Origin of the sequence: Pacificoceanicola onchidii (genome assembly GCF_004804335.1) — a bacterium.
GTDB classification, from domain to species: Bacteria; Pseudomonadota; Alphaproteobacteria; order Rhodobacterales; family Rhodobacteraceae; genus Pacificoceanicola; species Pacificoceanicola onchidii.
Genome location: NZ_SRXY01000006.1, coordinates 170,654 through 227,151 on the forward strand (window position 1 = coordinate 170,654; position 56,498 = coordinate 227,151).

Here is a 56,498-nt window from a genome sequence, read left to right on the forward strand (position 1 = left end):
CCAGTGCACCAAACCCCGCAACCCCGGCAGCGATCAGCGCGGCATCGGAAATGGCACAGACAAGGACAACAGGCAGCACATGGGCGCGGCGCAGGCCCTGCCGCAGGACAAAGGCATTCTGCGCGCCGATGGCGAGGATCAAACTGAGGCCGAGCGCGAAGCCGGCGATGGCGGCGGTCATTTTTCAGGATTCTCCCTTCACCCGATCCGAAACAGGTATTCCAGAAGCACCCCCATGCGAAAGGGCAATCTGTCTTTGCGGTCATGCAGTTGCATCACCGTCAGGCGGCGGCGGCGAACCACGGCGCGGGCGACGCGGAAGTCCCAGCGGCGCTTCCAGTCAAGCCAGCTTTTGGGCAACAAACGTTTGATGCCGAGCCAGAGCCAACCCAACTGCAAAAAGGCCAAGGCGCGAAAGAGCATCTTTTGCGCGGAGGTCCAGACCATCTTGCCCAGGGAAAGCGCGGCAGAGACGACCCAGAGCGGCAATTTGACCGAAAACAGGATGAGCCAGAGCCCAAGGCCGCTGACCGACAGGGCGAGCGTGCCGAAAAGGATAATCGCCCAGGCCACGCCCTTTTCGACGCCGGAAAGCCCGTTGAACCACGCCATCATGGCGGCCTGACGCGCGCGCACCCCGTCCAGATACCCGGACAGCCAGAGCTTGAGCTGGCGGAAGAACCGTTTGCCCAGCATCAGCGGCACCAGCGTGCCCATCAGGTACTTCTTCAATAGCTCCACTTTGAAAAAAGCGGAGCCCTGGGTTTTCAGCCAGATCAGCAGGACCGGCCATTCAATGAGCCACAGCTTCTTGGCCACGATCTTGAGTTGGACAAGGATCAGGCCAAGGGCGATCAGAACGTCCGCACCAAAATACCACGTGGCAAGCCCCGAAAGACCAACCGCAAGGGTCAAAAGGATGAGCGCCCGCCACGGCATGTGCGCCTAGCCCGCCTCTGCGACGCAATCGGCGAAGAAGGCCACGCGCCCGTCCGGTCCGGACACCTGTACCAGCCCGTGGATGTCGGTCTCGAACCCCGGACATTCGAGCGCGAAATCGCGGTTGAACTTCAGGTAGTCGACGATTTTGCGGTTGAAGACCTCACCGGGCACCAGCAGCGGAATTCCGGGCGGATAAGGGGTAACAAGCGAGGTGGTGATCCGCCCTTCCAGATCGTCGATGGCCACCCGTTCGGTCTTGCGCCGGGCAATATGCGCGTAGGCATCGGAAGGCGTCATGGCCGGGTGATGATCGGAGAGATAGATCTCCGTCGAAAGCCGCGCCACGTCATATTTGGCATAAAGTGCGTGCACATGATCACACAGATCGCGCAGGCCCATGCGCTCGTAGCGCGGCTGCGCGGCGCAGAACTCCGGCATGACACGCCAGAGCGGCTGGTTCTTGTCGTAGTCATCCTTGAACTGCTGCAAAGCGGCCAGAAGCGTGTTCCAACGCCCTTTGGTGATGCCGATGGTGAAGAGGATGAAGAAGCTGTAAAGCCCTGTCTTTTCAACCACAACGCCGTGTTCGGTCAGGTACTTGGACACGATGCTGGCGGGGATTCCGCTGTCGCCGAAGTTGCCGTCGATGTCGAGGCCGGGATTGATGATCGTCGCCTTGATCGGATCGAGCATGGTGAAATCACGCGCCATGTCACCGAAGCCGTGCCAGCTGTCCTTGCCCCCCTGCTCCACGCCGTCGCTGTCCGTGCGCTTGAGCTGCCAGTCGCGGGCGCGGCCCATGCCGTCTTCGTTCTCGTCGAAGTCTTCCGGCCCCCAGACCTTGAACCACCACTCGCCCGCGTATTCCCGCTCGACCTTTTTCATGGCACGCCGGAATTCGAGGCTTTCGACGATGCTTTCCTCAACCAGTGCCGTGCCGCCCGGCGGCTCCATCATCGCGGCGGCCACGTCGCAAGAGGCCAGAATGGAATACTGCGGCGAGGTGGAGGTGTGCATCAGGTAGGCTTCGTTGAACAGATGCCGATCGAGCGCCACCTCCTCTGCATCCTGCACAAGCACATGGGATGCCTGCGAAATCCCGGCGAGCAGCTTGTGCACCGATTGCGTGGCATAGGTCACGGATGTTTTTGTCCGCCCGCGCTTGCGGCCCATGGCGTGATAGGTGCCATAAAACGGATGGAACGCCGCGTGGGGCAGCCAGGCTTCGTCAAAATGCAGGTTCTCGACATACCCGTCGAGCGCGGATTTGATCGTTTCTGTGTTGTAGAGCACGCCATCATAGGTCGATTGCGTCAGGGTCATGATGCGCGGCTGCACCTTGTCCGCGTCGTAGTCCTTCAACAGAGGGTTGTCGCGGATCTTGGCCTTGATCGCCTCGGGTTCAAACTCGCTGCGCTGGATCGGGCCGATGATGCCCCAATGGTTGCGCGTAGGTTTGAGGAAAACCGGGATCGCGCCGCACATGATGATCGAATGCAGGATCGACTTGTGACAGTTGCGGTCGACCACCACCACGTCACCGGGAGCGACGGTGTGGTGCCAGACCATCTTGTTCGAGGTGGAGGTGCCGTTGGTGACAAAAAAGCAGTGATCGGCGTTGAAAATCCGCGCGGCGTTTTTCTCGGACTCGCCAATTGCCCCGTTGTGGTCGAGCAGTTGGCCTACCTCTTCGACCGCGTTGCACACATCCGCGCGCAGCATGTTTTCACCGTAGAACTGGTGATACATCTGGCCAATCGGGCTCTTCAGGAAGGCCACGCCGCCGGAATGGCCGGGGCAGTGCCAAGAGTAGGAGCCGTCTTCCGCATAGTCCAAGAGCGCTTTGAAGAACGGCGGCTGAATGTATTCGAGATAGCCCTTGGCCTCACGGATGATCAGCTTGGCGACAAACTCCGGGGTATCCTCGAACATATGGATAAAGCCGTGCAATTCCCGCAGGATATCGTTTGGCAGATGGCGCGAAGTCCGGGTTTCGCCATGCAGGAAAATCGGCACTTCGGCGTTTTTCCAGCGCACTTCTTCGATGAAATTGCGCAGGTTCACCACCGCCGGGTCAAGGTCCGGTCCGGGGGTGAACTCTTCGTCGTCGATGGAAAGCACAAAGGCGCTGGCGCGGCTTTGCTGTTGCGCAAACTGGCTCAGATCGCCGTATCCGGTGACGCCAAGCACTTCGAAACCTTCCTCTTCGATCGCCGAGGCAAGGGCCCGGATGCCAAGGCCGGAGGTGTTCTCGGATCGGAAATCCTCATCGATAATGACGATGGGAAAACGGAATTTCATGGGCGGCGTCTCCGGAAGGCCAAAAGGGTGCTAACGGTTGTCCGCGTGGAGCCCGGAGAGGTCAAGAGGCAAGGGGCCGTTACGGGTGAACAGGTGGGCTGGAATGGCGCGCGCGGTGCCCCTTGCGCACCACACCACTCACACTTCAGGGGCAACCTGCAAAGCCTGCGAGTCCTTGAGCGTTTTGAGCACGAACTCAGAGCGCACTTGGGCAATCTGCGGCTGCTTCAGAAGCCGGTCGTGCACGAAGTTCGAGAATGTCTCCAGATCCTCCACCCAGACCGTCAGAATGTAGTCTGCGTCCCCCGAGATGGAGAAGGCGGATTGAATTTCTGGCTGATCGCTCAGCCATTTCGACAGGGCCAGATCCGCGCCCTGATCGTGCCTTTGTAAGTTCAGGCGGACGATCGCATGCAGCTTGAGCCCCAGAACCCCCGCGTTCAGGCAGGCCCGGTACCGGTCGATCACCCCAGCCTCTTCGAGCGCCGCGCGTCTGCGCGAACACTGCGAGGCTGACAAATGCACGATCTCGGCCAGGGCGCTGTTGCTGAGTGCACCGTCCTTTTGCAGTGCGTTCAGGATGCGCACATCAAACGAATCGAGCGGCTTTCGCGTCATCTTGACCTCCAATCATGCACGCTATTCTCACATTTTCTAAGAAATGCACACAAAACACGCAAGAAGTGACGGCTTCCCAGGTTCGTTTGCGCACTTCGTGAGCCGACTCCGCTCTACGCTTCGCAAGACGCGACATTTGACAGGGGGCACGCGAAATGCGGGAAGCGACGATCAACACCTTCGAGGCATTGGCCTGCGGACTGGCGGACAACGGGATCGACACGCTGTTCGGGCTGATTGGCGATGCCAACCTCTTCATGGTCGAAAGCTTCCGTCAACAAAGCGGCGCGCGCTACGTTCCGGCGGTGCATGAAGGCAGCGCGGTGCTGATGGCGCACGGGTTTGCACGGGTCACCGGGCAGGTCGGCGTTGCAACCGTCACCCACGGGCCTGCTTTGACCAACTGCATTACTGCGCTGACCGATGCGGTACGCGCCAAGGTTCCGATGGTGCTGATGGCCGGGGATACACCGGGCGACAACCCGCAACATCTGCAAAGCATCAACCAGCGCGAAGTAGCGGCGCTGTGCGGCGCGGGCTTTGAGCAACTGCGCAGCCCGGCAACCGCCAACGAAGATCTCGCCCGTGCACTCTACCGCGCCAAGGCCGAACGGCGCCCCATCCTGTTCAACATGCCCGCCGATTTCATGTGGCAGACGGCCCAATACAAGCGCGTCTTGCACGCCACCTTCGACACGCCTGCCTTTGCGCCCGAGGGTGACGGCGTGGATGAAGCCGTGGGTATGATCGCCTCGGCGCGCCGCCCGCTCATCCTTGCCGGACAAGGCGCACGCGAAGCGGCCCCGGCGCTGGCCCGCCTAGCAGACCGGCTTGAGGCCCCGCTGGCCACAACCCTGAAAGCCAAGGGCCTCTTCGGCGATCATCCGTATTGCATCGACATTTGCGGCACACTCAGCACGCCAGCCGGTTATGAGGCGATTGCCAAATCCGATTGCATCGTCACCTTCGGCGCGAGCCTGAACGAATGGACAACCGATCACGGCAAACTGTTTTCGGGCAAACGCGTGGTTCAGATCGACACGGACGCTGCGGCCATCGGCCAAACCGTCCACCCCGATTGCGCGCTCGTCGCGGATGCGGGGCTGACGGCGGACAACTTTGTCTATTGGCTGAACGAGGCGGACATCCCGCCCAGCGGTTTTACTCGCGAGCTCGATTCCGCATCCCTGCGACAACATGAGCCCGCGACGGCCCGCGCGCGAGCCGAAGGCACCGTCAACTACGTTGAAGCCGTCAACTGGCTGAACACCGCCCTGCCCCGTGACCGCATTCTTGCCACGGATGGTGGCCGGTTCATGACAGAGGTCTGGTGCCGGGTTGATGTCGCCAGCCCGAAGGATTTCCTCGACCTGACCAACTTCGGCTCCATCGGTCTTGGGCTTCAGGCCGCCATTGGGGCGAGCGTTGCCGCGCCGGAGCGCACCACGGTTCTGTTTACCGGCGATGGCGGCTTCATGATGGGCGGTTTGACAGAGTTCAACACCGCCGTCCGGCTTGGCCTCAAGATGATCGTCATCATTTGCAACGATGCAGCCTATGGCGCTGAACACATCCAGTATCTCGACAAGAATATGGACCCGGGCCTCAGCACCTTTGACTGGCCTTCCTTTGCGGCAGTGGCGCGCAGCCTCGGTGCGGATGGTATTGACCTTCGCTCCACGGAAGATTTCGCCGCAGTCGAAGAGGCCCTGGCGCGCCAATCGGGGCCATTGCTGATCGACATGCATCTCGACCCGTTCGATGTGCCGCGCATGCGGGTGTAAACTCAAACGCGCCCGACCCAAGAAACCGGGAGCTTGACGCAGGCTCCCGGCCTCGGTAGCCATTTCTGATCTGCTCGTCGGGACGGCCCGGCCTTGCAAAGCAGTCACCAGGACGACCTGTAGAAAACGAGGTCGATATGGCTTGGATAAATCTGTTCATTGCAGGGGCGTTGGAAGTCGCCTGGGCCGCCGGTTTGAAAAAACTCGGCATGTCTTTCTCACTCACATTGGGCGCGCTGACCTTTTTCGCAATGATCGTGAGTTTCGCGGCGCTCTATGCCGCGATGCAAAGCCTACCGCTCGGCATAGCCTATCCGGTTTGGACCGGAATCGGGACGGTCGGCTCCGTCCTGTTGGGGTTTACACTCTTCGGTGACACGCTCAGCCTTGCAACTGTTTCGGGAACCTGCCTGTTGGTGGTGGGGATGTTCCTGATCGGCTCGGACGCGCATTGACAAGAAAGGGACCACGCGATGACCACAAAGGCAAAAACAGCCCGCGCGCTGATTGAAGGACGCGCGGCACTGGTCGTGATCGACATTCAAAAGAGCACGTTTATCGACGACAGCACCGTGCGCTCCATCGACAATATGCCGGGCTACAAAGATCGCATGATCGCGGCCCGCGATCTTGTTGACGCGGCCCATGAAACGGATGTGCCCGTGATCTTCATTCAAGAAGTGCACCGGCCTGATCTCATTGACTTTGGCCGTGAACTGGACGGTGACGAAGACATTCACTGTCTTGAAGGAGACCCCCGCACAGAAGTGGCGAAGGAAGAGATGGGATATCGCAAAGGCGACTACGTGATCCCCAAACGGCGGTATTCCGCGTTCTTCGGCACCGATCTGGAAATCCTTCTGCGCGGTCTGAAAGTGGACACGCTGATCCTGTGCGGCGGGCTCACGGATGTTTGTGTGCACTACACATTTGTGGACGGCCACCAGTCGGATTATTTCTGTCGCGTGGTCGAAGACTGTGTCGGCGGATCGTCCCTTGACGCCCATGACGCGGCATTGCGCGCGATGGAATACCTGCAGACCGGCGCGGTACAGGACCGTGCAACGATGATCCGAGCCATGTCAGCGCAGAAGACCACCGCCTAAGGCAGCCCTGAAAAACAAGAACGCCCGGGACAGAGGCCCGGGCGTACTTTCGAAATGTCTTTTCGATCAGCCTTCGCCGAACTGCTCCATGACTTCATCAGAGGCCTCGAAGTTCGTGGTGACGCGCTGCACGTCATCGTCGTCTTCCAGCGCATCGACCAGCTTCATCAGACCTTGCAGACCGTCCAGATCCAGCTCGGTGGTGGTGGTCGGCTTCCAGATCAGCTTGGTGCTGTCGGACTCGCCCAGCTCCGCTTCCATGCCGTTCGACACCTCGTTGAGATCGGTGTCGGCGCAGTAGACCACGTGGCCGTCTTCGGAGGATTCCACATCCTCGGCGCCCGCTTCGATTGCCGCCATCATGACGGTGTCCGCATCGCCCACAGAAGCCGGGTATAGGATCTCGCCCTTGCGCTCGAACATGAACCCAACAGAGCCGGTCTCGCCAAGGTTGCCGCCGTTCTTGGTGAAGGTCGAGCGCACGGTGGAGGCGGTGCGGTTGCGGTTGTCGGTCATCGCCTCGACGATCACGGCCACGCCATTGGGCCCGTAGCCCTCGTAGCGGATTTCTTCGTAGTCGTCGCCTTCACCGGCCACGGATTTCTTGATCGCGCGTTCGATGTTGTCCTTGGGCATGGATTGGCCCTTGGCTTCTTTGACTGCCAGACGCAGGCGTGGGTTCTTGTCCGGGTCCGGATCACCCATCTTGGCAGCGATGGTGATCTCTTTGGAAAGTTTGGAGAAAAGCTTGGCCCGCAGTTTGTCCTGACGGCCCTTGCGGTGCTGGATGTTTGCCCATTTACTGTGGCCGGCCATATCTGACGCCTCTTCGCACGAATTGGAAAATTTGTGATCGTATAGGGCATCATGCGCCCCTTTGCCAAGGGTGGGCCTTGGCAATCCCCGCACTTGGCCGTAAGCCTGCACAATGTCCCGCTTCCTGATCCTGCAGCTGCGCCCCGAAGCGGAGGCCAGCGACGACGAATACCACGCAATCCTCGAAAAGGGGGGGCTGCACGACGACGCCTGCCATCGTATTCGGCTCGATTGCGAAGACCTGCCCGAGGGGCTCGATCCCGGCGATTATGCCGGTGTAATCGTCGGTGGCGGGCCGGGCTGCGTGTCGGACGCGCCGGAGGACAAAAGCCCGATAGAGGCGCGTATCGAGGCGGCCTGCCTGTCGCTCATGCCCGCCGTGACCGAAAACGACATTCCTTTCATGGGCTGCTGCTATGGCATTGGAATTCTTGGATATCACCTACGTTCGGACGTCTCCAAAGCGCGCTACGGAGAGCCTGTTGGCCCCTCGACCTGCATCAAGACAGAAGCCGGCGCGCGCGATCCGCTTCTGGCAGGATTGCCCGACCAGTTCGACGCCTTTGTCGGTCACAAGGAGGCGCTGCAAGTCTTGCCAGATGGCGCTGTACACCTGCTGCGCTCAGACCCTTGCCCGTTCCAGATGATCCGCTACCGAGACAACGTCTACGCCACGCAGTTTCACCCCGAGGCCGATGCGGCCGGGTTCGAGACGCGGATCAACATCTACAAGCACAAAGGCTACTTCCCGCCGGAGACGGCGGATGACCTGATCGCCATGTGCCGGGCCGCGGATGTGACCTGGCCGGAGAAAATTCTCGAAGCGTTTGTTTCGCGCTACGCCTAGGTCGCGCTACGCCTACCGCGGGCGGGTTTTGTACCCGCCGCGTCGCTTCGGTTTGCCAGCGCTTTCCAGCCCGCTGCGCAGAACGCCGGTCATCGGATGGTCCGCCTCTTTGCCATATTGCGCCAGAAGACCACCAATCGACACGCCCGTATCCACGTCCGTCGGCATGGACAAAGCCCAGTCGAGGAAGATCGACCGGCATTCCGGCTCCGTGATCCCTTCGATCCTGTAGGCCTCGCGGATCAACCCTTTCGGGTCCAAAGCATCGCCCTTCATGTCTCCTCCTCCACTTCCGGCAAAGCCTGATCAATCACGTCCGCCGCCGCCCTGGCCGCCAACGCAAACCGTTCTTGCAAGGAACCCATATCGGGGCAGCCCGTCAAGCGGCTTAGAAAGGCACAGCCGCCCGCCCCGAGCTCTTCGGGGTCAAGCGGTTTGTCACTGACCAGCCGGGAGCCGATCTGGATTGCCCAGCCCAGCGCATAGGCCGTGCGCAAAGCGCCCTGCCCTTCGGCATCCAGCCAATCGGCCTTCAGGATGGCGCGCGGCACCTGCCGTACCGGCTTGCCCGCAATCAGGGATGCTGCCTGTGCGATCAGCTCGATCTCCTGCATTTTGCCGGGGCCGAGCTTGGCCTCCCATGGCCCGCCGTCGCCTTTGGCCGCGCGAATGCGCCCGCGCATCTTGGCAACCTCTGTCAGCACTGGCGCGGCGTCCCGCCCAGCGCCCAAAAGCGTTGCCCGGAACGCCTCTACATCCGCCGTCAACTCCGGCGATCCGGCCACAACACGGGCCCGCGTCAACGCCAGATGCTCCCAGGTCCAGGCTTGCTCCTTCTGGTAGCTCTGGAACGCGCCCCAGGATGTCGCCACAGGCCCCTGGTTGCCCGACGGGCGCAGGCGCATGTCCACCTCATAGAGCCGCCCTTCGGCCATGGGTGCGGTCATCGCTGTCACCAAGGCCTGCGTCAGACGGGCATAATAGGTCCGGGACGGCAAAGGCCGCCGCCCGTCGGAGGCGTCCACGTCCTGCGGATCATAGATGACAATGATGTCGAGATCCGAGCGTGCGTGCAGCCGCGCTGAGCCGAGGCTGCCCATACCCAGCACCACCGCCCCACGCCCCGGCGCGGCCCCATGTTTGCGGGCGAACTCTTGTTGAACCACCGGGAACAGAGCCGCAAGCGTGGCTTCGGCCAGATGCGCATAGGCCTGACCCGCCTCTTCCGGCTCCATCAACCCGCGCAGCAGGTGCACGCCAACGCGGAAATGCCATTCCTTGCCCCAACGCCGGGTCAGATCAAGCTGGCGTTCGTAGTCTTGCTCCTGCGCCAGTTGCTCCGCAAGGTCCGCGCGCAGCACAGCCGCACCCGGCCAGGGCGCAAAGAAACCACCGCCAATCACCGCGTCAAACACAGAGGCGTTGCGGGCGAGGTAGCGGGCCAGATCCGGCGAGGTGCCGACAATGTCGATCAGCAGATCAATCAGCTGCGGATTGGCTTCGAAGAGCGAGAAAAGCTGGACCCCGGCGGGCAGCCCCGCGAGGAACCCGTCAAAGGCCACAAGCGCCTCTTCGGGTTTGGCGGTTTCCGACAGCCGCCGCAGAATCTCCGGGCGCAGGCGCCGAAAAATCTCCACCGCCCGCTCCGAACGCAGCGCCGGATAGGTTGGCCAACGAACGACAATCTCGTTTTGGGCCAGCTCCTGCGCCTCCGGCGTGCCGTCCCCCTCTTCAGGCGCAAAGAAGCTTTCGGTCAGCCCGTGCACCTCGGTCAGCCGCTCGTGCAGGTCCGTCTCCAGATCCGCCAGATCCCGCCCCATGAGACAGGCCAGCCGCTGAAACCCTTCAGGCGAAGACGGCAGAACATGGGTCTGCGCATCGCGCACCATCTGAACCCGGTGCTCCACTTCGCGGTGGAAACGGTAGTGATCAGCCAGCGTCTCGGCGACATCCTCGGGAATCCAACCTTTTTCGGCGAGGGCCGTCAGCCCCGGCACCGTGCCGCGCAGCCGCAACTCCGGATCGCGCCCCCCGGCAATCAGCTGGCGGGTCTGGGTGAAGAACTCGATTTCGCGAATGCCCCCGCGCCCCAGCTTCATATTGTGCCCCGGCAGGGTGATCGCGCCGCCCATGCCCTTGTGCTCCCGGTAGCGCAGCCGCATGTCGTGGGCGTCCTGAATGGCTGCAAAATCGAGATGCTTGCGCCAGACAAAGGGCTTCAAAGTCTGCAGGAACCGTGCTCCGGCCTGCATATCCCCCGCCGATGGCCGTGCCTTGATATAGGCCGCGCGCTCCCACGTCCGGCCAAGGCTTTCGTAGTAGCGCTCCGCCGCTTCCATCGCCATGCAGACAGGCGTCACGGACGGATCGGGCCGCAGCCGCAAATCGGTGCGCAGCACATAACCCTCGCCGGTTGGCTCATTCAAAGTCTGCGCCATCTTGCGGGTGGCCCGAACCAGACTGGCGCGGGCATCGTGGTAATCGGCCGGGTCGTAGCGGGTCTCGTCAAACAGGCAGATCAGGTCAATGTCAGAGCTGTAGTTCAGCTCATGCGCGCCCATCTTGCCCATGGCCAGCGCAACCCAGCCGCCCATGTCCTCAAGATCATCCTCGGACGCGCCGGGCAGCTTGCCGCGCCGCGCCTCGGGGATCAGCGCCGCGTGCATGGCCACGCGCACCGCCGTGTCGCCAAAATCGGTCAGCGCCGCCGTGACCGTCTCCAGAGGCCATGCCCCGGCCAGATCACACAGGCCCGACAACAATGCCACGCGCCGCTTGGACTGCCGCAATCCGGAGGCGACCTGATCGGGCGGCAGCGCTTCCATGGTTTCGAACAGAGCCTTCAACGCCGCTTCGGGATCCTCCACCGCCCCTTCGAGCCAGGCGCTTTCGCGCTCTATCAACCCTTTGAGATAAGGCGACGAGCCCCCCGTCCCGGCAATCAGATCTGCCAATGGTCCTTCTGCCCAGGCACAGGCAGCCCGTGCCTCCTCTCCTCGGTCAGGTTCAAAAGGGCGCGGCAAACGGGATATGCGAGATGTCAGTGTCATGGCCGCACATGGCCATGGAGCCGCAAAAAGCGCAACACCCCTTGCAGCCGCACCTCCCTCGCGCCACGGTGCCGCAAACAGACGTGAGGAAGTCCCATGAGCAAGAGTCTCGCCCGCGTGCGCCGCGCCATCCTTGAAGCTGGCCTTGACGATGGCATACGGGAAGTCGGTCAGGCCCGAACCGCGCAGGACGCGGCAGACAGCATCGGCTGCGTGGTCGATCAGATCGCCAAGTCCATCATTTTCCGCGCCGAGGCCACCGGGGATGCCGTGCTCTTCCTGACCGCTGGCGGCAACAAGGTCTGTGCGGAGAAAGCCACGGCTCTGGCGGGAGAGCCCTTGGGCAAGGCCGATGCCGCGCTGATCCGCAGCCAGACCGGCTTTGCCATTGGCGGGGTTTCGCCGCTGGGGCATCTGAACCCGATCCGGGCGTGGCTGGACCCCCGGCTACTGGAATTTGAGACGGTCTGGGCCGCAGCAGGCACGCCGCGCCATGTCTTTCCCATGAATCCCACAACCCTTCCCAAGCTGACCGACGCTGTGGTTGCGGATTTCACGGAGTAATTCCGCTCCAAAGATCAAGAAACGGCAGAATTTTCTTAGAATTTCCGGCTTCTCCACCTCGAATACCACCCAAAATTCGCAGATTCCAATCCCCTCAAGTCATTGAAATAAATCACCTTCCCAAGAAAATGTAAAAAACATTCACATGAACCCTTGCAAGCAGGCTCCTCAATCCCGATCTGATGTAATGTGAAAGACATTCACATACACAACCTGAAACGGAGAGAGACATGACCACCGCCACCTATACCGCAGACGTTCCCGCCCCCGCTGGCTGGTTCTCACGGAGCGAGGCCTGGCTTGATCAGCGCGGTAAAGGCGCGTGGATCGCAGCCATGGTTCTCGGGTTCATCTTCTTCTGGCCGGTTGGCCTCGCCCTTCTGGCTTACATGATCTGGAGCAAACGCATGTTCAACAAATCCTGCCGTCATTCGTCCCACAGCCATCGCCGTCACGCTTTCGGCGCGATGAAGCCCAGCGGCAACAGCGCCTTTGACGCCTACAAGGAAGAAACCCTGCGCCGCCTGATGGACGAGCAAGGTGCCTTCGAGGCCTTCCTCGAGCGTCTGCGTGAAGCCAAGGACAAGGCCGAGTTCGACCAGTTCATGGACGATCGCGAAAAGCGCGCGGCCGAAGAGCGGAAGACCGAAGACGCCTGATCGGCGCAGTAACACAAAGCGGCCCCTTTTTCGGGGCCGCCCCATCCAGTACAATAGGGACACCATGTATACCGATACCTACACCCACCTGCCCGACCCTGAGCGCCAGGCTGCCTTCTATGAAGGCGTCGCGATCAAGCGTGGTTTTGCCTGGGTGATCGATTTTGTCATCGTCACCATCCTGATGGTACCGATCCTCATTTTTACCGTCGGACTTGCGGCATTCATTTTTGCGCCGCTGTTTGCCATCGTCAGTTTTCTGTATCGCGTGGCCACCATCGGAGGCGGTTCCGCCACCTGGGGCATGCGCATGATGGCCATCGAGTTCCGCGATGCTCGCGGCCAGCGTTTCGATCTGAGCCAGGCATTCCTGCATACGCTCGGCTATACGATTTCCCTTGCGGTTTTCCCGCTACAGTTGATCTCTATCGCGATGATGCTGTTCACCGAACGCGGTCAGGGTTTGACCGACATGGTGATGAACAGTGTCGCGCTGAACAAGCGGGCCTGACACGCCGCACACTCACGGAACAGTTAACCTAGTGTTAAGAAAAACCCCGCCTCGGCGGGGTTTACCGCTTGTCAGGGGGGTTGGCGTAGAAAAATATCCTTGCTACCGTCAGGGTCCAGCAACGAGTCTTTACTGCCTTATGCGTCATTCGCTTCCCATCGCGCCGCAATTTTATGTGACGGCACCGCAGCCCTGCCCGTATCTGAAGGGCCGGATGGAGCGAAAACTGTTTACCGCTTTGCAAGGCGACAACGCCCAGAAGCTGAACGACACCCTGTCCAAACAGGGCTTCCGCCGCTCCCAGAATGTGCTCTACCGCCCGTCCTGCTCCGACTGCGCGGCCTGTCTTTCCGCGCGGATCGACGTCAGCCGGTTCGAGCCGACGCGCAGCCAGCGCCGGGCGATCAAGAAAAACGCCTTCCTGACCCGCCGCGCCACCTCGCCCTGGGCGACCGAAGAGCAATATGACCTGTTCCGCCGCTATCTCGACGTGCGCCACGCGGATGGCGGCATGGCGGATATGGATGTGTTCGAGTTCGCGGCCATGGTCGAAGAAACCCCGATCCGCAGCCGGGTGATCGAATATATCGACAGCGGAACCGACGCGCTCAGCGCTGTCTGCCTGACCGACATGCTCGATGACGGGCTGTCGATGGTCTATTCCTTCTACGATCCGGATCTGCATCGCAATTCGCTTGGCACATGGATGATCCTCGATCACATCGAGATCGCGCGGGAGGCGGGGCTGCCCTACGTCTACCTTGGCTATTGGGTGCCGGGTTCGGACAAGATGGGTTACAAGGCCCAGTTTGACGCGGTGGAGATCTATCGCGGCGGCAAATGGGAGCCGATGCAGCACATCAGCGCCTACGAAAACGAAAGCCACCCACTCTCGACCGATCCGATCGCAGAGCAGGTGGCCAACATTTCATTCCCCGATACGCGGGGCTGAGCAAAATCTGTCCCGAGAGAGAGCGGACCGTCTGCCCTGTCAGCCGATGAGAAGCGGCAAGACAGGGGTCATCAGCACGGTTGCTGACATCAGGAAGAGAGTGCGCATACAATGCCGATACCGAAGCGGGCTGCGCGTTTGCTTGACTTTTACTTGCCGGGCCGGCCCGGTTTGATCACTCGTATGAACCATAACACTTCCAAAATTTACTGCACTTGATTGTTTCCGGCTGTTCAACCGGTACGATCAAAGATGCAAATCGTTTCCGGCGGCCAAACGTTGACGCCGCGGCAATTTTGGGGCTTTTGGTTAACAAACCGTTTCCAAACCCGAACCAGCGTTAAGAAAAAGGGCCACCCGAAGGTGGCCCTTTCCAGTTGGATTTGGCTCAGGATCAGTCCTTGAAGCGGCGGATTTCGCCGGACTGAAGCCGCGACCAGTAACTTTCCAGCTCGGCCTTCACGATCGGCATCAGGAAGTAGAGCCCGATGATGTTGACCACGGCCATGGCAAAGATCGCCGCGTCGGAGAAGTCGATGACCGGGCCGAGGTTGGCCGCTGCGCCGATGACGACAAAGATGCAGAAGATCACCTTGAAGACGATTTCCGTGCCTTTGCCTTCGCCGAAGAGGTAGGTCCATGCCTTGAGGCCGTAGTAGCTCCAGGAGATCATGGTCGAGAAAGCGAACAGGATCACCGCAATCGCGAGGATGTAGGGGAACCAGCTGATCGCCGAGCCGAAGGCTGCGGAGGTCAGGCCCACGCCGGACGCGCCGGAGACAGTTTTGATCGCGCCGTTTTCCACGATGTAGAGACCGGTTTCCGCGTCAATCGCCAGCTGACCGGTGATGATGATCACCAGAGCGGTCATGGTGCAGATCACGACGGTGTCGATGAACGGCTCCAGGAGAGACACGAACCCTTCGGTGATCGGCTCTTTGGTCCGCACAGCGGAGTGCGCGATGGCTGCCGAGCCCACGCCTGCTTCGTTGGAGAAAGCCGCCCGCTTGAAGCCCTGGATCAGCGCGCCGACCATACCGCCAGCAACACCCAGACCGGTGAAGGCCCCGGCGAAGATCTGACCAAAGGCCCAGCCGATCATGTCAGCGTTCATCACGATGATGACCAGTGCGGTCAGAACGTAGAGCACACCCATGAACGGAACGACTTTTTCGGTCACCTTCGCAATGGACTTCAGGCCGCCGACGATCACGGCAAAGACCACGGCCGCAAAGATCACGCCAGTGATCCAACCCGGGTAGTCGCCGACAATGCCGGAGATCTGCTGGTGCGCCTGGTTGGCCTGGAACATGTTGCCGCCACCCAGAGCGCCAAGGATACAGAAGATGGAGAACAGAACCGCAAGGATCTTGCCGCCCGGAATACCACGCTCGGCAAAGCCTTTGGTCAGGTAGTACATCGGACCACCGGAAACCGTGCCGTCGTCATATTCATTGCGGTATTTCACACCGAGCGTACATTCGGTGAATTTCGACGCCATGCCCATCAGACCCGCAAGGATCATCCAGAAGGTCGCGCCGGGGCCGCCGATGCCGATGGCAACCGCCACACCCGCGATGTTCCCCAGACCAACGGTGCCGGAGAGCGCCGTGGCCAGCGCCTGGAAGTGGCTGACCTCGCCTGCGTCGTTGGGGTCAGAGTAGTCGCCCTTGACCAGCGCGATAGAATGCCGCGCCGCGCGGAACTGGATAAACCCGAAGTAAAGTGTAAAGACCGTTGCAGCGACAACGAGCCAGGCCACGATCCACGGGAACGACGTGCCGGGGAACGGGCTGAAGATCAGGCTGACGAACCAGCCGGTGGAGCTTGCGAAGGCCGCGTTGACCTTTTCATCGATGGATTGTGCGTGGGCGAGGCCTGGAATGGCCAAAAGCGCAGCGCTCGGGGCCAGCATTGCTGCCCGATTGAAGAGAGTATGCATCTGTCTATAAGTCCTGTTGGTAACGAGCCTTGGCGCTCAGGGGACGATGGTGCAGGGCACCGGAGCAACTTGAACAAGGCTCCCGGCAACAGAGCCGAAAACCCGCGCCCCAAGGGACGACTGCCCGTCCCGCCCGACGATGATCTGACTGGCAGCAGCGTCTTTGGCGATCTCGCACAGAGTTTCGGCAATATGGCCGTACTTGATCACAGTTTCGACCGAAACACCGGCCTTCTCTGCGTCTGCACGAGCAGGTGCGAGAATGGCCGTTTCGGCGCGGGACATTTCTTCCTTGCGGCGTGCGTGGCGTTCCTCAATCTCGGTGGGGGTGAGAAAGGAGTAGGGCGACCATTCCAGAACGTGCGCGATCAGAACGGCGGCCCCCTTCTCCTGGGCCAAGGCCGAGGCAAAGGCGAGCGCTCGCTTGGCCGCAGCACTGCCGTCATATGCGACGACAATCTTGTCTGTCATTGTGGTTCTCCTGTCATAAAACTGTGCTGTTCGCACCGGCATGAGGTAGCAAATGGTAAACAGGCAAATTCCCTGAATACCGTGTTTTGCGCAGGCATACGGACTGAAATTGGCGAATTGGGCCGATCAAACGCATTTTACCTATACGAATCGGTCAAGCCCGCTGCTTCGTTCTGCCGCAGGGCTTCGGCGGCTCCCAGCCAGCCCGCAGAGATCGGCAGACATGCGACGCGATTACTCATATCGCATTCACTTATATGAATGTAAAAGCCCGCGAAGAGATTTGCAACGGTTTCGAGGAGACGCGCCGTGGAGTTCAAGAAGATCAACGACGACATCACGGTATCGCCGCAGATCACATCTGCCGACCTGAGCAAAATCGCCGCTGCGGGCTATCGCTCCGTGATCTGCAACCGCCCGGACGGCGAAGGCGCGGATCAGCCCAGCTTTGACGAAATTGCGACGGCGGCCAAAAACGCAGGGCTCGAGGCCCGCTACCTGCCCATCGTCAGCGGCAAGGTGCTCGATCAGGACGCTGAGGATTTCGAGGCCGCCTTGCGGGAACTTCCCGGCCCGGTTTTCGCCTATTGCCGCACCGGCACACGATCCGCGACGCTTTGGTCTCTGTCGCAGGCCAAAACCATGGATGCGGCAGACATTCTGCAGGCCACAAAGTCCGCAGGCTATGACATGGCGGGCGTCGTGCGCCGCATCGTCAATGGCGGCAAGACGCCGACAGACGAAGGCGACGCAAAGTTCGACGTGGTTGTCGTCGGTGGCGGCGCTGCGGGCATTGCCGTCTCTTCCTCGCTCAAGTCCCGCAAGCCGGGCCTGAACATCGCGGTCATCGATCCGGCGGATGTGCACTATTATCAACCGGGCTGGACCATGGTTGGCGGCGGTGTGTTTGAAGCCGAAACCACGGCGCGCACCATGGGTAGCCTTATCCCCAAGGATGTGCATTGGATCAAATCCGCCGTCGCAGCCTTCGAGCCGGACAACAACGCGGTGATCCTCGATGGTTGCCGGGTGGTGAAATACGACCGCCTGATCGTTTGCCCGGGACTGAAGCTCAACTGGGGGGCCGTTGAGGGGCTGGTGGACACGCTTGGCAAAAACGGTGTGACCTCCAACTACCGCTACGATCTTGCGCCTTACACATGGGAACTGGTCAAGGGGATGAAGTCCGGCCGCGCGCTCTTCACCCAGCCGCCTATGCCGATCAAATGCGCGGGCGCGCCGCAAAAGGCGCTGTATCTGTCAGGCGACAACTGGTTCCGCAACGGCGTTCTGAAGAACATCGACATTCAGTTCATGAACGCAGGCGGTGTGCTCTTCGGGGTCAAGGATTATGTCCCGGCGCTCGAAGAATACGTGAAGAAGTATGACGCAACGCTGAACTTCTTCCACAATCTCGTGCGCGTCGATGGCCCGGCCAAGACCGCGACCTTCAAGGTCGCCAAGCCCGAAACGGAGGCCGAGGAGGTCACCGTCGAGTTCGACATGATGCATGTCTGCCCGCCGCAGATCGCGCCGGACTTCATTCGCGTCTCGCCATTGGCCGATGCGGCTGGTTGGGTCGATGTGGATCAGAGCACCCTGCGTCACAAGACCTATGACAACATCTGGAGCCTTGGCGACGTGATGAACGCGCCAAACGCCAAGACCGCCGCCGCGGCGCGGATGCAAGCACCTGTGGTGGCCAACAACATCGCCGCCGACATCGACGGCGGCTCGCCCGTGTCGCTCTATAACGGCTACGGCTCCTGCCCGCTGACCGTGGAGCGTGGAAAGATCGTGCTGGCGGAATTCGGCTATGGCGGCACGCTGTTGCCGAGCTTCCCCAAGTGGGTCATCGACGGCACCAAGCCGACACGCGCCGCATGGGTGCTCAAGGAGCAGATCCTGCCGCCGGTCTATTGGAAGGCCATGCTGCGCGGCAAGGAATGGCTGGCAAAACCGGAAACCGTATCAGCCAAGTAAAACCACATTTTGGATCTTGAGGTCCCGGCGAAATGCCGGGACATCTGCGCCCTGCCCCAACCGGCAGGGCGCGACATTTTGGAAGGCCCGTCTGGTGGGGCTTATAAAATTCAAATATTAGAATATATAGAGAAGACCACGCGACCCCCGAGTCGTTCCGACCTCGGAGACACAGGACAAGAGCCATGGCCCGCATCACAGCCAAGACCTTCACCCGCTATCTGCCGATCCTCGACTGGGCAAAGACCTACAATCGCGACACCATGACGTCCGATCTGGTGGCGGCGGTGATTGTCACCATCATGCTGATCCCGCAATCGCTCGCCTATGCGCTGCTGGCCGGGCTGCCTGCGGAAATGGGCCTCTATGCCTCCATCTTGCCTCTGGTCGCCTATGCGATTTTTGGCACGTCACGCGCGCTGGCCGTTGGTCCCGTGGCCGTGATTTCTCTCATGACTGCCGCTGCCATTGGCAATCTGGGACTGACAGACCCTCTGGAGATCGCCATCGCCGCAGGCACGCTTGCCTTCATTTCCGGTGTGATCCTGACGATCATGGGTGTGCTGCGGCTCGGCTTTCTGGCCAACTTCCTCAGCCATCCGGTGATTGCAGGCTTTATCACCGCCTCCGGCATCCTGATCGCGGCCAGCCAGCTCAAGCACATCCTGGGCATTTCGGTGCATGGCCACACGCTGCCCGGCGTGCTTGGGTCGATCTGGGAGAACATCGGGCAGACAAGCATCGTTACCGTGATCATCGGCGTCTCGGCCACGGCTTTCCTGTTCTGGGTCCGCAAAGGATTGAAGCCACTGCTGCTCAAGAAAGGGCTCAAGCCACGCATGGCGGATATTCTGGCCAAAGCCGGTCCCGTGGGCGCTGTGGCGGTGACAACGCTTGTCACCTGGCTTTTTGGGCTGAACAACTGGGCGGGCGTGCGGATCGTGGGCGAGGTGCCCATGGGTCTGCCGCCGCTGACCTTGCCGTCTTTCTCGGCGGAGCTATGGAACAGTCTGTTTGTCTCCGCCCTGCTGCTCTCGATCATCGGCTTTGTGGAAAGCGTCTCCGTCGCGCAGACCCTCGCGGCCAAGAAGCGCCAGCGCATCGTGCCGGATCAGGAGCTTATCGGTTTGGGCACCTCCAACATCGCGGCGGCGATTTCGGGCGGCTACCCGGTGACCGGCGGCTTTGCGCGCTCGGTGGTGAACTTCGACGCGGGCGCAGAAACCCCGGCGGCTGGCGGCTTCACGGCGATCGGCATCGCGCTGGCCGCCCTCCTGCTCACCCCCCTGCTCTATTTTCTCCCCAACGCGACGCTCGCCGCGACGATCATCGTCGCCGTGCTGAGCCTTGTCGATTTCTCGATCCTCAAGAAGACCTGGGGCTATTCCAAGGTCGACTTCGCCGCCGTGGCCGCCACCATCGTCCTGACCCTTGGTTTCGGTGTGGAAACCGGTGTTTCGGCAGGGGTTCTGCTCTCCATCGGCCTGCACCTGTACAAGACGTCCCGCCCGCATGTGGCCGAGGTTGGGCTGGTGCCCGGCACCCAGCACTTCCGCAACATCCTGCGGCATGAGGTGGAGACCGATCCAACGATTATCACGTTGCGCGTCGACGAGAGCCTTTATTTTGCCAACACGCGCTTTCTTGAAGACTACGTGCTGAGCCGCGTGACCTGCGATCAGCCGCTGAAACATGTGATCCTGATGTTCCCGGCTGTGAACGAAGTGGACATGAGCGCGCTTGAGACGCTGGAAGAATTGAACCGGCGACTGGACGAAATGGGCATTGCCCTGCACCTGACAGAAGTCAAAGGACCGGTCATGGACCGCCTGAAACGCTCGCACTTCCTTGATGAGCTGACCGGGAAAGTGTTCCTCGCGCAATACGATGCGTGGATGGCGCTGAAGGATGGCCAAGGGCCTTTGAGCAAGGCGTCCTGAGGCGGGTTTTGGCCTGAAGCGGACATTGAGCCTACCCCGTCCCGGACTTGATCCCGGACCTCTTGGCCAGTGCACAAGCCGCGCCATCGACGGGCCGTGGTGCGGCGATCCACCCTCTGATCCCCTCGATTTATCTCAGGAACTGGCGCGCTAGGCTCATGTGGCTCGATACGGCAACCCAATCGCCGTGCCGTGGGGGCGGCCCGTCGATGGGCGCGGCGGCCTGCGGCCTTGATTCCGCGCCTGTGGTGAGATGAACGGCCGCAAAAAGCCACAACTTTCCAAACCAAAAGGGCCGCCCCATCAGGAGCGGCCCTTTCTCTGTTTCTTGTTCAGATCCACCTTATGGGATCAGGTCCGGTACGATGGTCACGATGCCCGGGAACCACCACAGGATCGCCAGACCAACCACCTGGATCAGCACGAAGGGGATCACACCACGGTAGATGTGGCCTGTGGTGACCTCCTTCGGTGCCACACCGCGCAGGTAGAACAGCGCGAAGCCAAAGGGTGGCGTCAGGAACGAGGTCTGCAAGTTCACCGCAATCATGATCGTCACCCACTTCGGATCAAAGTGCGCACCGTAGATCACCGGGCCCACGATCGGCACCACGATGTAGATGATCTCCAGGAAGTCGAGCACAAAGCCGAGGATGAACAGGATGATCATCACGATGATGAAGGCCGTCGCCGGGTTCTCGAAGCTGCGCAGGAACTGCTGGATGTAGTGCTCGCCACCGAAGGAGATCACCACGAGGTTCAGCAGCTGCGATGCGATGAGGATGGTAAACACCATGCTCGTCACCTTCGCGGTCTCACGCACCGCCGGGGTCAGAACGCCGGAGCGGTACAGAACCCAGCAGGAGAACAACAGACCGAACAGGGCGTAGAGATAGAGCGCATTGGCGAAGAAGAACGCCGCCCAGCTCTCTGCACTCACCGTTTCGGTGTTGATCCGCAGGTCGAAGTTGATGCCCACGAGGATCAGCAGAACCACCGACAGGGTCGACCATATGATCACCTTCGGCGATTTGTCCTCATCCTGCAGCTTGCGGTAAGCCGCCAGCATGATGGCACCGGCCGCGCCGAGCGCCGCTGCGGGCGTCGGGTTGGTGATACCGCCGAGGATGGAGCCCAGCACGGCCACGATCAGGATCAGCGGCGGGAAGACAACGCGCAGAAGCTCGTTCTTCGAAAGCCGGATCATCGCATGGTAGCAGCCATACACGGTCATGGCCCATGGCAGCAGCATGAACGCCACGGTGCCGGAGGCGGACGTCAGCGGACCAATGGCCACAACGTCAACCAACAGACCGAGCACAATCCCTGCCGCACCGATGATAAGCGGGAGCGGCTCGGACGACGGCGACACGCCGCGCGCAACCGAAAGGATCAGGCCGAAGATCACCGCCAGAACGGCAAGGCCGGTTCCGATGGGCGCAGCATCCTCGACCATCTGGGCGCGCAGCGCTTCGATCTCTTCAGGGCTGCGACGGGTGCTTTCCGTCTGACCGCCTGTCGCGTCGATGTCTGCCTGCTCGGCCACGGCCGCATCCCAGGCTTCCTGGCCATGTAGTTCGATCATCGAAGCCTGACAGCTTTCCGAGACGTTGGTCCGCAGGCTCGCCGCTTCGCCAAGGTCAGTGAAGCTGGAGACGGTGGTGTCCTGGCTGCCAACAAAATTGACCTGGGACATCAGCATCATGCCTGCGATCAGAGCGATCGGCACACCGAGATACCATGTGAAGGCTTCACCGCGTGTCACCACTTCGCCGGAGCCGGAGCCCAGTTCCACGGCAGGCGCCTTGGACGGGTTGAGCATGGCAAAGCCGAAGGCGTAGGCCGCATAGAGGCCAGCCAAGAGGATACCCGGCAACAGCGCCGCCTGGAACAATGTCCCGACGGAGAGAACCGCAGGCTCGCCCAGATAAGTCAGAGCATCGGTACAGCCCTGAAGCTGCGCGCGCTCTTCCTGTGCGGCGGAGTAAAGGTCACCGGCCAGCGTGCCGAGCAGAACGATCACGATGGAGGGCGGAATGATCTGCCCCAAGGTGCCCGAGGCCGCAATCACACCCGTTGCCAGTTCTGGCGAGTAGTTGTTGCGCAACATGGTTGGTAGAGCCAGCAAGCCCATGGTCACCACGGTCGCGCCAACGATCCCGGTGGAGGCCGCGAGGAACGCGCCCACAACCACGATGGACACAGCCAGACCGCCCGGAAGCGGGCCGAAGACACGCGCCATGGTGGTCAGCAGATCGTTCGCAATCTTGGAGCGTTCGAGAACGATCCCCATCAGAACGAACATCAGAACCGCCAGCAGCGTCTCGATGGACTGACCGGCAATCACACGTTCGTTGATGCGGTTGGTGATGCCCGCGATCACGCGCTTCATCGCGTTGGCCGCATCCCCATCCGGGAAGATCGACTCGGTCGCGTAGCGTGGGAGATCCGGGTGCGTGAATATCGAGATGCCCTTGGAGGGAACCCCGCTGGCCACGAGTGCCTTGTAGGCCTCGGACCCCGTATCAATGGCCTGGTGAACCAGCAGGCCGGCGCTGTCCAGCGCAGTGATGATGCCGAACGACAGAACCCCTGCCCCGCCGATGGCAAAGGCCACCGGGAAGCCCGACAGGATCGCCGAGAACAGCGTAAGGAAGACGATGATCAGGCCGATCTCGACCCCATCCAATCCGAAAATCATGATCTCAGCCCCTTAGAATTCTGCGTGGTCGTAGGGTTCTTCACCCTGTTCGAGCACGTCTTTGTCGAGATATTTGCCTTCGGACTCTTCGCCTTCCTTCCACTCAAGGTAGGAGCGGTAGAAGAAGGCCCAGGCGTGGATGAAGATCATGCCGACCATGGTGATCATCAGGATCTTGAACAGGAAGTATCCGGTGAAGCCATTGGGGCTGAAGCCAATGGTTTCCACGTTCCAGCGCACCGCACGGGCCTTGAGCTCCAGACGCTGCAGCGGATCCGTGGGGGCAACCGGCGGCACGATGAGCGAACGCCACATGAAGAACCATGTGTACATCCAGATCAGCGTTGCCATCGGCAGCATGAAGATCATGGAGCCGATCATGTCGATCATCCGCTTGGTACGGAATTTCACGGCAGCATAGACGAGGTCCACACGCACGTGCCCGCCCTGTACGAAAGTGTACGTCAGGCAAAGAGCCACCACCATCGCGTTGAAAAGCTTCAGCTCTTCGGCAAACCACGAAATGTCGAACTGCAGCGGGATACCGAAGCCGATTGAGATATCAGGCCGGGTGAAAATCCGCTGCATGAAGACGATGATCACCTGCTGAAGCACCATGGCAAGACCGGCCCAGGCAGCAAAGCGCCCGATGGTATTGGCAAAGCCTTCGAGCACGCGCACAACGCCCCAGAGGAAATTGTTGCGCCATATGCCCGCGATGAAGATCAGCACGAAGATGACGAGCGCGACGAAGAAGAGTTCTTTCGACGCCCCGTAGTAGACCACCTTCATCAGGCTGGCCTTGTCTTCGGCGGTGTTGTTCCAGGTGATCCAGTCCAGCCAGGAGCTGGGATGGGTCAACGCATATCCAAGATTGTAGAAGGCCATGGCGAGGTTTTCGAGGATCCAAAGGATCCACCCCCCAAGGCCGGTTGCGGCATCGTCTTCCATGATGTCCCCCAAAGTTGCCCGCGCGAATGGCCTTTTCCGCCATACGGGCGCGCACCTGCCTTACTATGATGAAAGGCTCCCCGGAGGGAGCCTTTCGGTTTATTTTCGAGTGGCTTAGCCGCCCAGAACGCGGATACGCTGCTGAACGTAGTAGCCGTCCGACTTGTTGATCCAGGCCGCGGAGTTCGCGAGGCTTGCCTCGAAGGACTCGCGGATCTTGGCGAAGAGTTCGTCGCCCATGTTCTCGTCCATGACCTCTGCGGAGGCCTTGCCGAATGCATCCCAAACGTCGTCGGAGAACTGCAGGGTTTTGACGCCCTGTGCCTGCAGACGCGCCAGAGCGGCACCGTTGTTGGCAAGGGTTTCGGCCAGCTGGTACTGCGTGGTCGCCATGGAAGCGTAGCGCAGGATCGCTTTGTGCTGGTCGGACAGCTCGTTCCAGACGTCGAGGTTGACGGAGGACGCAAGCGCGGAGCCCGGCTCGTGGAAACCGGCGGTGTAGTAGACTTTCGCCACTTCCTGGAAGCCGGCGCGTTCGTCGGCCATCGGGCCAACCCACTCCAGACCGTCGAGAGCACCGGAGGACAGAGCTTGGTACAGTTCGCCGCCCGGAATGTTCTGAACGGATGCGCCCAGCTTGCCGAGCACCTTGCCGCCGAGACCCGGCATACGGAACTTCAGGCCGTTGAAGTCGTCTGCGGAGTTGATCTCGTTGCGGAACCAACCACCGGACTGGGAACCGGAGTTACCGGCCAGCAGGCCTTTGAGGTTGAAGATCTGGCCCAGCTCGTCGTGCAGCTCTTCGCCGCCGCCATGGTAGTACCAGTTGGAAACTTCCTGCGCAGTGCCGCCGAACGGAACTGCGGTGAAGTAGGCGTAACCCGGGTGCTGACCGATGAAGTAGTAGTCTGCGGAGTGGTACATGTCGGCCTGACCGGAAGAAACCGCGTCAAACACTTCCAGTGCGCCAACGAGCTCGCCCGGCGCTTTCTTGTCGATGGTCAGGCTGCCACCGGACATTTCGGCAACCATGGTTTCGAGGTAGGAAGCCGCGTCATCGAGAACGGCAAAGCCACGCGGCCACGAGGTGACCATGGTCAGGGTGCGGTTGCCCTGAGCATAGGCCGGTGCGGCCAGGGTCGAGGCGGCTGCGGCAGCGCCCGCGCCCACTGTCGAGGCGCGAAGGAAAGAACGACGATCCATTATGAAATCCTCCCATAAGGTCCTGTTGTGCGCAGCCCTCTCGCCACGCACGGATCGGTTAGAGTGAGGGCACCTTGGGCGCAAAGTGGTTTCATTGAAATACCCACTGCTACGGAGTTGGGCAGATTAATTGACCAAAGGACAAGTTTTAGGCGCGATGAGAACGGCAAAATGCACCCATAGGGTGTGTTTTTGGGTGAAACACAGAACCAGAAGGTGAGCTTGCCGGCACAGAGCGACTCACAAGTTGCAGCTGCGCACTGAAAGCTCCCAAACCGCTTGCCTATGAAATGCAAGGGCGCGCGGGCTTGGAGAAGCCATCACAGTCACGCGGTTGATTGTAAGAGGGGCACGGCACCGAGCCGTTTCAGCTCAGAACGTCGAGCCCAAGCCTTCCGCGACCAGAATTGTCAATGTAAGGGGTCACCCCCAAAATCTCAGCGTCTTCGGGCAATTGTTCTACTTGAGTGAATACGTCGCCGTTGGCTACCATAACCGTCCGCGCTTCTAATTTGACACAGAATTGAGGATCCTCGTCCCCGCTCAACAACAGTGGAGGAGCATAGGCGAGGAGTTCTTTACCTGAAAGAGGACCAATGTAGTCTCGCGCGTCGCGCAGCACGCTGTCGTAGGGGTTGGAAGCGCCTTCCACGATTTCGCGAATGAAGAACTCTGAGAAACAACCGTATGCCACTTCAGGCTCCATTGTCATTCCATCCAGAACAAAGACTGGCGCGGCTTGGCCTGCCCCCAAGTCAGACAAGTTGTATGCAAACTGGTCTCCAAACGCATTCATACCGAAACAAAGAAAATCATCCACGCCCTCCCCCCACGCGAATTTCCAAAATTCACGGTCATTCCATTCCTTCAGGGAGTGCCCGCAAGCGCCGCTGACACCCAAAATCCGAAGGTACCCGTGGTAAACGGAAAGCCCATCACACTCAGAGAGCAGTTGCTGATGAAAATCAGGCAAACTCTGCCCGAATTGGCCAATCGTTTTGGGGCACAATTTGACGCCTTTGCAGCGTTGGAGGCTCTTCAGCGTCAAACCAATGTCCAAGTGCGCATTCCCTTTGACGTGACAAAACCAATAGTCACCGACTATTCATCCGAACTCTCACCAGACGCAATGCTCGGAACATTTTTTGGTTGGGATCAAAACGTGGCACCAGTTTGCTATTCACAACCCTGATCGAAAACTTCCGCCCCTTCCCCCAACCCAAACCATAAGGTAGCGTTGCGCGCATGTCCGGCCTGCTCGAACGCCTACGCCCCTCTTATGGACAGAAGCTGTTCCTTCTGGCTTCCGTGCCGATGATCCTTGCGGTCTCGGCCATTGCGATCCTTGTGGCGGCGCAGTCGCGGGCCTTGGCGGAGCGGGAAATTCGCAGCCTTGAGACGCAGCTCATCGAAGCCAAGAAGCGCGAGCTTCGGAACTATGTCACGCAGGCGCGCAACGGGTTTTACTTTGTCTACGGCACCGCCTCCCCGACAGATGATCTGGCCAAGGAACAGGTCATGCAGATCCTCGCCGCGATGATCTACGGCGATGAGGGGTTTTTCTTTGTCTATGATTACGACGGCAACAATCTCGTCTCCCCCCGCCAGACAGAGCTGATCAACCGCAATCACTGGGAATTGACGGACAGCGAAGGCACGGCGGTGGTCAAGCAGTTCATCTTCACCGCGCGGGCCGGTGCGGGGTATATCGAACATCTCTGGCCCAAACCCTCCACGGGGGAAGAAGCCCGGATGATCACCTACGTCACCTCCTTTCCGTCATGGCGGTGGGCGGTGGGCACCGGGGTGTTCATCGACGACATTCTCGACAGCGTCGCCGCCACGCGGGCGGAGGTCGAGGCGCGGGTGCAGCAGACCTTCCTTTATATCGGGGCGATCACGCTGGGGGCCCTGCTGCTGGTTTTCTCCTCCGGCCTGTTCATCAACATTCGCGAGCGGCGTCTGGCCGACGCCAAGCTGAAAGAACTGACGCAACGGGTGTTCGACACGCAGGAAGAAGAACGCGGGCGCGTGGCGCGCGAGTTGCATGACGGGATCAGCCAGATCTTGGTGGGGGTGAAATACGCGCTCGACATTACCAGACGCCGCATCCTGCAGGACGACAACCGTGCCGAGGAAACCCTTGGTAAAGGCATAGACAACCTGTCGGAAGCCATTCACGAAGTACGCCGCATCAGCCGCGACCTGCGGCCCGGCGTTCTGGATGACCTCGGCCTTGGCCCGGCGGTCAAGGCTCTGACCGACGATTTCCGCGCCCGCACAGGCATCGACACGCAGTTTGAAACCGTGGTGTTCCGCAACCGGCTCGATCAGGACAGCAAGATCGCGCTGTACCGGATCGCGCAGGAGGCGCTGACGAATGTCGAAAGACACGCAGGCGCAAGCCGTGTTACCATTGACCTGCGTGGCCACCGTGACGGCGCAACGCTGCGCATTTCCGACAACGGCGTCGGGCTTGGCGAAGCCTCGCGCGGCCCGCGTCAAGGCATAGGGTTGAGGAACATGCAGGAACGTATGGAACAGTTGGGCGGCACCCTGCGGGTCTTGTCGTCGCGCTCCGGCACCGTTATCGAAGCGCAGGTTCCGCTCAGCCACCTTCTTCCGCCCGAAGAAGGCCAACCCGTGAAAACAAAGGTGCAGGCATGACTGAAGTGACCCGCGTTGTTGTTGTCGACGATCATCCGATGGTCGCAGAGGGCATTCAGGCCCTGCTGGACAGTTATGACGATATCGAGGTGCTGGCGACGCTTTCCGACGGCCAGCAGATCATCGACCAGTTGGAAGACCTGAGTCCGGATGTGATCCTGATGGACCTGAACATGCCCGGCCTCGGCGGGTTGTCGGCGACAGAGATGATCCTCGAACGGCGGCCCGACACCCGCATCCTCGTGCTGTCGATGCATGACACGCCCGAATATATCTCAACGGCGCTGAGCCACGGCGCGCGAGGCTATGTGCTCAAGGACGTCCCGACCGACGAAATCAAGAAAGCCATCGACGTGGTCATGGCCGGGGAGCGCTACCTGTGCACCGGGGCCGAGGGCGCTCTGGCCCCGCCGGACAACGGCCGCGAGCCGCTGACCAACCGCGAGCAATCGGTTCTGTTGCAACTGGCGCAGGGCAAGTCGAACAAGGAAGTCGCTCTGGTCCTGGATATTTCGGTGCGCACGGTCGAAACGCACCGCAAGAACATCAAGCGCAAGCTGGGGATTTCCAGCACGGCAGGGCTGACCCGCTATGCGCTGGAACATGGGGTTTTGCAGGGCACTGGCGTGACGGTCTGATCCTGCGGAACCACGTCCCGGGCCCAACCCGGGACCTCAGGCTCCGAAAGCTCAGGCACAATTTCCGCCGAGGCCCCGGGTCAGGCCCGGGGCGCGATCGCTATGACATCACGGGCGATGCGTCAAATCACCCAATCCGGTAGTTCGGGGACTCGCGGGTGATCTGCACGTCATGCACGTGGCTTTCCTTCAGACCCGCGCCGGTGATCTTCACGAAATTCGCATATTGGCGCATCTCTTCAACCGTCGCGTTGCCGGTGTAGCCCATGGCTGCGCGCAGGCCGCCGACAAGCTGGTGAATGACCGTCCCGGCGCTGCCTTTGTATGGCACCTGCCCTTCGATCCCTTCCGGGACAAGCTTGTCCGAGGCCGCGTCCTTCTGGAAATAGCGGTCCGCCGAGCCGCGCGCCATGGCGCCCAGCGAGCCCATGCCGCGATAGGCTTTGAACGAACGGCCCTGATACAGGATCACTTCGCCCGGGCTCTCGTCCGTGCCCGCGATCATCGAGCCGACCATGGCGCAGGAGGCACCCGCCGCGATGGCCTTGGCAAAGTCACCGGAGAACTTGATGCCACCATCCGCGATGACCGGAATGTCCCCGGCCTGCGCCGCGCAGTCCATGATGGCGGTCAGCTGCGGCACGCCCACACCCGCAACCATGCGCGTGGTACAAATCGAGCCCGGTCCGATGCCGACCTTCACTGCGTCTGCCCCGGCGTCGATCAAAGCGCGGGTGGCTTCGGCAGTGGCCACGTTGCCCGCGATGATCTGCACACCGTTCGAGAGTTTCTTGGCGCGCCCCACCGCCTCGATCACCCCTTTGGAGTGGCCGTGCGCCGTGTCGATTACAACAATATCCACACCGGAATCGACCAGTTGTTCGGTGCGTTCAAAGCCGCTGTCACCCACAGAAGACGCCGCCGCAACACGTAGGCGGCCCAACTCGTCCTTACAGGCGGTCGGGTTCACCACCGCCTGCGCCGTGTCCTTGAGCGTCAGCAGGCCGGTCAGCTTGCCCGCCGCATCGGTCACGAGCAGTTTCTCGATCCGGCGCTCTTTCATCATGGCGATGGCCTGCTGGCGATCCGCCGGTTCCTGCAGAATGGCGAGCCGCTCACAGGTCATCATCGCCTTGACCGGCGTGTCGTCATGTTCGGCAAAGCGCATGTCGCGATTTGTCACGATGCCGACAACCTTGTCGTTCTCGTCAATCACCGGAAAGCCGGTGAAACCATAACGCTCGGTCAAAGCCTTGGCATCGGCCAGCGTCTGATTTGGGGTCAGGGTCACGGGGTTGTAGACAATCCCGCTTTCGAAACGCTTCACCCGGCGCACCTGCCGGGCCTGTTCGTCGGCAGAGAGGTTCTTGTGAATAACCCCCATGCCACCGGCCTGCGCCATGGTGATGGCCATGCGGGCTTCGGTCACCGTGTCCATCGCAGAGGACAAAAGCGGAATGTTGAGATCAATGGCTTTGGTCACCTTTGTGCGTGTGTCGGCGGTGCTGGGAAGCACCTCGGACGCACCGGGAACAAGCAGAACATCATCGAAGGTCAGGGCCTCGCGAATCTCCATGGGGGCGGCTCCTTGGGAGGGGATCGGTTGGCACGTCCCTATTGCATGGATCCGTTCCAGTGGAAAGGGCGAAAGCACGCCTTGCGGGCAAGTCCGCCTTTGCGCGGATCAGCGATAGGTCCCGGCGGTGATGAACTCGCCAAAAGCCTCGCACCAGACCAGAACCGTGTTGTACGCGGCAAGATCCACGCCCTCCGGAACGGTGACCACAAAACCAGAGAATGTTTTGACGTCGCCCACCTGCACCGATTGCGCTTTGACCCGTTCAAAACCGGCCTCGTCTTCGACGAACTCCGGCACCAGATAAAGCTTGTAATCCGGCCCCGGCGCCAGCGCGCCTTCGTGCACGATCTCTGTTTGCGAGAGGCTGATGGTCCCTTCCCCCCAATGCAGGAAATCGCTGCCCGCGAGATCACGGGTGAGCGTGGCGGTGTACTCCGCACCCTGTGCCTTTTCCTGCAACATCAACGCGTCGGGCGATTCCGGCTCGGTCAGGATCGGCAGGAAGTAGACGCCCAACGCAAAACCAGCGGCTAGCGCCGCGCCATGGGTGGCGAGAAGGAAAATCAGTTTGCGCATGGGGACCCCTTTTTTCGCTCTGGTCGGTCCATCCGTTTTGCCACGAAAAGAGGACGCGCCAAAACGAAATTGGAGCGCATCCTCATCAAAGCCTTACCAGCCAGCAGGCGGCTTGCCCGCGTTGATCGCGGCCTCGATCTTCACGATCTTGTCGGCAAAAGGTTTGCGGCCCCGGATTTCGCGCCAAACGGTGCCGTTCTGGTGCGGCTTGTAGTAGGATTCCCCAACCAGGCTTTGAAGGCCCTGCCGCTTGGCTTGATCTTCGGTGAAGTCCGGTAGTTTAGGGAAACCTCCGCGCCGCATCCAGGAGGGCAACGCGCGGGCATCGGCGAAAGCCTGGGCAAAGGGCGCACGGGCGGCATCCACGTTCGACATCCAGTTCCAAAGCTGCGCCGCGCTCGGGTTCTCCAACCCGCCAGCGCCAAACCCCGTCCCCCGCTTCGGCAGACCGGATCCGTCAAATTGCTCAAGCGCATTGCGCTGGAAAAGAATAATGCTGTGGGTCAACAGGCCGATGCGCCCGCGAATGGCGTCCTTGGCCGGGTTGGCCCCACGTACTGAGAGGTTTTTGTTGTATGTGCCGCTCTGACCGTTTGTCATCCGATACGACAGGTCAATCCTGACCTCACCGCCGCGCACCTCGTGCGAGATGGGCCAGTTCGTCGTCACATTGCACGAATCCCCGTTCCATTGATGCGCCCGGCTGGCGCGATCGTTCCGTCCAAACCCGGTGTACGTCACCGTGAACGTGATGTTGATCTGGGAGAACCGCACGCGGCAATTGTCAGAATCCGCTTTGACCTCGATCTTGCAGGGCGCGCCCTGAATAAAGCTGCTGCAGATCTTAGGGGATTGGATGCTGTTTTCCAGATTGAACGACACCGTTGTTGTCTCATCCGGCTCTGCCTCGGTCGTTTGCGCCTGCGCCGCGCCAGACATCATCAGAAATACACTCAACACTCTCAAAATCATCGACGGCATTGAAACCCCTCCCTTTTAATAGTCTTGTGACGCCATCAGCTAATTCGGTCCGACCGTCACGCGAACCATGGCACCACAGGTCGGCCGCTCGCGCAAGGAATGCTTGAAATGAGCCACAGCTATTCAACCGGCCGTCTGAACCTGCCTTTCACCGGAATCTGCACCTTTGCCAAGAAACCCCATGAGGCCGACTGGACCGCGCTGGATGCCGATTTCGCGATCCTTGGCGCGCCGTTTGATGCGGGCACCCAGTGGCGCGCCGGTGCCCGGTTCGGGCCACGCGGGGTACGTGAAGCCTCGACGCTTTTCTCCTTTGGCCACGCAGGGGCTTACGAACACGAAGACGATGTGACCTATCTGGGCGAGGACGTGCGGATCGTCGACATGGGTGACGCGGACATCGTGCACACAGACACGATCCAAAGCCACGCCAACATCCGTGCCGGGGTCGAGGCGGCCCTGAACGCGGGCGCGGTGCCGGTGGTGATCGGCGGCGATCACTCGGTGAACATCCCCTGCATCGAAGCCTACGAGGGCCGTTCGCCGTTCCACGTCCTGCAAATCGACGCGCATCTGGATTTTGTTGACGAGCGCCACGGGGTGACGCGCGGCCATGGCAACCCAATGCGGCGCGCAGCAGAGAAAGACCATGTGAGCGGACTGACCCAGATCGGCATCCGCAATGTTTCCAGCACCGCGAAGGAGGGTTACGAGGCCGCCCGTGCGATGGGGGCTGATATTCTGTCGGTGCGGCAGGTGCGCAAGCTTGGCATTGCCGAAACCGCCGCCCGCATCCCGCAAGGCGTGCCGCTCTATATCACCATCGACATCGACGCCTTCTGCCCGTCCATCGCCCCCGGCACAGGCACGCCGAGCCATGGCGGGTTTCTCTATTACGAAGTGCTGGAGCTGTTGCAGGCGGCGGTACAGGAGCGCGAGATCGTCGGGATTGATCTGGTCGAGGTCGCGCCGGACTATGATCCGACCGGCTCCACGAACATCCTCGCTGCGCAACTTTTGATGAACCTGTTGGGATTTGTTGCCCACGCGCAAACAAAGACGGGAGGGATTTGACCCGGCAGAGACCTTTCCGCTAGGGTCTTCCGGGATTTTAGACCGAATTGGATGCGATTCATGTTTTCAAAACTACTGGGCAAGGCTTTTCTTCTTTGCGCATTGGCCGCCGGCCCCGCCACGGCGGCCACGGTCGGCTCTCTCGACAACTTTCGCACTGGCGCGGACTCGCTGACCGGCGGGGACTATTCCGGGACAGTGTCGCAGTTGCAGGCCCTTGGGCATAGCTTTGAACCAGCGGCAAGAGACCTGACCGCAGCCTACCTCGACAGCGTCGATGTCTTCATGCACGTGCGGTCTCACAACTATGCGGGCCGAAACAGGCCTCAGGCGGCGGAAATCACGGCGCTCAAGGAATGGGTCGATGACGGCGGCATCTATGTGCAGTTCGGCGGCAACTATCAGTTTGCATCCGAGTTGAACTACTGGAGCAACCATTTCAGTTTTCTCTATACCGCCCAAACCTATTCCGGCGGAACTTGGAACAGCTCCAGCCATCCGTTCATGACCGGCGTTGCTGCCAACTCAAGTTTCGGGGCAGTCAGCAGCAGTTATGTGCACCATGTCACGTACGTCCGCGATCTGAACGGTCTGCCTTTGTCGCCCGTCACCTTCGCAACCATCGGCGGACGCGGTGCGGTGCTCGGTGCGCAATACGGCAACGGCTATGCCCTGTTCTTTGCCGATGAAAATCCGGTCTGGGGCGCCACTCCGAACGCCGGGGCCATCACGTTCCTGAACAACGTGCTGAACAGCACCGCTGTCGCCCCGGTGCCACTGCCCGCCGGATTGCCGCTGCTGATGGCTGCTTTGGGCGCATTTGGCCTCCTGCGCAGGCGAAAAAACACAGCCTGACCAAAGCGGGAGCAACCGGCTTGCAAATTGTCGCTCAGGCGGCCAAGGCCTCTTGTCGTTACCGTCCTGTAACGCTCTTCTGTCACAGAGCAGTGCATAACAAACGACAGGAATCACCGCCATGGCCCTCCCGCTTGCCGGCCTTACCATTCTCGACCTGACCCATGTTCTTGCCGGGCCTTATTGTTCCATGACGCTTGCCGACATGGGCGCCACCGTGATCAAGGTGGAGCGTCCTGGCATCGGTGACGACACCCGCGCTTTCCCGCCTTTCAAAGACGGCAAAAGCGCCTATTTCGCGGCTATCAACCACGGCAAAAAGAGCATCGCCCTTGATCTGAAAGCCGACGAGGACCGCGCGGTTTTCGAAGCGCTTCTGGCACGATCCGATGTGGTTCTCGAGAATTACCGCCCCGGCGTGATGGAGCGTATGGGCTATGGATGGGAGGATCTGCATGCGCAGTTTCCGGCCTTGATCTATGGCGCGGTATCGGGCTTTGGCCACACCGGCCCGGATTCCAAGCGCCCCGCTTACGACATGGTGGTGCAGGCACGCGGCGGGGTGATGAGCATCACCGGCGAGAAAGACCGTGATCCGGTCCGCGTGGGGGCCTCAATCGGCGATATCGTGGCCGGGATGTTCCTCGCTCAGGGTATTCTGGCGGCGCTTTATGACCGGGAAACAACCGGCAAGGGGCGCAAGGTGGACGTGGCCATGCTCGACAGTCAGCTGGCTATTCTGGAACACGCTGTGGCGATCACATCGGTCACTGGCAAGGCCCCCGCCCCGTCTGGCGCCCGGCATCCGTCGATCACACCTTTCGAGACGTTTCACGCCTCCGACGGGCTGTTCGTCATCGCTGCCGGGAATGACAAGCTCTTCGAAAAGCTCTGCATCGCCCTGAACCTGCCTTTGGTCGGGGATGAGCGGTTTGCCACCAACCCGGCGCGCTGCGAAAACGCACGGCTTTTGAAACGTCTTATCGAGGCTGTGACCATCGACAACACCCGCGCTTTCTGGATCGCCAAACTGACCGCCGCGGGTATTCCGACAGGGCCGATCCAGACAGTCGATCAGGTGATGAAGGATCAGCAGATCCTCGCGCGCAACATGGTGGTGGACGTCTTGGACAAGAACGGTCGCGCGGCCTACAAGGCCGCCGGAAACCCGATCAAGCTTTCCGACGCGCCGGACCCAACAACACGCGGGCCTGCACCGGAACTCGACGGCAACCGGGGCGAGATTTTGCGGTGGCTGGGAGAAGAATAACGGCTGTTTTTGGCCTTGAGCGGTCATAGTGCGCGCACCCGTCCCGGACTTGATCCGGGACCTCAGGGTTAGAGCACAAGCCGCGCCATCGACGGGCCGTGGTGCGGCGATGCAACCGTTGATCCCCTCGATTTATCCCAGCCACTGGCGCGCTAGGCTTATGTGGCTCGCTACCGCAACCCAATCGCCGTGCCGCGGGGGCGGCCCGTCGATGGCGCGGCGCCCTTCGGGCTTGATTCCGCGCTCGGGTGCAGATGAACGGCCGCTCAAGGCCAAACCCACCTTACGCCGTCTGCACAACACCCGCTTCCAGCGACTCCCCACCCCGGCCGGATGGCTTTCCTCCAAACGCCTTGGCAAAGGCCGCATAGAGCGCCTCTCGCGGCTCCCCTTCCGGCCACATCTCCAGATAGACCTCTTCCAGATGCTCACGGAAAATGCGCACCGTGTCGCTGCGCGGCCCGTTGTGCCAGAACCACGCCGCGTAGAGGTTTGCCTGCGGCTGACCGCCTGCGTAACGAATGTCGTCCTCCAACGCCCTGTCAAAACGCGCGCCGCTGTAGCCCGGCACATCCGTGAGTTCGATGCAGGGCCAGACCGCGATCATGATCCGCGCATAGATCGTGCCGCCGTATGCCTCTTCGGTTATCTGCACCGCGCGATCGGCCACAGCGCCCACTTCGGCTTCCGAGCCATACCAGCCCGGCAGCATGTGATGGGCATGTTCTTCCCATAGCGCGAGGTTCTCTGGATCAGCGCGCAAAACGCTTTCCCACCGGTCCCGCAAAGCCGCCCCGGCCTCCTCATGATCCAGCGCCAGAGCACAGTGGTACCACGCCTGCGCCAAGAGCGGCGATTGCGCCGGATCGCGGCCCGTGTCCCGGATCAGCCCTTCGGCCTCCGCGCTCCACTTGTGGAAAAGCCCCATGCCGTCATAGGTTTGTACCCGGCCATAAAATTGCCCATGCGCGATCCAGGCCGCCCGCGTCAGTGTATGGCACAGCAGAACGGTCAGCATCGGCACATGCGGGTTGGTGATGGCAATGTGGCGGATCTTGTCCACTTCCGCCTCAAGCCCGGCAAAATCGTCACCATGTGGTTCAGCAGGCAGGTCAGCGCCCACGTCCAGAAGCGGCTCGATCAGATGGTCAGCGGCATAGTCATGTGCTTTGATCCCGTATCCTACGTCAAAAGGCGCGCTCTCGATCTCGCGCAGAAGTTTGCCCAGACGCACCCAATCCTCGGTCTGCCACGCCTCGTCCAGGAGCGCATCAATGCTTAAGGAGGCCTCGCTGTCCGGCGGAATATCCCGGCTTGGAAGGTCAAACGCCGCCCGGCCCTTTTCAACCAGCTTGCCATCGGTGAACCCGCGCCAGAACCCGGTCACAAGCGCCGTTCCAAAGCGCCACGAAAACGGACCAAGCGCGATCAAGGCGCCGTAGCCCAACACGCTTGCCCAGTTTTCCGTTATGAAAGTCAAAGCCTCGTTCATGGTGGTCTCTCCGCATTCTGCGTCTGATCCAATGATGCTCCCAAATGAATAAGGCGCTATTAAGCAAGGTTTCAGGCGCCGCGTGCCGGATTTGGGCAAGGATATGACGCCACACGACTTTTTAATTGTCTTTTGCGGCGTATGTTTTGATCAGACACGTGATGCAGGCAGACTATGACCGACACAAAAGACCCCCTCGTGATCTTCACGCCCTCCGGCAAACGCGGCCGGTTTCCTGCGGGAACACCGGTTCTGACCGCGGCGCGGCAGCTTGGCGTTGACCTAGACAGCGTCTGTGGCGGGCGCGGCATCTGCTCGAAATGCCAGATCACGCCGTCTTTCGGCGACTTTCCCAAACATGGCGTCACGGTGTCCGAAGACGCGCTGTCGGAATGGAACAAGGTCGAGCAGCGTTATGATGACAAACGCGGTCTGAAACCGGGGCGTCGTCTGGGCTGTCAGGCCACGGTGCAGGGCGACATTGTCATCGACGTGCCGCCTGAAAGCCAGGTGCACCGGCAAGTGGTGCGCAAGGCCGCCAGCGCGCGGGTTGTCGAAATGGATCCCGCCACGCGGCTTTTCTACATCGAAGTGCAGGAACCGGACATGCACGAGCCGACGGGTGATCTGGAACGGGTGGCCCAGGCCTTGCAGGCGCAATGGCATATCGAAGGGGTGACGGCGGATTTCTCCGTCCTCCGCGACTTGCAAAAGACCCTGCGCAAAGGCGATTGGAAAATCACTGTCGCGCTCTTCAAAGCGGACGATAACCCGCCGCGTATCACCGCCGCTTGGCCGGGGCTGCATGAGGGCGGGCTTTATGGTCTGGCGATTGACCTTGGCTCGACCACCGTCGCGGCGCATCTGACCAACCTTGAGACCGGAGAAGTTGTCGGCTCCTCCGGCATCATGAACCCGCAGATCCGCTTTGGCGAAGACCTGATGAGCCGGGTGTCGTATGTCATGATGAACCCCGGCGGCGAGGTAGAGATGACCCGCGCCGTGCGCGAGGCGCTGGACACTTTGGCGATGGAACTGGCTCGGGAAGCGGAAATCGCACCATCGTCAATCCTCGAATGCGTCTTTGTCTGCAACCCGGTGATGCACCACCTTCTGCTTGGCATTGACCCCGTCGAACTGGGTCAAGCGCCCTTTGCGTTGGCGACCTCTGAATCGCTCTCGCTGTCTGCCGCCGATCTGGACCTTTCTTCCCTGCCCGCCTCGGCACAGGTCTATGTCCTGCCGTGCATTGCCGGTCATGTCGGTGCCGACGCCGCCGCCGTGGCCCTGTCCGAAGAGCCGGGCAAGAGCGACGATCTGGCCTTGATTGTCGATGTCGGCACAAATGCGGAAATTCTGCTTGGCGACAGCACCCGCGTGCTCGCCTGTTCCTCCCCCACCGGCCCGGCCTTTGAAGGCGCACAGATCAGCTCAGGCCAGCGCGCCGCGCCCGGCGCGATTGAAGCGATCCGCATTGATCCGGTGACCAAGGAGCCACGATTTCGGGTGATCGGCTGCGACAAGTGGTCGGACGAAGACGGCTTTTGGGCGGAAACCGCCCAGACCGGCATCACCGGCATCTGCGGCTCCGGCATCATCGAGGCGGTGGCCGAAATGCGCATCGCCGGGCTTCTGGACGCAAAGGGCCTGATCGGCTCGGCCGAACAGACCGGCACTGCGCGGTCCGTCCCCGAAGGGCGCACACACGCCTATCTGATCCATGATGGCAGCGCCGACGATGGCCCGCGCATCACCGTCACCCAAGGCGACATTCGCGCCATTCAGCTCGCCAAATCCGCGCTCTATGCGGGCGCGCGCCTTCTGATGGATGAGCGCGACGTGGACAAGGTCGACCGCGTGGTGCTCGCCGGGGCCTTTGGCGCGCATATCTCGCCTCTGCACGCGATGGTGCTTGGCATGATCCCCGATGTGCCGTTGGACAAGGTCACGAGCGCAGGCAACGCCGCCGGAACCGGCGCGCGCATTGCGCTTTGCAATGTCGAGGCGCGGCGTGAGATCGAACGCGTGGTCCGCGAGATCACCAAGGTGGAAACCGCCATCGAGCCGAAGTTTCAGGAACACTTCGTCAACGCCAACGCCATCCCCCATGCCACCGATCCTTTCCCGGAACTGGCACAGATCACCTCCCTGCCCGACGTGAACTTCAACACCGGCGGCGGCGAGAGCGAAGGCGGCGGGCGCAGGCGGCGGCGGCGCGGCTGAATTTGGCGCGCGCCGCGCAATCCCTCTTGCGTGGGCTGCGGCGCGCCGCTAGATACCTCTGCGAGCGCGGGTATGGTGAAAAGGTATCACGGCAGCTTCCCAAGCTTTAGTTACGGGTTCGATTCCCGTTACCCGCTCCACCTTCCCGAAATTCGACGAAACCCGTGCGCTCAGCCCTGCGCTTTCTCGTAGGCTTCGAACAGGTCCGAAACCAACACACCATTGATCCGCATCCCCGTCAGATCCGCGTCGCGAATGTCGAGATCGGCCAGCGTCGCCTGCGCGATTTTTACGTTCGACAGGTTGGCATTGGTTATGGTCGACTGAGACAGGTTGATGTTGTGAAAGGTGGACTTGCCCAGGTTCACATCGTCGAACACCGCTTCGCCGAGGTTCGTGTCCTTGAACTCAGCCTTGCTCAGCACCGCCCAAAACCGCGCGCCCGCAAGGTTCACACCGTCAAAATGCGCGCCGGTCATATTGGCGCGCTTGTAATGGGCACCGGACAGGTCCTCGCCGTCGAAAGGGTTTTCTGTGCTCATGGGGGCCTCCGCGCCATCAAGGTTTGAACGTCAGACAACCGCCTTCAGCCGCCTGCGTAAGTGTTCGACAGACTGTCTCACTTCGCCGCGAATGTCTCCCCCTCTTGGGGCATCAAGCAGCGTTGTCAGCAGCGTTTCCTCGGGCCGCCCCTTGCGGTGCCAGGAGAGGCCCCGCATTACCTTTTCCGCCTCCGCAGGCAGGCGGTCCGGCACATCCAGACCGGCGAGCATCGCCCAGACCCCGCTCCAGCACCGCGCCACGGTCCATGGATTGTACCCGCCCCCACCCGAAACGATAAACCGGGGCGCCAACGCGCGCAGCGCCGAAACCGCCGCGCGGTGACAGCGGTTGGACAGGCTGAGCCGGGCCAAGGGATCTTCTGTGACAGCATCCGCACCGCATTGCAGGAAAATCGCGTCAGGCCGGAAATCCTGAACTGCTGGCAGGATCAAGTCATTCAGAACAAGGTGAAATTCATCATCATGAAAGCCGCGCGGCACCGGAAGGTTGAACGCGGCGCCACCAGCTTCATCGTTCAGCAACCCCGTGAAAGGCCAGCGTTTCGCTTCATGCACGGAAATCATCCGCACCTGCTCGGACCCGGCAAAACCCGCTTCGACGCCGTCACAGTGATGAGCGTCGATGTCGACGTAGGCCACGCGGTCCAGACCCATGTCCAAAAGCCGTTTGATCGTCAGAACCGGCTCATTGAGATAACAGAACCCCGCCGCGCGATCCGCAAAGCCATGATGCGTGCCGCCGCCGGGGTTATAGACCACCCCGCCCCGCGCCACGATCTCCGCCGCCAATAGCCCGCCGCCGACCGCCGTGGCCGGCCTGCGGTACATCTCGGGGAAGATCGGATTGGAGAGCGTTCCAAGCCCGTGCCGCTCACGCACAGCTTCGGTGACCGCGCCATCCGCTTCGGCTTTTCTGAGCGCCGCGACGTATTCGGCCGTATGAAACGCGGTCAGGGCCGCCGGTTTTGCCATGGGTGAAATGCGATAGTTGCCGTCATGCAGCCACCCCAGCGCGCGGCACAGGTCCATGGCCGCCGGCACCCGTTCGATCGACAAAGGATGCGTGCGCCCATAACTGGAGCCGCGATAGATGCGCGCACCGATGAAAAGCGGCGCACTCACCGTCCAGGCGCCCGCGTCGAGAGGAGCAAGGAGGTTTCAGACGTCGCCACCCCTTCGAGCCGCCGAATACGGTTCAGGACCTTGTCGAGCGTTTCGAGGCTGTCGGTCCCAAGCTCGGCAATCACGTCCCAACGCCCGTTGGTCGAATGAACTGCCCGCGCTTCCGGCAGTCCGAGAAGCTGCCGCTTGATCCGATCCGCCCCGCGCCCTTCGATGCCGATCATCATCAGCGCGCGCACCGGATCAGCGCTGGCGTCTTCTTTCAGCACCACGGAAAACCCAAGGATGACACCAGAGGCGCGCAATTTCTCGATCCGCGCCCGCACGGTTGTGCGCGACAGGCCCAGTTGCACCGCCAGATCCGATAGCGCGGCGCGGGCGTCTGCGCGCAAAGCGGCGATCAATCGATGATCCGTTTCATCCAGTTCGAGCAATTCAACCCTCCGTTTCGCACAGAATACACCCGTATTGGCCAATTTGAAGCCTTAATCCCTACGCGCTTTGCAAAGATCATAGGGCAAACGCGAAACAGGACCATGTGATGACACGCATTCTTCTTATCGGTGCGCCGGTGGACAGTGGCAAAACCCGCAAGGGCTGCCTCATGGGCCCCGATGCCTACCGCACCGCCCGACTGCCCGGCGCGCTGAAGGGACTGGGCCACGCCGTGGCAGACCTCGGCAATGTCAGCCCCGATGCCTCTAGCCTCTCTGATGATCACCTGCATGAACTTGGCCTGACCGTCGGTTGGACCTCGGCCCTCAGCAGAGCCGCCGAAGAGGCCATGGCACAGGGTCTGCCGATCTTCATGGGCGGCGATCACGCGCTGAGCCTTGGCACGGTGCATGGCGTCGCAGCGCATGCGGCGCGCCTGAACCGCCCGCAATTCGTGCTCTGGCTCGATGCCCATAGCGATTTTCACACACCGCAAAGCAGCGATTCCGGCAACCTGCATGGCACACCTCTTGGCTATGTGACCGGGCGCTCGGGCTTCGACCAATTCCCCCCGGTCCCACATCCCATCCCGGAGGAAAACCTCTGCATTCTGGGCATGCGCAGCGTGGATGAGGCCGAGCGCGCGGCGCTTGAAGCGACGAACATCCACCGGTTCGACATGCGCGCGATTGACGAGCATGGCATCACCCCCCTGCTGCGTCCCTTCCTCGAAAAGGTCGCGGCTGCAAACGGCCTTCTCCATGTCTCTTTGGACGTCGATTTCCTCGATCCATCCGCCGCGCCTGCGGTTGGCACCACAGTGCCCGGCGGCGCGACCGTCCGGGAGGCGCATCTGGTCATGGAGATGATCCACGATTCCGGCCTGATGACCTCCATGGATCTTGTTGAACTCAACCCCATGCTCGACGAGCGCGGTCGCACCGCACAGCTCATGGTGGATCTTTGCGCCTCGGCCCTTGGCCGCCGCGTCTTTGACCGGCCCACCCCGCGCAGCCTTTGACCTTTAGAAAGCCCTGATATGCTTCCCTCCGAAAAAGCCCTCGTTCCCTTTGTCTCCGTCGATCACATGATGCAGTTGATCCACCAGATCGGCCTGCCGCAAATGCTGACCGGCATTGCAAAGGCCATCGAAGAAGACTTCCTGCGTTGGGAGCAGTTCGACAAGACCCCGCGCGTGGCTGCGCACAGTGCGGTTGGCGTGATCGAACTGATGCCCACGGCGGATGAGACGCACTATGCCTTCAAATACGTGAACGGCCACCCGAAGAACACGCGCGAAGGGCTGCAGACCGTCACCGCCTTCGGCCTTCTGGCGGATATGGACACGGGCTATCCGCTGCTCTTGTCCGAAATGACCATGCTGACCGCGCTGCGCACCGCCGCCATGTCTGCTCTTGCAGCCAAACACCTGGCCCCGAAAGGCGCGACGGTCATGGCGATGATCGGCAATGGCGCGCAGTCGGAATTTCAGTGCCTCGCCATGCAGACGCTTGTCGGGATCGATACTGTCCGGCTCTATGACACGGATACACAGGCCACCGCCAAATGCGCCGCCAACCTTGCGCAAAGCGGGCTGACCGTGGTGCCTTGCAAAACGCCGGAAGAGGCGATGATGGGCGCACAGATCATCACCACCTGCACCGCCGACAAGAAGAACGCCACGATCCTGACCGGCAACATGGTGGGCGAAGGCGTGCACATCAACGCCATTGGCGGCGATTGCCCGGGCAAGACCGAGTTGGCCGCAGATATCCTCACCCGCGCCGATGTTTTTGTCGAATACCCGGAGCAAACCCGCATTGAAGGCGAAATTCAGCAGATGGCCGAGGATTTTCCTGTCACGGAATTCTGGCAGGTTCTGAACGGCGCCGCGCAAGGCCGCCGCTCGGAGGCGCAGATCACCCTGTTCGATAGCGTCGGCTTTGCCATCGAGGACTTCAGCGCCCTGCGCTTTGTCCACGATAAGGCCCGTGAGACCGGGCTCAACCTGCCGCTTGATCTGCTGGCAGACCCGGACGACCCGCGCGATCTGTTCGGTATGCTGATGCGCTCGCCCCACAGTGCCGCCGCCTGAGGCACCGCCCCCCGTGACTTCGGCGCAAAGCTCTGCCATGACAGGGCAAACGCGCCGGAGCTCCCCCATGACCAACAGGCTTGCTGTCATTCTCGGTCTGATCATCGTCGGCGCGGTCGCCGCCGACTACGCGGTCTATGGCAACGAGCATCTTCTGTTCCTCGCCCGGAAATTCTTTGACCTGCTCCAATGGGTCGCCTTCTGGCGCTGATCCGGCGCGGTTTCCAATAGCGAACAGCCAAAGCGCCAAATCCGCATTATTTCGCGTGTCCATCGATAAGAATCGAACCTCGGGCGTTGACTTTTTCGTTCGGCTTTGATTGTTAGCGTTAACAATCACGTACCCCGCTTGGCCCAAAAGGAGACTTCCATGTCCGTCAAGGTTGCCATCAATGGATTTGGCCGGATTGGCCGCAATATTCTGCGCGCCATCATCGAATCCGGCCGCACCGATATCGAGGTCGTCGCAATCAACGATCTTGGCCCGGTTGAAACCAATGCCCACCTGCTGCAATTCGACAGCGTCCACGGTCGTTTCCCGGTTGAAGTGACGTCCGGTGACGATTGGATCGACGTGGGCCGTGGACCGATCAAAGTCACGGCCATTCGCAATCCGGCGGATCTGCCCTGGTCTGACGTGGACATCGTGCTGGAATGCACCGGCATCTTCAAATCCAAGGCGGACTGCCAGGCCCACCTCGAAAACGGCGCCTCCCGTGTTCTGATTTCCGCGCCGGGCAAAGACGCCGACAAGACAATCGTTTACGGTGTGAACGACGCGCTTCTGACCGCCGACGATGTCGTGGTTTCGAACGCCTCGTGCACCACGAACTGCCTCGCGCCTGTCGCCAAGGTTCTCAACGACACCGTCGGCATCACCAAGGGTTTCATGACCACCGTGCACAGCTACACCGGCGATCAGCCGACGCTGGACACGATGCACGGCGATCTCTACCGCGCCCGCGCGGCCGCCCTGTCGATGATCCCGACCTCCACCGGCGCCGCCAAGGCGGTTGGTCTTGTGCTGCCGGAACTGGCGGGCAAGCTGGATGGTGTGGCGATCCGGGTTCCGACGCCGAACGTCTCGGTTGTCGACCTCACCTTCGAAGCCGCCCGCGAGACAACGGTCGAAGAGATCAACGACGCGATCCGCGCCGCTGCCGACGGTCCGCTCAAGGGCATTTTGGGCTATACAGACAAGAAACTGGTGAGCTCGGACTTCAACCACGATCCGCATTCGTCGATCTTCCACACCGATCAGACGAAGGTCATGGAAGGCACGATGGTCCGCATTCTGACGTGGTATGACAACGAATGGGGCTTCTCCAACCGCATGGCGGATACCGCCGTTGCCATGGCCAAGCTGATCTGATCGAAGCGTTAGAACACCAAAAAACGATCCCGGTCCGTATCAGGGCCGGGAACTCCCAGGGCGCGCGGCACGGATCAATCGTCCGATGATTTCCCCTGTGGCGCGGCCACCGCGCCTTTTGCCGACTTGTAGGCGCTGGCCGCTTGCGCTGCAGCCGCAGGTAAGCTCTGCAATGCGCCGGCAGGCAACACTTGGGTTGTTACTGGGATCGGCGGCGAAAAGACCGGTTGCGCCGCAACCTGTCTGACCGAAGACACCTCCTTTACCACGGCCGCCCCCCGGCCCGGCACGCTGGTCAAGGGAAGCGCCGATGCATATCCGATACGCATGTCACTTTCCTTTCTTGCGAAATGCATTCCGGCCAACGCCGGGACGCGTAGATTTGCGACGTCGAGGTTAACCGCGACTCGGTAAAGAAAGGGTTAGCGCCTTTGAAAATAAGGCTCGACCGCGAATCCGGCGTTAACCGGTTCCTGCGTTCCCATGCAATTTCTGCAAAGCGGCAAGACCAAACCGTCAATTGCTCTGCGCTGCAGCATAGCCTATGTTAGCGCCATCGGGACAATGATCCCGACACACCAAACTTACTTCAGGAGACTGATCATGAACGGTTTTTTTGACACCGTCCGCGTCCACATGGAAAAACGCGCCCAATACAACCGCACTGTCCGCGAAATCCAATCGATGCCCATCGACGTGGCACACGATCTGGGTATCTATCGTGGCGACGCGCACCAGATTGCCTACAACGCAGTCTACGGCTGAGCTGAGAATGGCCTGTCACAGCGCCCCAACGCTCAACCTATCTGACAACAAACGCCGATCGGTGGACGAAGCTCCCCGAACGGCGTTTTTCTTTAGCTCTTGCCCAATTTGCTGAGCAAAGCCTTCTGAACCGGCGGCGTGACGAAGTTCGACACATCCCCGTCCAGTCGTGCAATTTCCTTGACCAGCTTTGACGCAATCGCCTGGTGCCGCGCCTCGGCCATCAGGAACACGGTCTCGACCGAACTGTCGAGCACACGGTTCATGCCAACCATCTGATATTCATACTCGAAATCGGCCACGGCGCGCAGTCCGCGCACGATGACCTGCGCCCCCACATCATGGGCGCAGTCGATCAGCAGGTTCTCGAACGGATGCACCACGATTTCGGTGTCGATTTCATCGGAGAACCCTTTGCAGGCCTCTTCGATCATCGCCACCCGCTCTTCCAGCGTAAACAACGGCCCCTTGTCCCGGTTGATCGCGACACCGATCACCAACCGATCCACCAGAGCGGCGGCCCGTCTAATGATGTCGATGTGGCCGAGCGTAATGGGGTCAAAGGTTCCGGGATAGAGACCGACACGCATGGGCTAGCTTTCCTTGTGACTTGCGGGGGGCACGCAACAATATTGCGCAGTGGATTGCAACCCGGAAATCGAAACTGCGCTCAATGGCCCATAATCATGCCTTCGAGCGCGTCCTTCTCCATGGCAAGCTGCGCAAGACGCGCCTTGACCACGTCCCCGATGGTGATCAGGCCAACCATCTCCTCGCCTTCGAGAACCGGCATATGGCGGAAGCGCCCTTCGGTCATCTTGGTCAGCACGCTGTCGGCGGTGTCTGCGCGGGCGCAGGTCACCAGTTTGCGGGTCATGTAGGCGTCTACAGTCTCTGCCATGCACGCCGCGCCCCGATGCGCCAGCACCCGGACGATATCGCGTTCGGAGAGGATGCCCTGCGCGTCCTTGCCGGTTTCGGACACGACCACGGTTCCGATGCGCTTCTCGGCAAGCAGTTTCGCGGCGTCTTCGATCAGACTGCCTGGCTTCACCGTGACGACCCCTTCAGAGCCTTTGCTCTTGAGAATATTCTGGACTTGCATCGGTGGCCTCCTTTTCTTGCTGCCTTACATCCAGCGTCCTTCAGCCCCCCCGGCCTGTCAAGTCAGACGTATCGACACAGGGCCTCCAGCCGCGCCAGTTCCGCGCGCATTCCGTCCACCAGCGCCTTGGCAAACCGGTTCATGCGCGCATGGCGGCGGTCATCCGTGTGACGCACGAGATAGAAACTGCGGGTCAGGCTGACCTCATCGGTCAGGATGCGGCGCAGATCCGGGGCTGTGGGCAAGGCGAAGTCATGCACGATCCCAAGTCCCGCCCCCTGCCGCACCCAGTTGAACTGCACCGAAACAGAGTTGGACGCGAGCGGCACGCGGGTCAGACCCAGATCGCCTAAGTAGTCTAATTCCTTGTCAAAAATCATATCCGGAATGTAGCCGGTGATGCGATGACCATGCAGATCGCTGACCGATTGAATTGGAGCATGTTGCGACAGGTAACGCTCCGATGCCGCCAGATGCAGCTTGTAGTCGGTGATCTTCTGCACAACGAGCCGCCCGGCCGTCGGCGCGCTCACGGCAATGGCAATATCAGCCTCGCGCTGAGACAGGTTCACCACGCGCGGCAAGGCCACGATCTGAACTTCGAGATCCGGGTTTTCGTCGGCGATGGCGGCGCACACCTGCGGCAATAAGTAGTTTGCGCAGCCATCCGGAGCGCCGATCCGAACCTGGCCGGACAGCCCCTCACCGGCCCCCCGCACCGCTTCGGAGGCAAGCGCCTGCGCCCGTTCGGCCTGTTCCGCGTAACGCAACATGCGCGCACCCGACTCGCTGAGCGCATAACCCTGCTGGCTTTTGACAAAGAGCGCTGCCCCGAGCCCCTGCTCCAGCCGCGCAATCCGCCGCCCCACGGTGGCCGGATCCATGCGCAAAAGCCGCCCCGCCGCCGAAAGGCTTTCCCCCCGCGCAACAGCGAGAAAAATCCGCAGATCATCCCAACTTTCGGACATCACACCCCGCTTATAACCTTTGCAAAATTGCAAAACACTTTTGCCGACTTTCGCCTTTATTCGGCATTTTTGCAAGATTACGGTCAGTCTAACGGATGAAGGAGGATTCCATGACCGAACTGACCAACTGGATCAACGGCGAACACGTGAAAAGCGGCTCTGGCCAGTTCACGGACGTCTACAACCCGGCCACTGGCGAAGTGCAGGCGCAAACGCCGCTGAGCACCGTCGAAGAGCTCAACGACGCGGTTGCCAAGGCTGCCGAAGCGCAGATCGCCTGGGGCGCCACAAACCCGCAGCGCCGTGCGCGTGTCATGATGAAGTTCGGTGCGCTCATCAATGAGCACATGGACGAACTGGCCGAACTGGTTTCCCGCGAACACGGCAAGACCCTGCCCGACGCCCGCGGCGACGTGCAGCGCGGTCTTGAAGTCGTCGAGGTCTGCATGGGCGGGCCTGCCCTGCTCAAAGGCGAGTTCACCGACGATGGCGGCCCCGGCATCGACCTTTATTCCATGCGTCAGCCGCTCGGTGTTGTGGCGGGCATCACCCCGTTTAACTTCCCGGCGATGATCCCTCTGTGGAAGATGGCCCCGGCCCTGACCTGCGGCAACGCCATGATCCTCAAGCCATCCGAGCGTGTGCCCTCCACCGCTCTGCGCCTTGCGGAACTGCTCAAGGAAGCGGGTCTGCCTGATGGTGTTCTGCAGGTGGTCAACGGCGACAAATCCGTCGTCGACGCGATCCTCGACAATGATGACATTGCCGCTGTCGGCTTCGTCGGATCCACCCCGATTGCCCAGTACATCTATGGCCGCGCCGCGATGAATGGCAAACGCGCCCAGTGCTTTGGCGGTGCCAAGAACCACATGATCATCATGCCCGACGCGGACCTCGACAAGGCCGCTGACGCGCTGGTGGGTGCGGGCTACGGCGCTGCGGGCGAGCGTTGCATGGCGATCTCCGTGGCGGTTCCGGTTGGCAAGGACACCGCCGACCAACTCATCGAGAAGCTGGTGCCGCGCGTCGAAAAACTGCGCGTCGGCCCCTACACCGCCGATCAGGAAATGGACTTCGGCCCGGTCATCACCGCCGCCTCCAAGGCGCGCATCGAAGGGCTCATCGCCTCTGGTGTCGATCAGGGTGCCAACCTCGTGATCGACGGGCGTGGTTTCGAGATGCAGGGCTATGAGAACGGCTTCTTCTGTGGCCCGTCTCTGTTTGATAACGTGACCCCGGACATGGACATCTACAAAGAGGAAATCTTTGGCCCGGTTCTGTCCCAGGTGCGCACCGAAAACTACGAAGAAGCGCTCGATCTGGTGATGAAGAACCAGTACGGCAACGGCACTGCCATCTACACCGCCGACGGCGACACCGCGCGCGACTTTGCGCACCGGGTCAACGTGGGCATGGTCGGCATCAACTTCCCGATCCCCGTGCCGCTCTCCTACTTCACCTTCGGCGGCTGGAAGAAGTCGGCCTTTGGCGATCTGAACCAATACGGCCCGGACGCCTTCCGCTTCTACACGAAGACGAAAACCGTCACCGCACGCTGGTTCTCCGGCATCAAGGAAGGTGGCGAGTTCAACTTCAAGGCGATGGACTGATCCCTTAACCTAAGACGTTGCAGGGACGGCCCCGGATTTGGGGCCGTCCTTTTTGTGTCTGCCCAAGCGGACCTGACTACCTGACAACAAACAGCGAAACGCCGCCTGCAAATGCATGGCGAGCAAAATAAACGGGGTTCAAATACCCGTTGGGGAGCGCAGAACGCCATTGACGCGACGGCTGGCAACCTACCCACCACGAAGTCCGTCGTTTGCGCGTCACAACCAAGAGTTGCCCTCGCAACCAATTGAAACGCAAAAGAATTTAAAATACTCCAAAAATTTACCTTTTGGTACATTTTCCGACTTGCCCTTACGTCAACAAACTGCGAGCTTGGCCGCGAAACCCGGAATACTACGACGATCGCGAGGGCCGTTTGGCGATTATTCTTTCCATTCATCCGAATCGCGATTTGGCGTTGTTCCAGTTCGAAGGCACTGTTGACACGAAGCAGGGTGCCCGGATTTTTCAGGACTACGTGAGCGCCCCGGGCTTCTCGCCGACCTACAAGATGCTAACGGACACCAGCCGCTTGGACACCGTCGAATCCAACTACCGCAGCATGCTGTCCGGCGTGCTTTCCCTGCGCGAGTCATTGAGCAAATTCGACACGCCGGCCCTGAGCGTCATCTACGCACGGTCGAATTTCTTCTTTGGTATGGCACGGTTACTCGAACAGGTTCAAAACCCGCTGTCGAACATCCAGATCGTCGTCACCCGCGACGAAGCCGAAGCGCTGACGCTGGCCGGACAACCGGAGAAGAGCATGGCAGACCTGCACGAAGCGCTCCGCCGCGAAACGGACCCGGGCGGCGCGCTGCACGTGGTAGACAATCAGGAAAGCGCAAAGAAACCGCCCTCAACAGAAGATTAAGACGCGCGCGCCTTCTTGGTGTACCATCTCAGCAATTGAGCGGGTGCATATTGCGCGCCTTGTAAACATTAACCCGGCTGGCCAGGCTCATGACCATTCACTATCGCATTTCCAGCGAGCACAGATGCATCGTTTACCGCCTTGGCGACCGGCTTCACCCGGATATGTGCCTTGAGGCCTCGCGTTTGATCACTTCGGATCCGGCGTTTTCTCCGGACTACAACTTCATCACCGATCTGCGCTCGGTCATAACCTTCGATGCGGATTACAAGCGGCTTTCACATCTCGCGACACGGCTGAAACCCTTCTATGACGCCATGCCAGCGGAGGTGGTCTATGTCACGCTAAGCGAACGCGATGTGCAGTTCGGCATGTCCCGCATGTTTCAGCAGATCGTCGAAAACTCCGTCGCCTTTCAGTTTCACCTCAGCCGCGATCTGCCGGACGCAGCCCTCGCTCTTGGCCTGGAGCCGCAAACGCTCCAGCGCCTTCTGGACGAAGCCCGCAACACGCCCAGCTCCTGAGCCTCCGCCATCTATTTGCCATTGCACCCTGCGGGGGTTTTGCGCTCAACTGACATCAGGGCAACAAGGGGGGAGAGATGACGGAACCGGATTTCACCATAGGAATCGAAGAAGAATACCTTCTGGTTGATCTTGAAACCTGCGCCCTGATCGAAGCCCCCGAAGGGCTGATGGAGGATTGCGCCGCCGAGATCGAAGGACAGGTCAGCCCCGAATTCCTGCAATGCCAGATCGAGATCGGCACCAAACCCTGCGCTGACATCGCCGCCGCGCGCGACGATCTCAAGCGCCTGCGCAGCACCGTGGCCAAACACGCCCGCGCGCGCGGCATGGCCCCGATTGCCGCCTCCTGCCATCCTTTTGCCGACTGGAAGAAACAGCATCACACCGACAAGGCCCGTTATAACGAGCTGAGCCGCGATCTTGGCGGCGTGGTTCGGCGCATGCTGATTTGCGGGATGCATGTCCATGTGGGGCTTGCGGATAATCCGATGCGCACGGACCTGATGCTGCAGATGAGCTATTTCCTGCCGCATCTGCTTGCCCTGTCCACATCTTCGCCGTTCTGGCAAGGACAGGACACCGGCCTTGCGTCCTATCGGATTTCCGTTTTCGACAACCTGCCCCGCACCGGCCTGCCTCCGCAGTTCAACAACTGGGAAGACTATCAGCGCTCGGTGCAAATCCTGATCGACCTTGGCGTGATCGAAGACAGCAGCCGCATCTGGTGGGACCTGCGCCCCTCTGCGCGTTTTCCGACGCTGGAGACCCGCATCATGGATGTGCAGCCGCGCATGGAAGACACGCTGACACTGGCCGCGCTGAACCAATGCCTGATGCGGATGCTCTGGCGGCTTCGGGTCCGGAACCAGCGCTGGCGCGTCTATGATCCCTTCCTGCTCGGCGAAAACCGCTGGCGCGCGCAGCGTTACGGCGTGAGCGAAGGCATGATTGATTTTGGGGCAGCGCAGATCGTGCCGTTCCCCGAATTGATGGAAGACCTGCTCGGGCTGATCGAGGAAGACGCAGGCATCCTGCGCTGCCTGCCCGAGGTCGAACGCGTGCGCGAGATCGCCTCGCAAGGCAACAGCGCCACGCGGCAACGCGCCGTCCGCGCCGCAGCAGAGGCGGATGGGAAGGACCACGATGGCCAGATGCGCGCCGTCGTCGCCCATCTGGTCGAGCAATTCATGGAGGATCTCTAAGGGGATTTTTGCCACGAAGACGCCGGAAGCGGTGGTCAAGCCGCAAGGCGCGCGGTAGGACCACCGCCAACGAGCAAGCGGAGCCTGTCATGACCATCGCCATCGCCACCTCCGATTACTTCGTGATGGGAGAAACCTTCATCAATCGCCATATCGAGCACATGTTCGGCGGCGATACGGTGGTGATCTGCGGCCGGTTCAACGGCACCGACCCTTATGACAAATCCCTGTTCGAACGGCGGGCCAAACTGTCTTTGAAAGACAAGCTGCTCGCCCCGGTTTCTGCCCTTTCAGGCGCGGCGCTCTACGGCACCTCCCGCCTGCCCTATGGGGACAACCGCGCCGATCTGGCCACCTTCCTGCGCGAGCACAAGGTAACGGCCATTCTGGCCGAGTTCGGCACGCAGGCTCTGGTGGTGGCCAAGCTCGGCAACGATCTGGGCATTCCGGTCTTCACCTATTGGCGCGGCACGGACGCCTCCGCCGCGCTGACCTCGCGCCAGCGGGTGCGCTCTTATCGACTGATGATGCCGCGCCTTGCCGGCATGTTCTCGGTCAGCCAGTTCCTGCTCGACAACCTCGCCAAACACGGCGTGCGCCATCCGAACGCGCATGTGGTGCCCTCCGGCGTCGACATCCGCCGCTTCACCCCCGGCGACAAGCGGCCCGGCTCTTTCCTCGCCGTGGGCCGCATGGTGGAAAAGAAAGCCCCCCACATCACCCTGAATGCCTTTGCCAGGGCCGCGAAGGGGCGCGATGCGCATCTGACCTTCATCGGCGGCGGGCCGCTTCTGGAGCCGTCCAAAGCGCAGGCCGAGGCACTCGGCATCGCCGATCAGGTCACCTTCACCGGGGCGGTGCCCCATGCAGAGGTGCGCGAACATCTTTTGACCACCGAGGTTTTCCTGCAGCATTCGGTCACCGCGCAGAACGGCAACACCGAAGGTCTGCCCACCGCCATCCAGGAAGCGCTCGCCTGCGGCTGCATCACGCTCTCGACGCGACACGCGGGCATTCCCGAAGCGGTCGAAGAAGGCACCAACGGCCTGCTGGTGGATGAATGGGACGAGGATGGCTTTGCCGCGAAGATTGGCGAGATTCTCGATATGCCGGACCGCTCTGCCATGTCCGCCGCCGCGCGCGCCACCGCGGAGGCTAAATTTGACAATGACGTGGGGCTCGCCCGGGTCGAGGCCGTGATCCGGCAGGCGCTGCAAGGCTGAGACTTGCGTTAACGCAATCATGAAGCGCAATTCCCGCCGCGATGCTTTGCATTTTTGCAAAATAGTCTTGCGCCCGCGCCGCTTGCATCCTGTCGCCACCCGCGCGACAATCTGAACAAGCGTTCATTTACAAGGCTCACCCCGCGCGCCGTGACATCCGGCAAGAGGCGGCAGGAGCCCTGTAAGATTGGGGAGGAGACCGATCATGGATTTCGCGCTGAGCGAGGAGCAAACCGCCATCTTCGACATGGCCTATGCCTTTGGACAGGAACACATCGCGCCGCACGCCCGCCAGTGGGAAGCGGACGGCACCATCCCCAAAGAGCTGTGGCCACAGATTGCTGAACTGGGGTTTGGCGGGCTTTACGTGAGCGAAGAAAGCGGCGGCTCCGGCCTCACCCGGCTTGACGCCACGCTGGTTTTCGAAGCGCTCAGCATGGCCTGCCCCTCCGTCGCCGCCTTCCTGTCGATCCACAACATGTGCGCCCGCATGATCGACAGCTTTGGCTCTGACGAGATGAAGGCGCGGATCCTGCCCAAGGTCATGACCATGGAAACGGTGCTGAGCTACTGCCTCACCGAACCCGGCTCCGGCTCTGATGCCGCCGCGCTCAAGACGCGCGCCGAGCGCACCAATGACGGCTACAGGCTTACCGGCTCCAAGGCGTTCATCTCCGGTGGCGGCTATTCTGACGCCTATGTCGTCATGTGCCGCACCGGCGACGCTGGCCCCAAGGGCATCTCGGCGCTCTATGTCGAAGACGGCGCGGACGGGCTGTCCTTTGGCGGGCTCGAAGACAAGATGGGATGGAAATCCCAGCCGACGCGCCAGGTGCAGTTCGACGATTGCTTCACGGCCGCGAACAACCTTCTTGGCGAAGAGGGCAAGGGCTTCAACTACGCCATGGCGGGCCTTGATGGCGGGCGGCTGAACATTTCTGCCTGCTCGCTTGGAGCGGCGCAGACCGCGCTTGATTTGACGCTGCAATACATGTCCGAACGCAAAGCCTTCGGCAAAAGCATCGACCAATTCCAGGCCCTGCAATTCCGCCTCGCGGATATGGAAATCGAACTGCAGGCCGCCCGCACCTTCCTGCGTCAAGCGGCCTGGAAGCTCGACACCAAAGCCCCGGATGCCACGAAATTCTGCGCCATGGCGAAGAAGTTTGTCACCGAAGCCGGGTCCAAAACCGTCGATCAATGCCTTCAGCTGCATGGCGGTTACGGCTACCTTGCGGATTATGGCATCGAGAAGCTGGTGCGCGATTTGCGCGTGCACCAGATCCTCGAAGGCACCAATGAAATCATGCGCCTGATCACCGCCCGCACCTTGTTGCAACGGTAACGCCGCGCCAAATTTCTTGGAAGAAATTTGGAAATTCCGTCAACGGAATTTCCCCCAGCCCAAACCGGACCGCTCCCATGACCGACATCCATATCCGCACAGAGGGCCGCGCAGGCCGCATCACACTGACCCGCCCCAAGGCGCTCAATGCGCTGAGCTACGACATGTGTCTTGCGGTCGAGGACGCTTTGGAAGCCTGGCGGCATGATGCGGACGTGGATGTGATCCTGCTCGACGCTGAAGGTGAGCGCGCCTTCTGCGCGGGCGGCGACATCGCCGAGATGTATCAGACGGGCACCGAAGGGAATCTCGACTACGGTCGGCGGTTCTGGCGCGATGAATACCGGCTCAACGCCAAGCTTTCGGAATACGAAAAACCCGTCATCTCCTTCCTGCACGGCTTTGTCATGGGCGGCGGTGTGGGCCTTGGCGGGCATTGCTCGCACCGGATCGTTACAGACAGCACTCAGATTTCCATGCCGGAAGTGGGCATCGGCTTTGTCCCGGATGTGGGGGGCTCCTACCTGCTGGCGAAGGCCCCCGGCCGTCTTGGCGAATACCTTGGGTTGACCGCAGCCCGCATGGGTCCCGGCGATGCGATCCACGCGGGGTTTGCCGACACCTATATTCCAGAGGCGGACTGGTCTGCTTTGAAGGCGCGCCTGTGCGAGACCGGCGACGCGGGCCTTGTCGAGGCCGCTGCGCAACCTGCCCCAGACAGCCCCCTCGCCGCGCAACAGCCGCAGATTGACGCGCTTTTCGGCGGTGAAGGGCTTCAGGATCTGCTCAACATGATCAAGGGCGACCCCAGTGAGTTTGCCCAGAAGACGCTCAAGACCCTGACCCGCAATGCGCCCCTTTCGATGGCCGTCACGCTGGAGATGCTGCACCGCCTGCGCACGGTCACTGCGCTGTCCATCCGCAAGGCGCTTGAACTGGAGTACCGGGTCAGCCACCGTATCATGGAGCACGGAGACTTCCTCGAAGGCATCCGCGCCGCCATCATCGACAAGGACCGCGCGCCGAAGTGGCGTCATGATCTGTCATCCGTCCCCGCTGTCGACGTCAGCCGCATGCTTGCGCCGCTCGGCAAGGAGGCGCTGCAATTCAGGGAGAGAGGCATGAAGATCGGATTTATCGGATTGGGTAACATGGGTGGACCGATGGCCGCCAACCTGCTCAAGGAAGGTCACAGCGTCACCGGCTTTGACGTGGCAGGCGTGACAGTCGACGGCGCCGCAACCGCCAGCAGCGCGGCAGAGGCCGCCGCAGGGGCTGACGTGGTGATCACCATGCTGCCCAACGGCGCCATCCTCCGCGCGGTGGCTGATGAGGTCATCCCGGCCATGAGCGCAGGCGCGGTGCTGCTTGATTGCTCCACCGTGGACGTGGACAGCGCCCGCGCGGTGGCGGATCAGGCTGCCGCCAAGGGCCTCGGCGCGCTCGACGCCCCTGTCTCAGGCGGTATCGGCGGGGCCAGTGGCGGCACATTGACGTTTATGGTCGGCGGCTCCGATGAAGCCTTTGCCAAGGCCAAGCCGCTGTTTGACATCATGGGCCAGAAAGCCGTGCATTGCGGCCCCTCCGGGAATGGTCAAGCGGCGAAGATCTGCAACAACATGATCCTCGGCATCACCATGATCGGCACCTGCGAAGCCTTTGCCTTGGCAGACAAACTCGGCCTCGACCGGCAGGCGATGTTCGACGTGGTGAGCACCTCTTCGGGCTATTCGTGGACGATGAACGCCTATTGCCCCGCCCCCGGCGTTGGCCCGCAATCCCCCGCTGACAATGACTACAAACCCGGCTTTGCTGCCGATCTGATGCTCAAGGACCTGCGCCTGTCCCAACAGGCCGCGGCAAGCGCCGATGCGGACACACCCATGGGCGAGGCCGCGACAAAGCTCTACGAGCAGTTCGTCGAACACGAAGACGGCGCGGGCATGGACTTTTCCGCCATGCTGCCCCGGTTCGAGAAACGCGGACGCAGCTAAATCAGGCAAAGGGGCGCGACACGGCGCCCTTTCCCGCCCTGCTCCTGAAAAGTTGATTCAGATCATATTCGGTTTTTGTGATACGGTGCAAATGTCTATCTGAAAGACAGCTTCTTCCGTGGGGAACCAATATGTTTGCAAAGAATATGGGTCAAACCGACCGTATCATCCGGACCGTTGTGGGCGTTGTGCTGCTCATCGCCTTCTTCTCGATGGCGGGCGGCATCCTGAAATGGCTGGCGCTGATCGCCGGCGTCGTCATGCTCGCAACCGCCGCCATGGGCTCCTGTCCGCCCTATGCGCTGCTGGGGATCAACACCTGCAAGATGAAAGACCAATAAAGAGAGGGGCCGGAAGGCCCCTTTGCTTTTCCCGCACTCAGACTGTCAGCCGCGTCGCCTGCGCCATACGAGCACGGACAAAGCCGACAGAAGCAGAACACCACCCGCAGGCAGCGGCACCGGTGTCGGTGTAACAATGGACGGGATCGTGGTCGGGACGATGAAGGTCAGATGGCTGATACCCTTGCTCGTCGTGACGGTATTGCTGGTCAAGCCGGTCGCATAGAAATGCGCGACAAAACCCTTGCCCGCCTTGAACA

At 61.0% G+C, this 56,498-nt stretch carries 54 protein-coding genes, 1 tRNA gene and 1 pseudogene (2 of these 56 running past the window's edge); 31 read left to right on the forward strand and 25 right to left on the reverse strand.

Annotated elements, in window-relative coordinates; translation table 11 throughout:
- The 4 genes from E4662_RS16395 to E4662_RS16410 all read right to left on the reverse strand — a co-directional run.
- Positions 1–181 carry the start of a LysE/ArgO family amino acid transporter gene (locus E4662_RS16395; RefSeq protein WP_136442687.1) on the reverse strand. Its footprint begins 413 nt before the window's first position, so the window shows 181 of its 594 coding nt (coding positions 1–181); the start codon lies at positions 179–181; the stop codon falls past the left edge of the window.
- Positions 182–198: 17 nt separating this feature from the next.
- Complete coding sequence (locus E4662_RS16400) at positions 199–939, reverse strand: hypothetical protein (RefSeq protein ID WP_136442688.1); 741 nt, start codon at positions 937–939, stop codon at positions 199–201.
- A 6-nt stretch (positions 940–945) separates the two neighbouring features.
- Complete coding sequence (locus E4662_RS16405) at positions 946–3,243, reverse strand: arginine/lysine/ornithine decarboxylase (protein ID WP_136442689.1); 2,298 nt, start codon at positions 3,241–3,243, stop codon at positions 946–948.
- 138 nt (positions 3,244–3,381) lie between these two features.
- Positions 3,382–3,861, reverse strand: coding sequence for an Lrp/AsnC family transcriptional regulator (locus E4662_RS16410; protein ID WP_136442690.1), 480 nt, complete (start codon positions 3,859–3,861; stop codon positions 3,382–3,384).
- 155 nt (positions 3,862–4,016) lie between these two features.
- Here E4662_RS16410 and E4662_RS16415 point away from each other — a divergent pair, with 155 nt between their 5' ends.
- From E4662_RS16415 to E4662_RS16425, 3 genes are all read left to right on the forward strand, one after another.
- Positions 4,017–5,645: a thiamine pyrophosphate-binding protein gene (locus E4662_RS16415; RefSeq protein ID WP_136442691.1), complete on the forward strand. Its 1,629-nt coding sequence runs from the start codon at positions 4,017–4,019 to the stop codon at positions 5,643–5,645.
- A gap of 137 nt (positions 5,646–5,782) precedes the next feature.
- Positions 5,783–6,100: a DMT family transporter gene (locus E4662_RS16420; protein WP_136442692.1), complete on the forward strand. Its 318-nt coding sequence runs from the start codon at positions 5,783–5,785 to the stop codon at positions 6,098–6,100.
- Between the two features lie 18 nt (positions 6,101–6,118).
- Positions 6,119–6,751 (forward strand): cysteine hydrolase family protein, encoded by a 633-nt coding sequence (locus E4662_RS16425; protein WP_136442693.1) that lies wholly within the window; start codon positions 6,119–6,121, stop codon positions 6,749–6,751.
- A 66-nt stretch (positions 6,752–6,817) separates the two neighbouring features.
- On the opposite strand, the gene E4662_RS16430 is transcribed toward E4662_RS16425, so the two are convergent.
- Positions 6,818–7,567 (reverse strand): YebC/PmpR family DNA-binding transcriptional regulator, encoded by a 750-nt coding sequence (locus E4662_RS16430; RefSeq protein ID WP_136442694.1) that lies wholly within the window; start codon positions 7,565–7,567, stop codon positions 6,818–6,820.
- Positions 7,568–7,679: 112 nt separating this feature from the next.
- Between E4662_RS16430 and E4662_RS16435 the strand changes: the two genes are divergently transcribed.
- Entirely contained in the window at positions 7,680–8,414 is a 735-nt protein-coding gene (locus tag E4662_RS16435; RefSeq protein ID WP_136442695.1) for a glutamine amidotransferase, read from the forward strand.
- Positions 8,415–8,426: 12 nt separating this feature from the next.
- Here E4662_RS16435 and E4662_RS16440 read toward each other — a convergent pair whose 3' ends face one another.
- Together E4662_RS16440 and E4662_RS16445 are read right to left on the reverse strand one after the other, a co-directional pair.
- Positions 8,427–8,690 carry a hypothetical protein gene (locus E4662_RS16440; RefSeq protein ID WP_136442696.1) on the reverse strand — a complete coding sequence of 88 codons (264 nt, stop codon included), beginning with the start codon at positions 8,688–8,690 and terminating at the stop codon, positions 8,427–8,429.
- A complete protein-coding gene (locus E4662_RS16445; protein ID WP_136442697.1) occupies positions 8,687–11,464 on the reverse strand; it encodes a [protein-PII] uridylyltransferase family protein in 2,778 nt (925 codons plus the stop codon). The genes E4662_RS16440 and E4662_RS16445 overlap by 4 nt, the downstream gene beginning before the upstream one ends.
- A gap of 96 nt (positions 11,465–11,560) precedes the next feature.
- Here E4662_RS16445 and E4662_RS16450 point away from each other — a divergent pair, with 96 nt between their 5' ends.
- From E4662_RS16450 to E4662_RS16465, 4 genes are all read left to right on the forward strand, one after another.
- On the forward strand, positions 11,561–12,028 hold the full coding sequence (locus E4662_RS16450; protein ID WP_136442698.1) for a YbaK/EbsC family protein: 468 nt from the start codon (positions 11,561–11,563) through the stop codon (positions 12,026–12,028).
- Positions 12,029–12,258: 230 nt separating this feature from the next.
- Positions 12,259–12,687, forward strand: coding sequence for a DUF2852 domain-containing protein (locus E4662_RS16455; RefSeq protein WP_136442699.1), 429 nt, complete (start codon positions 12,259–12,261; stop codon positions 12,685–12,687).
- 64 nt (positions 12,688–12,751) lie between these two features.
- Positions 12,752–13,198, forward strand: coding sequence for an RDD family protein (locus E4662_RS16460; RefSeq protein WP_136442700.1), 447 nt, complete (start codon positions 12,752–12,754; stop codon positions 13,196–13,198).
- 139 nt (positions 13,199–13,337) lie between these two features.
- On the forward strand, positions 13,338–14,150 hold the full coding sequence (locus tag E4662_RS16465) for an arginyltransferase (protein WP_136442701.1): 813 nt from the start codon (positions 13,338–13,340) through the stop codon (positions 14,148–14,150).
- A 394-nt stretch (positions 14,151–14,544) separates the two neighbouring features.
- Here the strand turns inward: E4662_RS16465 and E4662_RS16470 are convergent, their stop codons facing one another.
- Both E4662_RS16470 and E4662_RS16475 read right to left on the reverse strand, forming a co-directional pair.
- A complete protein-coding gene (locus E4662_RS16470) occupies positions 14,545–16,092 on the reverse strand; it encodes an alanine/glycine:cation symporter family protein (RefSeq protein ID WP_136442702.1) in 1,548 nt (515 codons plus the stop codon).
- A gap of 36 nt (positions 16,093–16,128) precedes the next feature.
- Positions 16,129–16,563, reverse strand: coding sequence for a universal stress protein (locus tag E4662_RS16475; protein ID WP_136442703.1), 435 nt, complete (start codon positions 16,561–16,563; stop codon positions 16,129–16,131).
- Between the two features lie 309 nt (positions 16,564–16,872).
- Between E4662_RS16475 and E4662_RS16480 the strand changes: the two genes are divergently transcribed.
- Both E4662_RS16480 and E4662_RS16485 read left to right on the forward strand, forming a co-directional pair.
- Positions 16,873–18,546: a bifunctional protein tyrosine phosphatase family protein/NAD(P)/FAD-dependent oxidoreductase gene (locus E4662_RS16480; protein ID WP_136442704.1), complete on the forward strand. Its 1,674-nt coding sequence runs from the start codon at positions 16,873–16,875 to the stop codon at positions 18,544–18,546.
- A 185-nt stretch (positions 18,547–18,731) separates the two neighbouring features.
- Positions 18,732–20,486, forward strand: a complete 1,755-nt coding sequence (locus E4662_RS16485) for a SulP family inorganic anion transporter (RefSeq protein WP_136442705.1) — start codon at positions 18,732–18,734, stop codon at positions 20,484–20,486.
- A 343-nt stretch (positions 20,487–20,829) separates the two neighbouring features.
- Here E4662_RS16485 and E4662_RS16490 read toward each other — a convergent pair whose 3' ends face one another.
- The 4 genes from E4662_RS16490 to E4662_RS16505 form a co-directional block, all read right to left on the reverse strand.
- Positions 20,830–23,187, reverse strand: coding sequence for a TRAP transporter large permease (locus E4662_RS16490; protein WP_136442706.1), 2,358 nt, complete (start codon positions 23,185–23,187; stop codon positions 20,830–20,832).
- 12 nt (positions 23,188–23,199) lie between these two features.
- Positions 23,200–24,138: a TRAP transporter small permease subunit gene (locus E4662_RS16495; protein ID WP_136442707.1), complete on the reverse strand. Its 939-nt coding sequence runs from the start codon at positions 24,136–24,138 to the stop codon at positions 23,200–23,202.
- Positions 24,139–24,252: 114 nt separating this feature from the next.
- Positions 24,253–25,341 carry a TRAP transporter substrate-binding protein gene (locus tag E4662_RS16500; protein WP_136442708.1) on the reverse strand — a complete coding sequence of 363 codons (1,089 nt, stop codon included), beginning with the start codon at positions 25,339–25,341 and terminating at the stop codon, positions 24,253–24,255.
- 367 nt (positions 25,342–25,708) lie between these two features.
- On the reverse strand, positions 25,709–26,401 hold the full coding sequence (locus E4662_RS16505; RefSeq protein WP_168798004.1) for an SMI1/KNR4 family protein: 693 nt from the start codon (positions 26,399–26,401) through the stop codon (positions 25,709–25,711).
- 185 nt (positions 26,402–26,586) lie between these two features.
- Here E4662_RS16505 and E4662_RS16515 point away from each other — a divergent pair, with 185 nt between their 5' ends.
- Both E4662_RS16515 and E4662_RS16520 read left to right on the forward strand, forming a co-directional pair.
- On the forward strand, positions 26,587–28,008 hold the full coding sequence (locus E4662_RS16515; protein ID WP_136442711.1) for a cache domain-containing protein: 1,422 nt from the start codon (positions 26,587–26,589) through the stop codon (positions 28,006–28,008).
- Positions 28,005–28,646, forward strand: coding sequence for a response regulator transcription factor (locus E4662_RS16520; RefSeq protein ID WP_136442712.1), 642 nt, complete (start codon positions 28,005–28,007; stop codon positions 28,644–28,646). The genes E4662_RS16515 and E4662_RS16520 overlap by 4 nt, the downstream gene beginning before the upstream one ends.
- Positions 28,647–28,773: 127 nt before the next feature.
- Here E4662_RS16520 and guaB read toward each other — a convergent pair whose 3' ends face one another.
- From guaB to E4662_RS16535, 3 genes are all read right to left on the reverse strand, one after another.
- Complete coding sequence (gene guaB, locus E4662_RS16525; RefSeq protein ID WP_136442713.1) at positions 28,774–30,222, reverse strand: IMP dehydrogenase; 1,449 nt, start codon at positions 30,220–30,222, stop codon at positions 28,774–28,776.
- Positions 30,223–30,330: 108 nt separating this feature from the next.
- Entirely contained in the window at positions 30,331–30,801 is a 471-nt protein-coding gene (locus E4662_RS16530; RefSeq protein WP_136442714.1) for a DM13 domain-containing protein, read from the reverse strand.
- A gap of 93 nt (positions 30,802–30,894) precedes the next feature.
- Positions 30,895–31,782: a hypothetical protein gene (locus E4662_RS16535; protein ID WP_168798005.1), complete on the reverse strand. Its 888-nt coding sequence runs from the start codon at positions 31,780–31,782 to the stop codon at positions 30,895–30,897.
- A gap of 108 nt (positions 31,783–31,890) precedes the next feature.
- Here E4662_RS16535 and speB point away from each other — a divergent pair, with 108 nt between their 5' ends.
- The 3 genes from speB (at position 31,891) to E4662_RS16550 (ending at position 34,981) form a co-directional block, all read left to right on the forward strand.
- Entirely contained in the window at positions 31,891–32,856 is a 966-nt protein-coding gene (speB, locus tag E4662_RS16540; protein ID WP_136442716.1) for an agmatinase, read from the forward strand.
- Between the two features lie 60 nt (positions 32,857–32,916).
- Positions 32,917–33,711, forward strand: coding sequence for a VPLPA-CTERM sorting domain-containing protein (locus E4662_RS16545; protein WP_240705224.1), 795 nt, complete (start codon positions 32,917–32,919; stop codon positions 33,709–33,711).
- Between the two features lie 121 nt (positions 33,712–33,832).
- Positions 33,833–34,981 carry a CaiB/BaiF CoA transferase family protein gene (locus tag E4662_RS16550; protein ID WP_136442717.1) on the forward strand — a complete coding sequence of 383 codons (1,149 nt, stop codon included), beginning with the start codon at positions 33,833–33,835 and terminating at the stop codon, positions 34,979–34,981.
- Positions 34,982–35,264: 283 nt separating this feature from the next.
- Here the strand turns inward: E4662_RS16550 and E4662_RS16555 are convergent, their stop codons facing one another.
- On the reverse strand, positions 35,265–36,473 hold the full coding sequence (locus tag E4662_RS16555; RefSeq protein ID WP_136442718.1) for a hypothetical protein: 1,209 nt from the start codon (positions 36,471–36,473) through the stop codon (positions 35,265–35,267).
- Positions 36,474–36,647: 174 nt separating this feature from the next.
- Here E4662_RS16555 and E4662_RS16560 point away from each other — a divergent pair, with 174 nt between their 5' ends.
- The gene (locus E4662_RS16560; RefSeq protein WP_136442719.1) at positions 36,648–38,696 is read left to right on the forward strand and encodes an ASKHA domain-containing protein; all 2,049 of its coding nucleotides are present in this window, start codon (positions 36,648–36,650) and stop codon (positions 38,694–38,696) included.
- Positions 38,697–38,762: 66 nt separating this feature from the next.
- A tRNA-Gly gene (locus tag E4662_RS16565) sits at positions 38,763–38,836 on the forward strand.
- Positions 38,837–38,866: 30 nt separating this feature from the next.
- Here the strand turns inward: E4662_RS16565 and E4662_RS16570 are convergent.
- From E4662_RS16570 to E4662_RS16580, 3 genes are read right to left on the reverse strand one after another with little or no spacing between them, the layout of a single operon-like run.
- The gene (locus E4662_RS16570; protein WP_136442720.1) at positions 38,867–39,238 is read right to left on the reverse strand and encodes a pentapeptide repeat-containing protein; all 372 of its coding nucleotides are present in this window, start codon (positions 39,236–39,238) and stop codon (positions 38,867–38,869) included.
- Between the two features lie 30 nt (positions 39,239–39,268).
- Positions 39,269–40,381 (reverse strand): acetoin utilization protein AcuC, encoded by a 1,113-nt coding sequence (locus tag E4662_RS16575; protein ID WP_136442721.1) that lies wholly within the window; start codon positions 40,379–40,381, stop codon positions 39,269–39,271.
- Positions 40,378–40,806 carry an Lrp/AsnC family transcriptional regulator gene (locus E4662_RS16580; protein WP_136442841.1) on the reverse strand — a complete coding sequence of 143 codons (429 nt, stop codon included), beginning with the start codon at positions 40,804–40,806 and terminating at the stop codon, positions 40,378–40,380. Before E4662_RS16580 ends, E4662_RS16575 begins: the two co-directional genes overlap by 4 nt.
- 116 nt (positions 40,807–40,922) lie before the next feature.
- Between E4662_RS16580 and rocF the strand changes: the two genes are divergently transcribed.
- The 4 genes from rocF (at position 40,923) to gap (ending at position 44,283) form a co-directional block, all read left to right on the forward strand.
- Positions 40,923–41,837, forward strand: coding sequence for an arginase (gene rocF, locus E4662_RS16585; RefSeq protein ID WP_136442722.1), 915 nt, complete (start codon positions 40,923–40,925; stop codon positions 41,835–41,837).
- An 18-nt stretch (positions 41,838–41,855) separates the two neighbouring features.
- The gene (locus E4662_RS16590) at positions 41,856–42,911 is read left to right on the forward strand and encodes an ornithine cyclodeaminase (protein WP_136442723.1); all 1,056 of its coding nucleotides are present in this window, start codon (positions 41,856–41,858) and stop codon (positions 42,909–42,911) included.
- 67 nt (positions 42,912–42,978) lie between these two features.
- Positions 42,979–43,122 (forward strand): hypothetical protein, encoded by a 144-nt coding sequence (locus E4662_RS24120; protein ID WP_168798006.1) that lies wholly within the window; start codon positions 42,979–42,981, stop codon positions 43,120–43,122.
- 159 nt (positions 43,123–43,281) lie between these two features.
- On the forward strand, positions 43,282–44,283 hold the full coding sequence (gap, locus tag E4662_RS16595) for a type I glyceraldehyde-3-phosphate dehydrogenase (RefSeq protein ID WP_136442724.1): 1,002 nt from the start codon (positions 43,282–43,284) through the stop codon (positions 44,281–44,283).
- A 74-nt stretch (positions 44,284–44,357) separates the two neighbouring features.
- Here gap and E4662_RS16600 read toward each other — a convergent pair whose 3' ends face one another.
- Positions 44,358–44,612, reverse strand: coding sequence for a hypothetical protein (locus E4662_RS16600; protein WP_136442725.1), 255 nt, complete (start codon positions 44,610–44,612; stop codon positions 44,358–44,360).
- A 274-nt stretch (positions 44,613–44,886) separates the two neighbouring features.
- Here E4662_RS16600 and E4662_RS24125 point away from each other — a divergent pair, with 274 nt between their 5' ends.
- Positions 44,887–45,048, forward strand: coding sequence for a DUF1127 domain-containing protein (locus E4662_RS24125; protein ID WP_168798007.1), 162 nt, complete (start codon positions 44,887–44,889; stop codon positions 45,046–45,048).
- Positions 45,049–45,140: 92 nt separating this feature from the next.
- On the opposite strand, the gene coaD is transcribed toward E4662_RS24125, so the two are convergent.
- From coaD to E4662_RS16615, 3 genes are all read right to left on the reverse strand, one after another.
- Complete coding sequence (gene coaD, locus E4662_RS16605; protein ID WP_136442726.1) at positions 45,141–45,638, reverse strand: pantetheine-phosphate adenylyltransferase; 498 nt, start codon at positions 45,636–45,638, stop codon at positions 45,141–45,143.
- An 80-nt stretch (positions 45,639–45,718) separates the two neighbouring features.
- Positions 45,719–46,153 carry a CBS domain-containing protein gene (locus E4662_RS16610; RefSeq protein ID WP_136442727.1) on the reverse strand — a complete coding sequence of 145 codons (435 nt, stop codon included), beginning with the start codon at positions 46,151–46,153 and terminating at the stop codon, positions 45,719–45,721.
- A gap of 62 nt (positions 46,154–46,215) precedes the next feature.
- Positions 46,216–47,121, reverse strand: a complete 906-nt coding sequence (locus tag E4662_RS16615; RefSeq protein ID WP_136442728.1) for a LysR family transcriptional regulator — start codon at positions 47,119–47,121, stop codon at positions 46,216–46,218.
- Positions 47,122–47,231: 110 nt separating this feature from the next.
- On the opposite strand from E4662_RS16615, the gene E4662_RS16620 reads away from it, so the two are divergent.
- The 9 genes and pseudogenes from E4662_RS16620 to E4662_RS16655 all read left to right on the forward strand — a co-directional run bounded on the left by E4662_RS16620 (position 47,232) and on the right by E4662_RS16655 (position 56,238).
- Complete coding sequence (locus tag E4662_RS16620) at positions 47,232–48,731, forward strand: CoA-acylating methylmalonate-semialdehyde dehydrogenase (RefSeq protein WP_136442729.1); 1,500 nt, start codon at positions 47,232–47,234, stop codon at positions 48,729–48,731.
- Positions 48,732–49,108: 377 nt separating this feature from the next.
- The gene (locus tag E4662_RS16625; RefSeq protein WP_136442730.1) at positions 49,109–49,606 is read left to right on the forward strand and encodes a hypothetical protein; all 498 of its coding nucleotides are present in this window, start codon (positions 49,109–49,111) and stop codon (positions 49,604–49,606) included.
- A gap of 89 nt (positions 49,607–49,695) precedes the next feature.
- Positions 49,696–50,130: a hypothetical protein gene (locus E4662_RS16630; protein ID WP_136442731.1), complete on the forward strand. Its 435-nt coding sequence runs from the start codon at positions 49,696–49,698 to the stop codon at positions 50,128–50,130.
- Between the two features lie 77 nt (positions 50,131–50,207).
- Complete coding sequence (locus E4662_RS16635; RefSeq protein WP_136442732.1) at positions 50,208–51,335, forward strand: carboxylate-amine ligase; 1,128 nt, start codon at positions 50,208–50,210, stop codon at positions 51,333–51,335.
- Between the two features lie 89 nt (positions 51,336–51,424).
- On the forward strand, positions 51,425–52,558 hold the full coding sequence (locus E4662_RS16640; protein WP_136442733.1) for a glycosyltransferase: 1,134 nt from the start codon (positions 51,425–51,427) through the stop codon (positions 52,556–52,558).
- 205 nt (positions 52,559–52,763) lie between these two features.
- Positions 52,764–53,903: an acyl-CoA dehydrogenase family protein gene (locus tag E4662_RS16645; RefSeq protein WP_136442734.1), complete on the forward strand. Its 1,140-nt coding sequence runs from the start codon at positions 52,764–52,766 to the stop codon at positions 53,901–53,903.
- Between the two features lie 77 nt (positions 53,904–53,980).
- A pseudogene (locus E4662_RS24475) lies at positions 53,981–55,000 on the forward strand (enoyl-CoA hydratase/isomerase family protein); the annotation flags it as partial.
- Between the two features lie 24 nt (positions 55,001–55,024).
- A complete protein-coding gene (gene mmsB / locus E4662_RS24480; RefSeq protein ID WP_338113514.1) occupies positions 55,025–55,897 on the forward strand; it encodes a 3-hydroxyisobutyrate dehydrogenase in 873 nt (290 codons plus the stop codon).
- Between the two features lie 131 nt (positions 55,898–56,028).
- Entirely contained in the window at positions 56,029–56,238 is a 210-nt protein-coding gene (locus E4662_RS16655; RefSeq protein WP_136442736.1) for a YgaP family membrane protein, read from the forward strand.
- Positions 56,239–56,283: 45 nt separating this feature from the next.
- On the opposite strand, the gene E4662_RS16660 is transcribed toward E4662_RS16655, so the two are convergent.
- Positions 56,284–56,498 carry the final stretch of a hypothetical protein gene (locus E4662_RS16660; protein WP_136442737.1) on the reverse strand. It continues 349 nt past the right edge of the window, so 215 of the gene's 564 nt are visible here — the last part of the coding sequence; its start codon lies beyond the right edge, outside the window; the stop codon is at positions 56,284–56,286.

Excerpts from the sequence above, each read along its gene's own strand:
- E4662_RS16400 (WP_136442688.1), bottom strand. The coding sequence starts at position 939 with ATGCCGTGGCGGGCGCTCATCCTTTTGACCCTTGCGGTTGGTCTTTCG.
- E4662_RS16405 (WP_136442689.1), bottom strand. The coding sequence starts at position 3,243 with ATGAAATTCCGTTTTCCCATCGTCATTATCGATGAGGATTTCCGATCC.
- E4662_RS16410 (WP_136442690.1), bottom strand. The coding sequence starts at position 3,861 with ATGACGCGAAAGCCGCTCGATTCGTTTGATGTGCGCATCCTGAACGCA.
- E4662_RS16415 (WP_136442691.1), top strand. The coding sequence starts at position 4,017 with ATGCGGGAAGCGACGATCAACACCTTCGAGGCATTGGCCTGCGGACTG.
- E4662_RS16420 (WP_136442692.1), top strand. The coding sequence starts at position 5,783 with ATGGCTTGGATAAATCTGTTCATTGCAGGGGCGTTGGAAGTCGCCTGG.
- E4662_RS16425 (WP_136442693.1), top strand. The coding sequence starts at position 6,119 with ATGACCACAAAGGCAAAAACAGCCCGCGCGCTGATTGAAGGACGCGCG.
- E4662_RS16430 (WP_136442694.1), bottom strand. The coding sequence starts at position 7,567 with ATGGCCGGCCACAGTAAATGGGCAAACATCCAGCACCGCAAGGGCCGT.
- E4662_RS16435 (WP_136442695.1), top strand. The coding sequence starts at position 7,680 with ATGTCCCGCTTCCTGATCCTGCAGCTGCGCCCCGAAGCGGAGGCCAGC.
- E4662_RS16440 (WP_136442696.1), bottom strand. The coding sequence starts at position 8,690 with ATGAAGGGCGATGCTTTGGACCCGAAAGGGTTGATCCGCGAGGCCTAC.
- E4662_RS16445 (WP_136442697.1), bottom strand. The coding sequence starts at position 11,464 with ATGACACTGACATCTCGCATATCCCGTTTGCCGCGCCCTTTTGAACCT.
- E4662_RS16450 (WP_136442698.1), top strand. The coding sequence starts at position 11,561 with ATGAGCAAGAGTCTCGCCCGCGTGCGCCGCGCCATCCTTGAAGCTGGC.
- E4662_RS16455 (WP_136442699.1), top strand. The coding sequence starts at position 12,259 with ATGACCACCGCCACCTATACCGCAGACGTTCCCGCCCCCGCTGGCTGG.
- E4662_RS16460 (WP_136442700.1), top strand. The coding sequence starts at position 12,752 with ATGTATACCGATACCTACACCCACCTGCCCGACCCTGAGCGCCAGGCT.
- E4662_RS16465 (WP_136442701.1), top strand. The coding sequence starts at position 13,338 with ATGCGTCATTCGCTTCCCATCGCGCCGCAATTTTATGTGACGGCACCG.
- E4662_RS16470 (WP_136442702.1), bottom strand. The coding sequence starts at position 16,092 with ATGCATACTCTCTTCAATCGGGCAGCAATGCTGGCCCCGAGCGCTGCG.
- E4662_RS16475 (WP_136442703.1), bottom strand. The coding sequence starts at position 16,563 with ATGACAGACAAGATTGTCGTCGCATATGACGGCAGTGCTGCGGCCAAG.
- E4662_RS16485 (WP_136442705.1), top strand. The coding sequence starts at position 18,732 with ATGGCCCGCATCACAGCCAAGACCTTCACCCGCTATCTGCCGATCCTC.
- E4662_RS16490 (WP_136442706.1), bottom strand. The coding sequence starts at position 23,187 with ATGATTTTCGGATTGGATGGGGTCGAGATCGGCCTGATCATCGTCTTC.
- E4662_RS16495 (WP_136442707.1), bottom strand. The coding sequence starts at position 24,138 with ATGGAAGACGATGCCGCAACCGGCCTTGGGGGGTGGATCCTTTGGATC.
- E4662_RS16500 (WP_136442708.1), bottom strand. The coding sequence starts at position 25,341 with ATGGATCGTCGTTCTTTCCTTCGCGCCTCGACAGTGGGCGCGGGCGCT.
- E4662_RS16515 (WP_136442711.1), top strand. The coding sequence starts at position 26,587 with ATGTCCGGCCTGCTCGAACGCCTACGCCCCTCTTATGGACAGAAGCTG.
- E4662_RS16520 (WP_136442712.1), top strand. The coding sequence starts at position 28,005 with ATGACTGAAGTGACCCGCGTTGTTGTTGTCGACGATCATCCGATGGTC.
- guaB (WP_136442713.1), bottom strand. The coding sequence starts at position 30,222 with ATGGAGATTCGCGAGGCCCTGACCTTCGATGATGTTCTGCTTGTTCCC.
- E4662_RS16530 (WP_136442714.1), bottom strand. The coding sequence starts at position 30,801 with ATGCGCAAACTGATTTTCCTTCTCGCCACCCATGGCGCGGCGCTAGCC.
- E4662_RS16535 (WP_168798005.1), bottom strand. The coding sequence starts at position 31,782 with ATGCCGTCGATGATTTTGAGAGTGTTGAGTGTATTTCTGATGATGTCT.
- speB (WP_136442716.1), top strand. The coding sequence starts at position 31,891 with ATGAGCCACAGCTATTCAACCGGCCGTCTGAACCTGCCTTTCACCGGA.
- E4662_RS16545 (WP_240705224.1), top strand. The coding sequence starts at position 32,917 with ATGTTTTCAAAACTACTGGGCAAGGCTTTTCTTCTTTGCGCATTGGCC.
- E4662_RS16550 (WP_136442717.1), top strand. The coding sequence starts at position 33,833 with ATGGCCCTCCCGCTTGCCGGCCTTACCATTCTCGACCTGACCCATGTT.
- E4662_RS16555 (WP_136442718.1), bottom strand. The coding sequence starts at position 36,473 with ATGAACGAGGCTTTGACTTTCATAACGGAAAACTGGGCAAGCGTGTTG.
- E4662_RS16560 (WP_136442719.1), top strand. The coding sequence starts at position 36,648 with ATGACCGACACAAAAGACCCCCTCGTGATCTTCACGCCCTCCGGCAAA.
- E4662_RS16570 (WP_136442720.1), bottom strand. The coding sequence starts at position 39,238 with ATGAGCACAGAAAACCCTTTCGACGGCGAGGACCTGTCCGGTGCCCAT.
- rocF (WP_136442722.1), top strand. The coding sequence starts at position 40,923 with ATGACACGCATTCTTCTTATCGGTGCGCCGGTGGACAGTGGCAAAACC.
- E4662_RS16590 (WP_136442723.1), top strand. The coding sequence starts at position 41,856 with ATGCTTCCCTCCGAAAAAGCCCTCGTTCCCTTTGTCTCCGTCGATCAC.
- E4662_RS24120 (WP_168798006.1), top strand. The coding sequence starts at position 42,979 with ATGACCAACAGGCTTGCTGTCATTCTCGGTCTGATCATCGTCGGCGCG.
- gap (WP_136442724.1), top strand. The coding sequence starts at position 43,282 with ATGTCCGTCAAGGTTGCCATCAATGGATTTGGCCGGATTGGCCGCAAT.
- E4662_RS16600 (WP_136442725.1), bottom strand. The coding sequence starts at position 44,612 with ATGCGTATCGGATATGCATCGGCGCTTCCCTTGACCAGCGTGCCGGGC.
- E4662_RS24125 (WP_168798007.1), top strand. The coding sequence starts at position 44,887 with ATGAACGGTTTTTTTGACACCGTCCGCGTCCACATGGAAAAACGCGCC.
- coaD (WP_136442726.1), bottom strand. The coding sequence starts at position 45,638 with ATGCGTGTCGGTCTCTATCCCGGAACCTTTGACCCCATTACGCTCGGC.
- E4662_RS16610 (WP_136442727.1), bottom strand. The coding sequence starts at position 46,153 with ATGCAAGTCCAGAATATTCTCAAGAGCAAAGGCTCTGAAGGGGTCGTC.
- E4662_RS16615 (WP_136442728.1), bottom strand. The coding sequence starts at position 47,121 with ATGTCCGAAAGTTGGGATGATCTGCGGATTTTTCTCGCTGTTGCGCGG.
- E4662_RS16620 (WP_136442729.1), top strand. The coding sequence starts at position 47,232 with ATGACCGAACTGACCAACTGGATCAACGGCGAACACGTGAAAAGCGGC.
- E4662_RS16630 (WP_136442731.1), top strand. The coding sequence starts at position 49,696 with ATGACCATTCACTATCGCATTTCCAGCGAGCACAGATGCATCGTTTAC.
- E4662_RS16635 (WP_136442732.1), top strand. The coding sequence starts at position 50,208 with ATGACGGAACCGGATTTCACCATAGGAATCGAAGAAGAATACCTTCTG.
- E4662_RS16640 (WP_136442733.1), top strand. The coding sequence starts at position 51,425 with ATGACCATCGCCATCGCCACCTCCGATTACTTCGTGATGGGAGAAACC.
- E4662_RS16645 (WP_136442734.1), top strand. The coding sequence starts at position 52,764 with ATGGATTTCGCGCTGAGCGAGGAGCAAACCGCCATCTTCGACATGGCC.
- mmsB (WP_338113514.1), top strand. The coding sequence starts at position 55,025 with ATGAAGATCGGATTTATCGGATTGGGTAACATGGGTGGACCGATGGCC.
- E4662_RS16655 (WP_136442736.1), top strand. The coding sequence starts at position 56,029 with ATGTTTGCAAAGAATATGGGTCAAACCGACCGTATCATCCGGACCGTT.